General features: G+C 64.1%; 51 protein-coding genes (1 of these 51 running past the window's edge). 36 read left to right on the plus strand and 15 right to left on the minus strand.

The features are described from left to right. Positions 1-59: 59 nt before the first annotated feature. Entirely contained in the window at positions 60-560 is a 501-nt protein-coding gene (locus ACP92_RS07410; protein WP_013233498.1) for a flavin reductase, read from the minus strand. Positions 561-776: 216 nt separating this feature from the next. Between ACP92_RS07410 and ACP92_RS07415 the strand changes: the two genes are divergently transcribed. The 3 genes from ACP92_RS07415 to ACP92_RS07425 all read left to right on the plus strand — a co-directional run bounded on the left by ACP92_RS07415 (position 777) and on the right by ACP92_RS07425 (position 3,169). Next, entirely contained in the window at positions 777-1,712 is a 936-nt protein-coding gene (locus tag ACP92_RS07415; RefSeq protein WP_013233499.1) for a LysR family transcriptional regulator, read from the plus strand. Positions 1,713-1,800: 88 nt separating this feature from the next. Further along, positions 1,801-2,730 carry a quinone oxidoreductase family protein gene (locus tag ACP92_RS07420; RefSeq protein WP_013233500.1) on the plus strand — a complete coding sequence of 310 codons (930 nt, stop codon included), beginning with the start codon at positions 1,801-1,803 and terminating at the stop codon, positions 2,728-2,730. Positions 2,731-2,845: 115 nt separating this feature from the next. After that, on the plus strand, positions 2,846-3,169 hold the full coding sequence (locus ACP92_RS07425; RefSeq protein WP_013233501.1) for an antibiotic biosynthesis monooxygenase family protein: 324 nt from the start codon (positions 2,846-2,848) through the stop codon (positions 3,167-3,169). A gap of 33 nt (positions 3,170-3,202) precedes the next feature. Here ACP92_RS07425 and ACP92_RS07430 read toward each other — a convergent pair whose 3' ends face one another. From ACP92_RS07430 to ACP92_RS07475, 10 genes are all read right to left on the minus strand, one after another. Then, complete coding sequence (locus ACP92_RS07430; protein ID WP_013233502.1) at positions 3,203-4,015, minus strand: alpha/beta fold hydrolase; 813 nt, start codon at positions 4,013-4,015, stop codon at positions 3,203-3,205. 45 nt (positions 4,016-4,060) lie between these two features. Next, positions 4,061-4,624 carry a nuclear transport factor 2 family protein gene (locus ACP92_RS07435; RefSeq protein WP_013233503.1) on the minus strand — a complete coding sequence of 188 codons (564 nt, stop codon included), beginning with the start codon at positions 4,622-4,624 and terminating at the stop codon, positions 4,061-4,063. A gap of 116 nt (positions 4,625-4,740) precedes the next feature. After that, positions 4,741-5,559 carry an ABC transporter permease gene (locus ACP92_RS07440; protein ID WP_041310420.1) on the minus strand — a complete coding sequence of 273 codons (819 nt, stop codon included), beginning with the start codon at positions 5,557-5,559 and terminating at the stop codon, positions 4,741-4,743. Then, on the minus strand, positions 5,556-6,353 hold the full coding sequence (locus ACP92_RS07445; protein ID WP_013233505.1) for an ABC transporter ATP-binding protein: 798 nt from the start codon (positions 6,351-6,353) through the stop codon (positions 5,556-5,558). Before ACP92_RS07445 ends, ACP92_RS07440 begins: the two co-directional genes overlap by 4 nt. 3 nt (positions 6,354-6,356) lie before the next feature. Next, complete coding sequence (locus ACP92_RS07450; RefSeq protein ID WP_013233506.1) at positions 6,357-7,316, minus strand: ABC transporter substrate-binding protein; 960 nt, start codon at positions 7,314-7,316, stop codon at positions 6,357-6,359. 115 nt (positions 7,317-7,431) lie between these two features. Then, entirely contained in the window at positions 7,432-8,616 is a 1,185-nt protein-coding gene (locus ACP92_RS07455; protein ID WP_013233507.1) for an acyl-CoA dehydrogenase family protein, read from the minus strand. A gap of 443 nt (positions 8,617-9,059) precedes the next feature. After that, entirely contained in the window at positions 9,060-9,431 is a 372-nt protein-coding gene (gene mchS3 / locus ACP92_RS07460) for an MchS3 family protein (RefSeq protein WP_156181752.1), read from the minus strand. 76 nt (positions 9,432-9,507) lie between these two features. Beyond that, positions 9,508-9,810: a hypothetical protein gene (locus ACP92_RS07465; RefSeq protein WP_013233509.1), complete on the minus strand. Its 303-nt coding sequence runs from the start codon at positions 9,808-9,810 to the stop codon at positions 9,508-9,510. Continuing rightward, positions 9,810-10,160, minus strand: coding sequence for a hypothetical protein (locus ACP92_RS07470; protein WP_048348516.1), 351 nt, complete (start codon positions 10,158-10,160; stop codon positions 9,810-9,812). Before ACP92_RS07470 ends, ACP92_RS07465 begins: the two co-directional genes overlap by 1 nt. A gap of 212 nt (positions 10,161-10,372) precedes the next feature. Next, positions 10,373-12,520, minus strand: a complete 2,148-nt coding sequence (locus ACP92_RS07475) for a TonB-dependent siderophore receptor (protein ID WP_013233511.1) — start codon at positions 12,518-12,520, stop codon at positions 10,373-10,375. 260 nt (positions 12,521-12,780) lie between these two features. Between ACP92_RS07475 and ACP92_RS07480 the strand changes: the two genes are divergently transcribed. From ACP92_RS07480 to ACP92_RS07530, 11 genes are all read left to right on the plus strand, one after another. Next, positions 12,781-13,881 carry a LacI family DNA-binding transcriptional regulator gene (locus tag ACP92_RS07480; RefSeq protein ID WP_171941798.1) on the plus strand — a complete coding sequence of 367 codons (1,101 nt, stop codon included), beginning with the start codon at positions 12,781-12,783 and terminating at the stop codon, positions 13,879-13,881. A gap of 313 nt (positions 13,882-14,194) precedes the next feature. Beyond that, on the plus strand, positions 14,195-14,998 hold the full coding sequence (locus tag ACP92_RS07485) for a transporter substrate-binding domain-containing protein (RefSeq protein WP_013233513.1): 804 nt from the start codon (positions 14,195-14,197) through the stop codon (positions 14,996-14,998). Between the two features lie 119 nt (positions 14,999-15,117). Continuing rightward, positions 15,118-15,813: an amino acid ABC transporter permease gene (locus ACP92_RS07490; protein ID WP_013233514.1), complete on the plus strand. Its 696-nt coding sequence runs from the start codon at positions 15,118-15,120 to the stop codon at positions 15,811-15,813. After that, entirely contained in the window at positions 15,813-16,463 is a 651-nt protein-coding gene (locus ACP92_RS07495; RefSeq protein WP_013233515.1) for an amino acid ABC transporter permease, read from the plus strand. Before ACP92_RS07490 ends, ACP92_RS07495 begins: the two co-directional genes overlap by 1 nt. Beyond that, entirely contained in the window at positions 16,450-17,184 is a 735-nt protein-coding gene (locus ACP92_RS07500; RefSeq protein ID WP_013233516.1) for an amino acid ABC transporter ATP-binding protein, read from the plus strand. Before ACP92_RS07495 ends, ACP92_RS07500 begins: the two co-directional genes overlap by 14 nt. After that, a complete protein-coding gene (locus ACP92_RS07505; protein WP_013233517.1) occupies positions 17,181-17,924 on the plus strand; it encodes a sugar phosphate isomerase/epimerase family protein in 744 nt (247 codons plus the stop codon). Before ACP92_RS07500 ends, ACP92_RS07505 begins: the two co-directional genes overlap by 4 nt. A gap of 11 nt (positions 17,925-17,935) precedes the next feature. Next, complete coding sequence (locus ACP92_RS07510; RefSeq protein ID WP_013233518.1) at positions 17,936-18,877, plus strand: sugar kinase; 942 nt, start codon at positions 17,936-17,938, stop codon at positions 18,875-18,877. A 164-nt stretch (positions 18,878-19,041) separates the two neighbouring features. Further along, complete coding sequence (locus tag ACP92_RS07515; protein WP_013233519.1) at positions 19,042-20,001, plus strand: 2-hydroxyacid dehydrogenase; 960 nt, start codon at positions 19,042-19,044, stop codon at positions 19,999-20,001. A gap of 221 nt (positions 20,002-20,222) precedes the next feature. After that, entirely contained in the window at positions 20,223-20,978 is a 756-nt protein-coding gene (locus ACP92_RS07520; protein WP_013233520.1) for an electron transfer flavoprotein subunit beta/FixA family protein, read from the plus strand. A gap of 2 nt (positions 20,979-20,980) precedes the next feature. Further along, positions 20,981-21,910 (plus strand): electron transfer flavoprotein subunit alpha/FixB family protein, encoded by a 930-nt coding sequence (locus ACP92_RS07525; RefSeq protein WP_013233521.1) that lies wholly within the window; start codon positions 20,981-20,983, stop codon positions 21,908-21,910. A gap of 95 nt (positions 21,911-22,005) precedes the next feature. Beyond that, the gene (locus ACP92_RS07530) at positions 22,006-23,790 is read left to right on the plus strand and encodes an acyl-CoA dehydrogenase (RefSeq protein ID WP_013233522.1); all 1,785 of its coding nucleotides are present in this window, start codon (positions 22,006-22,008) and stop codon (positions 23,788-23,790) included. Positions 23,791-23,879: 89 nt separating this feature from the next. On the opposite strand, the gene ACP92_RS07535 is transcribed toward ACP92_RS07530, so the two are convergent. Further along, positions 23,880-24,302, minus strand: coding sequence for an NINE protein (locus ACP92_RS07535; RefSeq protein ID WP_013233523.1), 423 nt, complete (start codon positions 24,300-24,302; stop codon positions 23,880-23,882). 313 nt (positions 24,303-24,615) lie between these two features. Here ACP92_RS07535 and rpsP point away from each other — a divergent pair, with 313 nt between their 5' ends. From rpsP to trpS, 11 genes are all read left to right on the plus strand, one after another. Continuing rightward, positions 24,616-24,870, plus strand: a complete 255-nt coding sequence (gene rpsP, locus ACP92_RS07540; protein ID WP_008327198.1) for a 30S ribosomal protein S16 — start codon at positions 24,616-24,618, stop codon at positions 24,868-24,870. A 71-nt stretch (positions 24,871-24,941) separates the two neighbouring features. Beyond that, positions 24,942-25,556: a ribosome maturation factor RimM gene (rimM, locus tag ACP92_RS07545; RefSeq protein ID WP_013233524.1), complete on the plus strand. Its 615-nt coding sequence runs from the start codon at positions 24,942-24,944 to the stop codon at positions 25,554-25,556. Between the two features lie 84 nt (positions 25,557-25,640). Further along, the gene (trmD, locus tag ACP92_RS07550; RefSeq protein ID WP_013233525.1) at positions 25,641-26,414 is read left to right on the plus strand and encodes a tRNA (guanosine(37)-N1)-methyltransferase TrmD; all 774 of its coding nucleotides are present in this window, start codon (positions 25,641-25,643) and stop codon (positions 26,412-26,414) included. Between the two features lie 154 nt (positions 26,415-26,568). Continuing rightward, on the plus strand, positions 26,569-26,952 hold the full coding sequence (gene rplS, locus ACP92_RS07555; protein WP_008327243.1) for a 50S ribosomal protein L19: 384 nt from the start codon (positions 26,569-26,571) through the stop codon (positions 26,950-26,952). A gap of 106 nt (positions 26,953-27,058) precedes the next feature. Next, the gene (locus tag ACP92_RS07560; protein WP_041310427.1) at positions 27,059-27,730 is read left to right on the plus strand and encodes a CoA pyrophosphatase; all 672 of its coding nucleotides are present in this window, start codon (positions 27,059-27,061) and stop codon (positions 27,728-27,730) included. A 173-nt stretch (positions 27,731-27,903) separates the two neighbouring features. Further along, a complete protein-coding gene (locus ACP92_RS07565; RefSeq protein ID WP_013233527.1) occupies positions 27,904-28,863 on the plus strand; it encodes a CobD/CbiB family protein in 960 nt (319 codons plus the stop codon). A gap of 330 nt (positions 28,864-29,193) precedes the next feature. After that, positions 29,194-29,544: a DUF3579 domain-containing protein gene (locus ACP92_RS07570; protein WP_013233528.1), complete on the plus strand. Its 351-nt coding sequence runs from the start codon at positions 29,194-29,196 to the stop codon at positions 29,542-29,544. 224 nt (positions 29,545-29,768) lie between these two features. Next, positions 29,769-31,157, plus strand: a complete 1,389-nt coding sequence (gene fumC / locus ACP92_RS07575; RefSeq protein WP_013233529.1) for a class II fumarate hydratase — start codon at positions 29,769-29,771, stop codon at positions 31,155-31,157. 306 nt (positions 31,158-31,463) lie between these two features. Then, the gene (locus tag ACP92_RS07580; RefSeq protein WP_013233530.1) at positions 31,464-31,790 is read left to right on the plus strand and encodes a hypothetical protein; all 327 of its coding nucleotides are present in this window, start codon (positions 31,464-31,466) and stop codon (positions 31,788-31,790) included. A 76-nt stretch (positions 31,791-31,866) separates the two neighbouring features. Next, positions 31,867-32,430: a glycine zipper family protein gene (locus ACP92_RS07585; protein ID WP_013233531.1), complete on the plus strand. Its 564-nt coding sequence runs from the start codon at positions 31,867-31,869 to the stop codon at positions 32,428-32,430. Between the two features lie 270 nt (positions 32,431-32,700). Continuing rightward, positions 32,701-33,735: a tryptophan--tRNA ligase gene (trpS, locus tag ACP92_RS07590; RefSeq protein WP_013233532.1), complete on the plus strand. Its 1,035-nt coding sequence runs from the start codon at positions 32,701-32,703 to the stop codon at positions 33,733-33,735. Between the two features lie 78 nt (positions 33,736-33,813). Here the strand turns inward: trpS and ACP92_RS07595 are convergent, their stop codons facing one another. Beyond that, positions 33,814-35,211: an ATP-binding protein gene (locus tag ACP92_RS07595; RefSeq protein ID WP_013233533.1), complete on the minus strand. Its 1,398-nt coding sequence runs from the start codon at positions 35,209-35,211 to the stop codon at positions 33,814-33,816. Continuing rightward, the gene (locus ACP92_RS07600; protein WP_171941797.1) at positions 35,208-35,945 is read right to left on the minus strand and encodes a response regulator; all 738 of its coding nucleotides are present in this window, start codon (positions 35,943-35,945) and stop codon (positions 35,208-35,210) included. The genes ACP92_RS07595 and ACP92_RS07600 overlap by 4 nt, the downstream gene beginning before the upstream one ends. A gap of 236 nt (positions 35,946-36,181) precedes the next feature. Here ACP92_RS07600 and ACP92_RS07605 point away from each other — a divergent pair, with 236 nt between their 5' ends. From ACP92_RS07605 to ACP92_RS07625, 5 genes are all read left to right on the plus strand, one after another. Further along, complete coding sequence (locus tag ACP92_RS07605; protein ID WP_013233535.1) at positions 36,182-36,721, plus strand: Spy/CpxP family protein refolding chaperone; 540 nt, start codon at positions 36,182-36,184, stop codon at positions 36,719-36,721. 412 nt (positions 36,722-37,133) lie between these two features. Beyond that, positions 37,134-38,690 carry an MdtA/MuxA family multidrug efflux RND transporter periplasmic adaptor subunit gene (locus ACP92_RS07610; protein ID WP_041310429.1) on the plus strand — a complete coding sequence of 519 codons (1,557 nt, stop codon included), beginning with the start codon at positions 37,134-37,136 and terminating at the stop codon, positions 38,688-38,690. A 12-nt stretch (positions 38,691-38,702) separates the two neighbouring features. Next, on the plus strand, positions 38,703-41,849 hold the full coding sequence (locus ACP92_RS07615) for an MdtB/MuxB family multidrug efflux RND transporter permease subunit (RefSeq protein ID WP_013233537.1): 3,147 nt from the start codon (positions 38,703-38,705) through the stop codon (positions 41,847-41,849). A gap of 12 nt (positions 41,850-41,861) precedes the next feature. Continuing rightward, positions 41,862-45,098 (plus strand): efflux RND transporter permease subunit, encoded by a 3,237-nt coding sequence (locus ACP92_RS07620; protein WP_013233538.1) that lies wholly within the window; start codon positions 41,862-41,864, stop codon positions 45,096-45,098. Positions 45,099-45,121: 23 nt separating this feature from the next. Then, on the plus strand, positions 45,122-46,645 hold the full coding sequence (locus tag ACP92_RS07625; protein WP_013233539.1) for an efflux transporter outer membrane subunit: 1,524 nt from the start codon (positions 45,122-45,124) through the stop codon (positions 46,643-46,645). A gap of 64 nt (positions 46,646-46,709) precedes the next feature. Here the strand turns inward: ACP92_RS07625 and ACP92_RS07630 are convergent, their stop codons facing one another. After that, positions 46,710-48,557, minus strand: a complete 1,848-nt coding sequence (locus ACP92_RS07630) for a chorismate-binding protein (protein WP_041310432.1) — start codon at positions 48,555-48,557, stop codon at positions 46,710-46,712. A 149-nt stretch (positions 48,558-48,706) separates the two neighbouring features. On the opposite strand from ACP92_RS07630, the gene ACP92_RS07635 reads away from it, so the two are divergent. The 6 genes from ACP92_RS07635 to ACP92_RS07660 all read left to right on the plus strand — a co-directional run. Next, on the plus strand, positions 48,707-50,110 hold the full coding sequence (locus ACP92_RS07635; protein ID WP_041310434.1) for an MFS transporter: 1,404 nt from the start codon (positions 48,707-48,709) through the stop codon (positions 50,108-50,110). A 21-nt stretch (positions 50,111-50,131) separates the two neighbouring features. After that, positions 50,132-51,028, plus strand: a complete 897-nt coding sequence (locus ACP92_RS07640; RefSeq protein WP_013233542.1) for a DMT family transporter — start codon at positions 50,132-50,134, stop codon at positions 51,026-51,028. Between the two features lie 38 nt (positions 51,029-51,066). Continuing rightward, a complete protein-coding gene (locus ACP92_RS07645) occupies positions 51,067-52,053 on the plus strand; it encodes a magnesium and cobalt transport protein CorA (protein ID WP_013233543.1) in 987 nt (328 codons plus the stop codon). 258 nt (positions 52,054-52,311) lie between these two features. Next, complete coding sequence (locus ACP92_RS07650; RefSeq protein WP_013233544.1) at positions 52,312-54,429, plus strand: TonB-dependent siderophore receptor; 2,118 nt, start codon at positions 52,312-52,314, stop codon at positions 54,427-54,429. A gap of 2 nt (positions 54,430-54,431) precedes the next feature. Continuing rightward, the gene (locus ACP92_RS07655) at positions 54,432-56,060 is read left to right on the plus strand and encodes an ABC transporter substrate-binding protein (RefSeq protein ID WP_013233545.1); all 1,629 of its coding nucleotides are present in this window, start codon (positions 54,432-54,434) and stop codon (positions 56,058-56,060) included. Next, positions 56,051-56,951, plus strand: partial view of an ABC transporter permease gene (locus ACP92_RS07660; protein WP_013233546.1) — the 5' portion only. It continues 74 nt past the right edge of the window; 901 of the gene's 975 nt are visible here — the first part of the coding sequence; it begins with the start codon at positions 56,051-56,053; its stop codon lies beyond the right edge, outside the window. Before ACP92_RS07655 ends, ACP92_RS07660 begins: the two co-directional genes overlap by 10 nt.

Genomic DNA, 56,951 nt, shown 5'->3' on the forward strand with positions numbered 1-56,951 from the left:
GCTGGGCGGTTTTTTCTTGCGTGACTTACCGCATTTGCGCGTGGGCAATGCGGTGGCTTTCATGCTGCTACTGCCACCCCCGCCGCAATCCGATGAAACCTGCGCCCGAAGTAAGCCAGTCCATCGGCCTGCGCCGCCGCCAGGCGGATATGCCGGATCTCCACGAACAGCACGCTATGCGTCCCCGTCTGCTGCTGCAACACGATATCCCCTTCCAGCACCGCCAGCGCATCCGGCAGCACCGGCTGGCCGTAGTCACCCATCTCCCAGCGCACCTGCGCCATGCGTTCCTCGGCGGCCAGCCCGGTCATGCCGGCGATGATGCGCGCCACGTCTTCGTGATGCGCGGCCAGGATGTTGATGCACAGGCGGCCATTGCCAACGAGGATAGGATGCGCTGCGCTGCTGACGTTGATGCAGACCAGCACCGTGGCCGGCTCATCCGAGACCGAGCTGACGGCGCTGACCGTCATCGCCGCACGGCCTGCGGGACCGTCGGTGGTGATGATGTTGACGGCCGCCGAGAGGCGCGCCATGGCGTCGCGAAAGTCTTGCTTCATGGTAGGTCCATCCAAAAATGAGGTGACATCCGGCACCAGGCTTCGTATCCTTTGCGCCATTACTGACACTATGACTAGCACCATCAGTAGCGCCATCCGGCGCAGGCCGGCCAGCCGGTGAGAGGGAGAACGCAGTGCTTGCAACAGCCTGCGTCCTGGGATGAACAATAGACCCTGAGCAAATCACGGGTCAAATGATTGTCTGGAATGTTCCGCATGAAGCAAATGAATATCGCCGCAGCCGACCTGAACCTGCTCAAGACCTTCATCGTCATCTGGGAGCTGCGCAGCCTCACCGCCGCCGCCGAGCGCCTGCACCTGACGCAGCCGGCGGTGAGCCATGCACTGCGCCGCCTGCGCGAGATGTTCGATGATCCGCTGTTCGTGCGCAGCACCAGCGCCATGGTGCCGACCGAAACGGCCATTCGCCTGCATGAGCCCATCGCACGCGCGCTCGACATCCTGCAGGAGGCCTTGCACACCCACGCACAGTTCGACCCGGCCACGGCCACCCGCACCTTCCACCTGGTGATGTCGGACATGTCGTGCAGCCACGTGCTGCCGCTGCTGATGGAAGAGCTGGCCCATGCGGCGCCGCATGTGTCGATCGAGGTGCAGCAGATGGCCATGGAAAACCTGGGCGCAGCCATGCGCAATGGCGACGTCGACCTGGCCTTCGGCTACCTGCCCGGCCTGCCGGAAGACTGCCAGAGCCAGCTGGTGCTCTATGACGATTACATCTGCATGCTGCGTCGGGAACATCCGCTGGCGCAGGGACCGCTGACGTTGGAGAACCTGCTGCAGTTGCGCTACGTCTACACCGTCACCAATACCACCGGCCACCAGTTGGCCGAGGATGTGCTGCGCAATGCGGGCGTGAAGCGCGACGTCGCGCTGCGCATGCCGCACTTCACGGTAGCGCCGCAGATCGTGCGCATCACCGACCTGGCGCTGTTCCTGCCGCGCAGCATCGCCGAGCGCAACAACCTCGACCATGCCTTCGTGCTGCTGGACCTGCCGTTGGAGATGCCGCGCATTCCGGTAAGCATCTACACCCACACGCGCTTCTCGGGCGACACCGGCATCCAGTGGCTGCGCAGCTTGCTCATCGAGATGTTCGGGCGCGGCAGCCATGATGATTGCGCCCGATAGGGCGCATCAGTTGCGTTGATTTGACCATCGGCAAGGCTGCGTCGACACTACAGGGCCGACTGATTTTTCCGCCCCCGCCATCCCCATCATGCGCGCCATCTGCTATCACCAGTACGGACCGCCTTCCGTACTCCATCTGTGCGACCTCGATGAACAACCCTTGCCGCCCGGACATGTGCGCGTGGCCATGCAGGCTGCCGGCGTGGCGCCCGTGGATACCAAGCTGCGCGCGGGCCGGCTGCAACATCTGGTAGCGCTGGACTTGCCCAAGGTGCCGGGGCGCGATGGTGCGGGCGTCATCACGGCGCTGGGCGAAGGCGTGCACACACTGCAAGTCGGTGAGGCGGTGTGCGTCATGCCGTCCATGGCGGGACGCGGCACGACGCTGGCCGAGCTGGTGCTGCCGCAGGAACAGGTGGTGCGCAAGCCCGATGTGCTGTCCATGCAGCAGGCCGCTGCACTGCTGCAGCCGGCTTGCAGCGCCTGGATTGCGTTGATGCAGACCGCTCCCATTGCGGCCGGCATGAAGGTCTTCATCCATGCGGGTTCGGGCGCGGTGGGCAGTCTCATGGTGCAGCTGGCGGCGCACCTGGGCGCCGAGGTGACGGCGAGCTGCCGCAGCAGCAATGTCGAGTATGTGGCCGCGCTGGGCGCCTCGCGTGTGCTCGCTTATGACCGCGATGAGCTGGGCCGTGTGCGCGACCAGGATGTGGTGATCGATCTGGTGGGCGGGGCCGCGCACGACCAGTCCTATCGCATGCTGCGACGGGGCGGGCAGTTGGTCTGGCTGGTGGCCGCACCGATACGGGAGCGGGGCGAGGAGTTCGGTGTCTCCGTCAGGCGTGCGCTGATCGTGGAGGATCAGTCCATCTTGCAACAGGTGGCGGCGCTGGCGCAGCAAGGCGTCTGGCGGCCTGCCGTAAGCGGGGTGTTGCCGATGCAGGAGATTGCACGGGCGCACCAGAGGATAGAGGCAGGCGAGGTCACGCGCGGGCGGCTGGTGCTCGATATCGGGTAGCCGGAGGCTGGCGTTGCAGCCAGCGCAGGTGCGTGAAAACCGTCACAATGACGCCCTCGGGCGGGAGCGCACGCAGCGTTCCCCGCCGCCGATCCTCATTTCCTGGAGCCAGACCATGCGCATTGCCGCCACCGGAGATCTTCCCTATTACGCCGTCATCTTTACTTCGTTGCGCACCGAGGGCGATCATGGCTACGGCCAGATGGCCGAGGCGATGGTGGAAGCAGCCTCGCGCCAGCCCGGCTTCCTGGGCGTGGAATCGGCGCGCGAAGAGCTGGGCATCACCGTGTCCTACTGGTCCAGCCTGGAAGCCATCGCCGCCTGGAAACGCGACCTGGATCACCAGATGGCCCAGCGCCTGGGCCGCGAGCAGTGGTACCAGGCCTACAAGACGCGGATCTGCAAGGTCGAACGGGACTACGCTTTTTCCCGCGATTGAATCCCATGGGGCCTGCGCCCCAGCGCCTGCCCTTCAGCAAACGCGTTGCAGGAAGGTCATGACCGCCTGGGCAAACTGTTCAGGCATCTGGTCGGGCATGGGCACCATGCCTTCTTCCAGCGTCTGCAAGCGACTCCCCGCAATGGCCTGGGCGATGCGCTCGCCATAGGGCGCGGCGTGCGGATCGCGTCCGGCGCGCAGCACCAGGGTGGGAGCGCGCACCAGTCCAATGCGTTCTTCCATCAGGTAATTGCGCACCACCACGTGGCCGTGGGAGGCCATCGGTCCCGCCTTGATCGCATCGACGATGAAGCGCGAGAGCAGGTCGGTATCGCCCGCCGGATAGTAGGGCTGGCGGCGCTGCCACAATTCCTGCAGATGGCCGCCATCCTCACGTACCGGCACATCGTCAATGGTGCGCTTGCCCGCGTGAGCAGTGCGGCGGGCGGCATCGTTGAACGGGCAGGATGACAGCACCAGCGCCGCCACCCGATCAGGCGCTGCCGCTGCGATCTCCATGGCCGTGACGGCGCCGGTGTGATGGCCGACCACGGCGGCCTTGCCGATCTCCAGCTGATCCATCACCTCCACCGCCAGTTGCGCCCAGCGCTCGATGGAGTGCTCGTGCAAAGCGGGCCTGCAGGAATCCCCAAAGCCCGCCGTATCGAGGGCGAGCGCGCGGTAGCGCTGTCCCAGCAGGGGCAGCACGTCACGAAACTCGTCCCAGGAACGGGGCGTCTGGTGCAACAGCAGTACCGGGAAGCCCTCGCCAGCGCTGGCCAGGTGCAATGGGCCGGCGCTGGTGGCGACGAACTGGCGGCGGATGGCGGGAGGCTTGGGATGCATCGGTATGAATGACGCTAACGCGCTGGATGATATTGATATAAAAAATTAGTCTTTCATCAGCACCGAATAGCTCGGCACATTGTTGGCCCAACCCGAGGTCAAGGGCGCGACGAAGACATTCTCGGTACGGGTGCGGGCGATCTTCCAGACGCCATCGACCTTCTTGAACAGGTTGTTGAGCCGGCTGGAACGCAGCAGCGACGAACCATCCCCGAAGATCCACGGCTGGCAATGCACCCACTGGCCATCTGCCTGCGTGCATTCGGCGTTGACGTGGATCTGTTCCGAGGTGAGGTAATGCACGTTGAGCAGCAGCGCCGGATCCTTCTTCTGGCCCCAGAAGGCCTGGAAGTGCTTGCGGATGGCGTCCTTGCCGACGGCCTGGCCGAACTGGCCTTCGTAGTAGGCGCCCACGCCTTCCCAGATGGCGTCTTCGGCATAGAGTTCGAGGATCTTCTCGATGCGCTCGGCATCATCGGCCACCGGTTCGGGGCAGGGCGTGTCGCACAGGAACATGTAGCGGGCCTGGATGCGGCGGATGTCGGCTTCGGCGTCGAGCACGTCGAGGCGGCGTTTGAGTTGCAGGATTTCCTGGTGGAGATCGGTCATGGTGAAGTGTCTCTGTCTTGTTGATGAAGATAAGTCCGACCGCCGGCTTGCGCCGGCGGTCAGCAGTGACGATGCAGTGATGCGGCGATGGGAGCAGACCCGCCGCATGCTGGCGGTCAAAGATAGCGCGCCAGCAGCTTGCGGGTCGCTACGCGCAATACGCGGTCGAACAGGTAGCCGAGGATGCCCAGTGCGATGATGCCCACGAACACCCACTCGGTGCGGCTGAAGTTGCGCGCTGTCCAGATCAAGGCGCCCAGTCCTTCGCGGGCCGAGACGATCTCGGCCGACACCACGGTGAGGAAGGAATTGCCCATGGCGATACGCGCACCGGTGACCATGAATGGCACGGTCGAGGGCAGGATCACGGTGCTCAGGATCTTCCACTGTCCCGCCCCCAGCGAGGCGGCCGCCCGCAGGCGCAGCGGGTTCACCGCCTGCACGCCGGCAATGGTGTTCAAGGTGACGATGAAGACGGTGGTATAGAAGATCAGTGCGATCTTGGACAGCTCGCCCGGGCCAAGCCAGATCACCGCCAGCGTGACGAAGGCGATGGGCGGGATGAAACGGAAGAACTCGATGTACGGATCGAGCAACTGCCGCACCGTTTCAAAGCGGCCCATGAAGATGCCCAGCGGCACTCCAATCACCACCCCCGCGCCCCAGCCGGCCAGGATGCGGCCGGAGGAGGCCAGCACCGATTGCTGCAGGGTGCCGTCGCTGATCAGCTCCAGCGCCGCCGCCCAGGTCATCGAGACGGATGGCAGGAACAGCGGCGAGGTGGTCAGCGAGACCAGTTGCCACAGCACCAGGCCGCCGACGATGGCGATCACCGAGATCAGGAAGGGCCGGGCGGCTTTCAGGCGACGGCCCAGGTTGGATGGCATGGCCGACTCTTGCGCCGTCGGCGTGGCTGTCTGTGTGTACTGCGTCATTTGACTGATTCCTCTTCGAGCAAACCTTGGGCGCGCAATACGCGCGTGACTTCTGCGCCGATGTCGTCGCGGATGCGCGCATACAGCGCCATGCAGGCCGGATCGGCCGGATCGCGTGGATGCGGCAGGTGCACTTCTTCGATGGTCTTGATATGGGCGCGTGGACCGGCGGTCATCGTCACCACGCGATCGGCCAGGAGGATGGCTTCCCAGATGTCGTGGGTGACGAAGACGATGGTACAGCCGGTGCTTTTCCAGATGCGGTCCAGCTCGCTCTGCAACACCTCGCGGGTCTGCGCATCCAGCGCGCCGAAGGGTTCGTCCATCAAGACCACTGAAGGCTCATTGACCAGCACCCGCGCAATCTGCGCACGCTGGCGCATGCCGCCCGAGAGTTCGGCGGGGAACTTGTCGATGGCGTGCTTCAGACCCACCAGCGAAACATAGCGCTCGGCCGCGGCGCGCCGCTCGGCGCTGGCGACGCCGCGCAGCTTGAGGCCGTACTCGACGTTCTCGCGCACGCTCAGCCAGGGGAACAGCGCCTCCGATGACTGGAACACCACACCACGGTCCAGCCCCGGACCCTTGACGCGCTTGCCGTCCACGCTGATCTCGCCGCTGACATCCTGGAAGCCGGCAATGGCGTTGAGCAGGGTGGACTTGCCGCAGCCCGAGGGGCCGAGCAGGCAGACGAATTCACCGGCGCGGATATCGAGATCGATGCCGGCCATGATGTCATTGCTGCCAATGGTGAGGCCCACCCGCTTGAGGGAAACAGAAGATCCATGCGCCATGGCTCACCCCTTGTAGAAGCCGCGTTGCAACACCTTGCCCATGTCCACCGGAGCCTTGATGGCCTGGCGCGACAGCAGGAATTCGCCGATCGCGTTGGCGGTGGCCAGGTCGGTATCGCTGAAGTCGCGCACCACCGGTTCCATATCCTTGAGCGAATTGAGCGTCTGCGGGATCGGGATGCGGGTGATGGCCTGCACCGACTGGGCCGCGCGCGGCGGGTCCTTGCGGGTGATCTCGGCGGCTTCGGCCAGGGCCTTGAGGATCCTGCCGGCCACCTCCTTGTTGGCCGCCAGCCAGGGGGCGGTGGCCGAGAGCCAGAGCGTGCTGGTATAGCCGACATCGCCGCAGGTCATCAGGATATGGCCGCCTTGCTGCACACCCAGCGTGGGCCAGGGTTCCCAGACGAAGTAGGCGTCGATGTCGCCGCGCGCCAGCAGGGCCGGCAATTCTGGCGGGCCGGAGCGCACCATCTCGATCTTGCTGGCATCGAGCTTTAGCTGGCGGATGGTCAGGCCGGTGACGTATTCCGAGACCGAGCCGACGACGATGCCGAATTTCCTGATCTTGTCGGCCGTGGCGATGTCCTTGCGCGCCACCAGTTTCAAGTAGGTGCGTGACTGGTAGGTCACGGCCAGCGGACGCAGTTCGGCGCGCGCCAGGCGCACGATGTGGGTCGGTTCTCCCGCGCAGCCCAGATTGACCTGGTTGGCCACCAGCGCATTGAGCGCTTCGCCGCCGTCGGTATAGGACTGCACGCTGACGTTGGGCGCGCCGTACTTGGCGAAGAGCTTTTCATTGGCCGCCACGAAGAAGGCGGTAAACACCGGGTCGGCGCCCACGCCGATGGTCACGGGTGCGCCTTGCGCCAGGGCTGGCACGGCAGGCAGGGCGCCGGCGGCGAGCATGGAAGCCGCGCCCAGCAGGAGCTTGCGGCGATGGGGCGAGGGAGTGGAATGGGTCACGAGCTTGGTCCTCTTTGTCAGTGGGTGGAACGCCAGTGGAGATGGCGGGGGACAGCAACTACAGAGCAGCACATGCAAAACAGGGATGTCTTGCGCCGCTGGGGGGAGGCGCCTTTCAGCGCCTGATGCCCAGCTTTGCAAAGAGTGCGCCAGCACTTTCGTAATTGAGCTCGGACAAGGCCGCGTGCTGCGTTACCACCATCGCATCGCGCACGATGCGCTGCAGGCGGTGGCTGCGCTGGATGGCCGCCATGCCGGCGGCCTGGTAGGCGTCGTTGACCACTTCCATCGAGACGCGCGCCGCATAGGTGGCCGAGAGCTTGAGCATCATGTCGGTCTCTTCGCTGATCGGATTGCCGGCCAGGATCTGTTCCCAGGCCTGTTCGCAGGCGTCATAGAAGAACATGCGGGCGCTGCGCCACTTGGCTTCGGACAGGCCCAGCTTGATCTTGTAGTAAGCGCGGTCAGCCAGCCGCAGGGCGCCTGGCATGATCTTGGCGCCGCCGGCCATGTCCGTGACGATGTCCAATGCCGCGCGCGCCAGTCCGATATTGACTGCCGCATGCACCTCAGCCTGGTAGGCCAGGGCCGGATAGCGATACAGCGGTTCGTCGATGAGCCCAGGCGCGCCGCGTGCACAGGTCCATTCATGAGCGACGAATTTATCCTTGAGGCGCGTGTCGTGGCTACCGGTGCCTTGCATGCCGACCACGTTCCAGTTGTCGATGATTTCCACTTCGGCGGCCGGCATGACGGCCATGAGCGCGGGTCTGGGTGCGCCCTCGTCGCCGCCGCCGTCCTTGATGCCCACGCCTATCCAGTCCGCCCCCTTGCAGCCGCTGGCGAAGTGCCAGCGTCCGGAGATGTTCCAGCCGCCGGGGACGGGCTTGGCTTCCTGCAGGGGATAGAGGCCGCCGGCATAGACCTGGTCGGGACCGTCGGCGTAGATCTGTCGTTGCGTCTCGATGGGCAGGGCGGCCAGGTAGGTGTTGGCCGAACCGAAGGCGGCCACCCAGCCGGCCGAACCATCGGCGCGCGAGATGCGTTCGACCATGGCCAGGAAGGGCGCGGGCGCCAGCGGTTCGCCACCGAAGCGGCGCGGCGTGCTGGAGCGGAAGATGCCGGCTTGCTTCATCGTGGCGATCAGGTCGCGCGGCACATGGCCCAACTGGTCGAACTCATCGCGACGCGCCGTGACCTCGGCGATGAGGGTGTCCATCTCGGGCGAGTCAACGTGCGGCGGCAAGGCCGCGACGACTTTTTTCTGGACGGGATAAACATCGAGCGTGATCGAATTCATGGCGCACCACTTTGGTTGAAAGAAGGTAGCTGAGTGTCATCCTCGGTCAAAGTAGGGTCAAATTCTATTTAGGAATTGGCACAATGAATATTAGTAATAATCAGTAGGACGCGCCGCGATGGCGCACGCGGCCCCGGGCCGATGCACTTGCATGAGGCGAAAGTCCGCCATGGGAGCGGGTTTGCAGTGTGGTATGCACCAAACTTGCGTGGCCTGGCGGCAGCGGTGGGAGACTATTTGGAGTATTGATGGGGCTTATCCGTGGTGCGGATTTGCCTCTTGCCTATAAGCCTGACTACTATCGGGACGCAGATTGAAACGACCATCGTTCAGTTTCGCAGAGGCTCCTTCTGGCCTTCTTTTCAGACGGGCTCCGTGAGGAGGCCCGTCTCTTTTCGTTGTTTCTGGCCGTTATTCTTGATCGTTATTCCTGATGGTCTGTGCTACTGGCTCGCGGATTGCCAGTAGGCGTTGTCGCAGCCATGCTGCGCGATATGGTCCAGCTTGCGGGCGACGGGTTCGCGCTGGAGGATGTCGGTGCGCAAGACCGACACCTGCAAGCCAGAATCACGCAGCCTGCGTGTGGCGTTATCGAATTGCGCCGGCGCCAGTGCATGGAGGCCGCAAGCCGCATAGAGCCGCGCTTCCGGCGTGGCTTGTTCAGCGTCGACCAGTTGCATGAAGACGGCCAGCGCATCGCTGGACTTGAGCAGGCGGCGATAGTGTTGCTCGCTCTGGCTGATGTGGCCGATGAAACCGACCTGGCCGAGGGCGAAGGTGGGAGTACGTTGCAAGGCCTGCAGGTCTTCATTCACGGGAAGGCGGCTGCATGAGAGCATGCAGGTGGGTGTCGATAGCATGCAGAGGATCGTGCTGAGTCTCATCGCGTGTTTACTTTCCATCCTGTCTGCGAGCGGCTTTTCTTCGAGTGTAGAACAGGACTGCCGCCATCAGATAAGGGAAAAGCGCGAAGCCTGTAGCGATTGCTATCTTCAAGGGATGACTGCTGAAGCAATAAGTCGAGAGGAAGATGTGGATCGAGAAAAGAAATGATGCCGTCATGATGGCGGCTTTTTCCCTCTCACTCCAGACCACGAGAAATGCGCTGCACATGAAATTGGCCAGCAGATAGCCAATCGTCACGTTGAAGGAAATGAGATTGGTCCCGGCATAGAAGGCGAGAAGGGATTGCATCAGCGCGCATCCTTTATATTGTTTTTTTCTGAACCAGCGCGATCTCTTCCCTGCGCCAAGAGCAATGCCATTCGCGCTGGCAGCAGGTATTCCAGATGCAATTCATTTCCTCTCACGCGCAGCAGCGAGCTGACCAGTGTGATGATGACCGGAAAGGCCACGTCCCAGGTCCAACTGGATATCCCGAAATGCCGCCTCCAGGAAAGGGGGAGGAGCCATCCCAAGAGCAGGCCGGCAGAGAGGGCCAGCGATGAATACTGCAGATACGTCGCGAAAACCGGCGGTGCGAAGAGGCCGAAGATGAGCAGGATGAGGATAAAGGCGGCCCCTTGCCATAGTAGATAACGCATCCGCATTCTTTTTTCTCGGTTGACTGGCGACGAAATGGCTGCCGCGCGGGCAGCGCTTGAAGTGAGTCGCAACAATGCACGAATTCACTGCGAAGGGGTGTAAAGGCGAGCCAGGTTCTGCAAGTGAAGTGCTGTCTTAGAAAATCATCGAGATGAAAAAAATCGGCCGCGTGAAGGCGGCCGATTGCGATGGGGCGGAAAGTCCGGTTCGCTCAGTAGCGATAACCCAAGGTCAGCATCACCGTCCTGTCATCCCCCAGCGCGACCGCCTTGCCCAGCCCGCCGGCATAATACTCGGTATTGAAGACATTCTTCACATTCAACGCCGTCCGCCAACGCTCGGCGTTGTAGGCCACGCCGATATCGGCGAGCACATAGCCTGGCAAAGTATAGCCATTGGTGCGCATCATGCTCTGTCCGCGCACGCCGCCATTGAGTTCCCAGCCGCTCAGTTCGCCCGAGAAACGGTAACGGGCGCTGGTGGTGAAGTTGTGGCGCGGGACATTGTCCAGCCATTGGCCTACCGTGGTGCTGCGCTGGCCGCCGTCGTCAATGACGATGGCGGCGGTGTAGGAATAAGCGGCGTTGAGGCTCAGTCCATTACGCAAGTCCGAAGTCACGCTGATTTCGCCCCCCTGCGAGCGTTGTCCGCCGATGGCCATCTTGTAGCTGGTGTGGTCAGGGTCCGTGACCAGTACGTTGCGTCGGCGCAGATCGAAGAGGGCAAAGTTGATGCTGGTGCGTCCCTCGTCGAGATCGACCTTCACGCCCGTTTCCCATTGCTTGCCGGTCTCGGGCTTGAAGATGCTGCCGTCGAAGGCGGTACCGCTGTTGGGGTAGAACGAGGTGGCGTAGCTCAGGTAAGGACGTACGCCGTGCCACAGCTCCACCATGATGGCGGCCGAGGCGGTGGTGGCGCTGGAGGCGTTGTCGGAGTGGCTGCCGGTGAGAGCGCTGGTGGTGTAGGTCGCTGCGCGATCCTGGCGCACGCCGGCCAGCAATTGCCAGCGCTCGCCCAGGCTGATCTTGTCTCGGGCATAGAAGCCGGTGTCACGGACCGAGGTGTCGTTGAGCTTGGCATTGGTCGAGGTCAGCTGGGTGGGACAGACCACCCTGGCGCCGTAGCTCGGATTGTAGATATTGCTCAGGGGCGTCACGCTACAGGTGAGCGTGCGCTCCAGCTCGCGTGAATTCATGTAGTCGGTGCCGAGCGTGACTTCGTGCTTGCCCCAGGCGGTGGCGAAGCTGCGCTGGACATTGGTATCCATGGTGAAGGTCTGGCCTTCGAAGGTCTGATCCATGGCGCTGCGGGTGAGGCTGGTTCCGGTCAGGTTGTTGATCGAAATAAGCTGGCCGCTCATGGTGAACTGCTGGTAACGCAGGTTGTTGTTGAGCGTCCAGCCATCGTCAAAGCGGTGCGTGAGCGAATAGCCGATGCGCGTCTCGTTGGCAGCATAGGGACGTGCGCCCGGCTCGCCGATGAACAGGCTACGCGCTAGCGGGCCGCTGGCGTTGGGCGTGATCGAGCCAGACAGCGGCAAGCCTTGCTGACGGACGTAGTTGCGTTCCTGGTAACTGGTCAAGATGGTGAAGTCGGTACGCGCACCCAGGTCCAGCGAGAGGGAAGGGGCAATGTAGCGGTTCTTGAACCAGACATGGTCGGTGGCGTCGTCCGAATTGGAGATGAGGCCATTGATGCGGAAGGCCTGCTTGCCATTCTCGGAGAGCGACTTGTTCAGGTCCACGGTGCTCTGGTAGAGGTCGTGGCTGCCAATGGTCACGTCGACGTTGGCGAAGTCGCTGCCCTGCGGGCGCTTGCTGACCATGTTGACCAGGCCGCCCGGCAATACCAGCCCATAAAGTAGAGAGCCCGGCCCCTTGAGCACTTCCACTTGCTGCAAGCCATACAACTGCTCGGCCACCCGGCTGCTGGCGGTGGTGCGCAGGCCGTCCAGATACAGTGAATCCGAGGCGACCTGGCCACGAATGATCAGGTCATCCCAGCCGCGTCGGCCGTATTGCTGCGCGACCACCCCGCTGACGTTCTTGAGCGCATCCGACAGTGATACGGCTTGCTGGCTGTCCATCATGGCGCGGGTCACTACCGAGATCGACTGCGGTGTTTCCGACAACGGCGTGCTGGACTTGTTGACCTGGGTCTGCGTGGCCTTGAACTTGCTGTCGGTATAGCCGTCGGCAGTCACGCTGACGGTGGGCAGGGCAGCGCTGGCGGCGGTGCTGCTGCTGTCGGCGCCTTGCGGCGGCGCCGTCTGGGCCAGGACGGAAGAACTGGTGAAGAGGGCGGAAGAGGCAGAAAAGGCGAGCAGGATGGCGCGTGCGCCAGGAGTAAGTAAGGGCATGAATCAATTAATAATGAGAATAATTTCTATTCATGATATCGCATCCAGATACGAAGCAATAGGTTTTCCTGTTGCTCTCCCACTGCTTGGGAACGCGCGCGGGGCTTCAATTCAAGGCTGTAAATTTTTCATCTGAATAAGTTTGACCGGCCCTCGTCCCGCTGCTATCTTGGAACCGGTTCCAAAAGATTCATATAAAGAGCAGCCCGGAACTGGCAGCACAAATCAACCGACGCAGTTCAACGATTTGGCGGGCAAGAGTGAGACAAAGCATCAAGACCGGCACCGACCGGGTCACCATCGCGCAGGTTGCGCGGGAGGCCGGCGTGTCCAAGACCAGTGTTTCGCGTTACCTGGGCGGCGAGTTCGACGCGCTCTCGGTGCGCCTGCGCGAGCAGATCGGCAAGACCATTGCGCGCCTGGGCTATCAGCCCAGCCAGATGGCGCGCGGCCTCAAGGGCGGGCGTACGCGGCTCATCGGCATGCTGGTGGCCGATATCCTCAATCCCTATTCGGTGGCGGTGCTGCACGGGGCCGAGGCGGCCTGCCAGAAGCATGGCTACACCCTCATGCTCTGCAATACCGGTAACGACGAGGCGCGTGAGAAGCAATCGCTGGCGGCGCTGCATTCCTATAGCGTGGAAGGGCTGCTGTTCAATACCCAGGGGCGCAATGTGACGCCGCTGCACGAGCTGGGGCAGGCGGCCTTTCCGGTGGTGCTGCTGGACCGCCATGTGGAAGGCTGTGACTTCGACCTGGTCGGCCTGGACAACGTCAAGGCGGCGCAACTGGCTACCCGCCACCTGCTGGCGCAGGGCTATACCGATATCGCCCTGGTGGTGCAGTCGCTGTACGGCGTGAGTTCGCGCCAGGGGCGGCAGGCGGGTTTCCTGCAGGCGATGTCGGAGCGGCGCGATTGTCATGGCCAGACGCTGGAGGTGGACGTGGAGCAGCCCGGCCATGTGGCCACGGTGCTGCGCGAATTCTTCCTGCGCCGCGCCCGCAGCGGCGGCCGGGTGGCGCTGCTGGCGGGCAATGGCATGGTGTCGCTGCAGATTGCGCTGGCCTTGCAGAGCATGAAGCTGAGCTTCCCCGATGACGTGGGGCTGCTCTGCTTTGACGAACTGGCCTGGTCGCCGCTGGTGGGCAGCGGCATCAGCACGATAGAACAACCGACGTATGAAATCGGCTTCACGGCCATCGAGCGCCTGCTGGTGCGCATCCAGGGCGAACGCTCGGTGCGCATGGAGATGCTGCTGGATGGTCGCCTGATCAGCCGGGGTTCAACCGCCGCGGTGACCGCGCAGGAAGGGCGTGCCTGCAGTGCGCGCCTGGCCGCCAAGCTGGGCGTGACGGGCTGAAAAGCCGCGCGGCTGGAACCGGTACCAGGGTTTCTAGGGGCAATTGTGCCCCACTGGTAAGACCTTGCAACAGGACAGCTCAGTTCAGCTCAGTTCGCCTCGGCGCCACGTCGCCGGCGCCGAACGGGGCAGAAACAGTTTCAGTAGTCGCGGCCCCTGGCCGCAAGCCAACCTGACGCAGAGCAGGCGCAGCAGCAAAGAGGGCAGGAGGACTCATCCGGCGATCTGCGGGAGGGTTCGAGGCCATTCGGAAAATGGGCCCCCATGGGGCCAACGGACTGCCGTCACCACGGCAAATTTTCAGGAGACCAGGATGAGCATCAAGAAGATTTTCAACGCCAAGTTCCTCGCACTGACGCTGGCCGCCGCCTGCGCCGTGGCCACCACTGCGTCGGCCAGCGCGCAGAGCATTGCCGATCTGACCAAGAAGGGCAAGATCACCATCGGCGTGGTCAGCGGCACGCCGCCGTTCGGCTCGGTCGATGCCAAGGGCACGCCCATCGGCTATGACGTGGACGTGGCCAACCTGATCGGCAAGTATCTGGGCCTGCCGGTGGAGATCGTGCCGCTGGTGCCGCCGGCCCGCATCCCGGCGCTGGAATCGGGCAAGGTCGACATGCTGGCCGCCACCCTTGCGCCTACCCCCGAGCGCGCCAAGTCGGTACTCTTCACCATTCCCTACAGCGGCTTCGAGCTCTCCATCGTCGCTCCGGTCGGCAGCAACTACAAGAAGCTGGACGATCTGGTGAAGAAGAAAGTGGGCGTCTCGCGCGGCTCCACCAACGACACTGCGCTGACCCGCCTGGCCCCTCCGGGGACGGTGCTGGTGCGTTTCGAGGATGATTCCACGGTGACCCAGGCGCTGCTGTCGAACCAGGTCGACGCCATCTCCATTCCCAACACCATGGCCAATGAGATCGTCAAGAGCCGTGGCCAGGGCAAGATCGAAGTCAAGTTCCCGTACTCGGTGCAGCCCAATTCGATGACCGTGCGCAAGGGTTCCTATGAGCTGCAGCAGTGGCTCAACAACTTCATCTACTACGTCAAGCTCAACGGCGAACTGGATGCGATCTCGCGCAAGTGGGCCGGTCCGCTGCCCAACCTGCCGGTGTTCTGATCCCTGGAAACTGCCTTGCAGAAGCGGCGGCGCACGCATCGCGTGCGCCGCCTGGAAGAACAGATCACGCGCCGCTCAGGGGATGAACGGGCGGCGCGGGTTTGTCGGAGGAGCACACGATGCAATACGATTTTCAGTTCGCGTTCATCTTCCAGCACCTGGATCAGTTGCTGGTCGGCGCGCTGCTCACCATACGGCTGAGCGCGCTATCGATGATCTGCGGTTTGGCGGTGGGGATCTTCGGCGCCATCATTTCCATCCACGGCAGCAAGCCAGCGCGCCTGGCGGTCACCTCCTATGTCGAGCTGATCCGCAGTACGCCTTTCCTGGTGCAGCTGTTCATCATCTTCTTTGGCCTGCCTTCCATCGGCGTGCAGGTCGATGCCAATATCGCCGCGCTGGTGGCGATGACGGTCAACCTCGGCGCCTATTCCACCGAGATCGTGCGGGCCGGCATGATGGCCATCCACCCTTCGCAGATCGAAGCGGCGCAGGCGTTGGCCATGACGCGGTGGCAGGTGATCCGGCATGTGGTGTTGACGCCGGCGCTGGAAAAAGTCTATCCGGCCCTGGCCAGCCAGTTCACGCTGATGATGCTGGCCTCCAGCATCGTCTCGGCCATCTCGGCTGAAGAGTTGACCGCCACGGCCAACCTGCTCGACGCCGAGACCTTCCGCAGCTTCGAGATCTACCTGGTGGTGATGGTGCTCTACATCCTGCTGGCCCTGCTGTTCCGCCTGGCCTTCTGGCTGATCGGGCTGGTGGTCTTCAAACGCCGTCGCCGTTTGGGCGTGGCTCGTCCGAGGAGAATGTGATGCTCGCTGAATTTTCCTTCGACAACTTCGTGTTCCTGCTGGAAGCGGCCCGCTGGACCCTGCTGCTGTCAGCCCTGGCCTTCCTCGGCGGCGGCATCGCCGGCTTCATCGTGGCCTTGATGCGCACCTCGCACCTGGCGCCGCTGCGGCTGCTCTCGGCCGTGTATATCCAGATCATCCAGGGCACGCCGGTGCTGATCCTGCTGTTCCTGTCGTTCTACGGACTGGCGATCTTCGGCTACAAGCTCCCGCCCATGGTGGCGGCGACCATCGCCATGACGATCTATTCCAGCGCCTATCTCGGCGAGATCTGGCGCGGCTGCATCGAGGCCGTGCCGGTGCCGCAGTGGGAAGCCTCGACCGCCCTGGCCATGACGCGCTGGCAGCAGTTGCGCTACGTGATCCTGCCGCAGGCGGTGCGCATCTCGCTGCCGCCCACCGTGGGCTTCCTGGTGCAGATCGTCAAGAACACCTCGATCGCCTCCATCATCGGCCTGGTGGAACTGGCGCAGGCCGGCAAGCTGGTCAGCAATGCGACCTTCCAGCCTTTCCTGGTCTTCCCCATCGTGGCCGGCATCTACTTCGTTTTCTGCTATCCGCTGTCGCGCTTCGCCTTTGCCCTAGAGAGGAAATACCATGCCCATCGTTGAGATCAACAACATCACCAAGCGCTTCGGCAGCAACCAGGTGTTGAACGGCATTTCGCTGTCGGTCGAGCGTGGCCAGGTGGTGGCCATCATCGGTCGCTCCGGTTCCGGCAAGAGCACCATGCTGCGCTGCATCAACGGCCTGGAGACCATTGATGGCGGCAGTATTACGGTGGCTGGCCACAAGCTAACCCACAAGCATGAACACCTCATCGAATTGCGCAAGGATGTGGGCATGGTGTTCCAGCATTACAATCTCTTTCCGCACCTGACCGTGGAGGAGAACATCATGCTGTCACCCCGCATCGTCAAGAAGACCGCCACCGAGACCGCGCGCGAGACCGCCATCAAGGTCTTGAAGCAGGTCGGCCTGGACCACAAGCGCGACGCCTATCCCGAACAGCTCTCCGGCGGCCAGCAGCAGCGTGTGGCGATTGCCCGTTCGCTGGCGATGGAACCGCAGGTGATGCTGTTCGATGAAGTGACCTCGGCGCTGGACCCGGAGCTGACCGCCGAAGTGCTGAAGGTCATGGAAGAGCTGGCGCGCGGCGGCATGACCATGCTGCTGGTGACGCACGAGATGGAGTTTGCGCGCCGGGTAGCGGACCTGACCGTGTTCATGCACCAGGGCAAGGTATGGGAGGCGCGCCCCTCGGAGGAATTCTTCGCCGATCCGCAGACGCCCGAGGCCAGGCAGTTCATCGGCGCCGGGGCCATCAAATGAGCCCGGTCCTGGTCGCCGCCTCGGCCTACGGGGCCGATCTGGTGCGGCGGGTCGGCCATGCCGATCTGGTCCCGATGGTGGCGGCGGCCGGGGCGGCCGGCCTGGAGATACGGCGCGAGCTGTTCGATGGTCCGCAGGATCTGCCGGCCTTGCGGGAGCTGCTGGCGCAGCACAAGCTGTTTTCGGTCTATTCGGCGCCGTTTGAATTGTTCGGCGCCGAGGGACGTTTTGACCGGGAACAGATCGCCCTGGCGATGAGCGAGGCCGAAGAGCTCGGTGCGCGTTTCCTGAAGGTGTCGCTGGGGCATTTCTCGGCGGCCAGCGACCTGCAATCCTTGTTGCGCTTCCTCTCGCACTCGCCCATCGAGGTATTGCTGGAAAACGACCAGACCCCGCAGGGCGGGCGGCTGGAACCCATCGTCAGTTTTCTGGCCCTGTGTACGGGCAATGGCTATGCCTTCGGCATGACCTTCGACATGGGCAACTGGCACTGGCAGGGTGTCGATCCCGAGACGGCTGCGCGTTCGCTGGCGCCGCACGTGCGCTATGTGCATTGCAAGGGCGTACAGGACCACAAGGGCAAGCTCAGGGCCGTTCCCCTGCAGGCGCAGGACAGCCACTGGCAAGAGATGCTGGCGCATTTCCCCACAGGCATCCTGCGCGCCATCGAATTTCCGCTGGTAGGCAGCGACCTGGAAGAAACGACGCGCCGCCACGTGGCGATGCTGGCGGCCGTCTGAGGACAAGCACAATGACGATGCAACTGGATGTGGTGACCTGGGGCGAGGCCCTGGCCTTGCTGGTGGCCGATGAGGTCGGTCCCTTCGAGGAAGTGGAAAAATATACGCGCCGCCTGGCCGGCGCCGAGACCAATGTGGCCATCGGCCTGGCGCGCCTGGGCTTGAAGGTGGGCTGGGCCAGCCGGGTGGGCAATGACGCCTTCGGGCGCTTCATCCGCCAGCGGGTGGCGCAGGAGGGCGTGGAGGTCAGCCGCGTGATCACCGACATGGAATTTCGCACCGCCATCCAGTTGAAGGCCAAGGCCGTCGGCGGGGCCGATCCTGCCATCGAGTATTACCGCAAGGGATCGGCGGCCAGCCATCTGTCGGTGGACGATTTCGACGCCGGCTATTTCGGCGCGGCGCGCCACCTGCATGCCACCGGCATTGCACCGGCCTTGTCGGCTACGACCATGGCCTTTGCCCATCAGGCCATGGATTTCATGCGCGGGCAAGGCAAGACGATTTCCTTTGACCCCAATCTGCGACCCATGCTGTGGCCCTCGCAGGAAGTGATGGCGCAGCAATTGAATGCGCTGGCCTTCAAGGCGGACTGGGTGCTGCCGGGCTTGTCGGAAGGCAAGATATTGACCGGCCATGACGATGCCCGCGAGATTGCCGGCTTCTACCTGGAACGCGGCGTGAAGCTGGTGGTCATCAAGCTGGGCGCCGAGGGCGCTTACTGGCGCAACGGACAGGGCGAGGGCAGGGTGGCCGGCGTGCCGGTGAAGGAAGTGGTCGATACCGTGGGCGCCGGCGACGGCTTTGCGGTGGGTGTCATCAGCGGGATGCTGGAAGGCTTGCCGGTGCCGCAGGCCGTCATGCGCGGCAACCGCATCGGGGCGTTCGCGATCCAGGTGGTGGGTGACATGGAAGGCTTGCCCACCCGGGCCGAGCTGGAGGCGGCGTCCTAGCGCTTGTCCGAAACACCTCGCCCCGTTCGGACTGAGTAGCGGCGAAGCCGCGTATCGAAGGCGCTCTGACGGCGCGTCTTCGATACGGCCCTGGCGGGCCTACTCAGCCCGAACGGTAGTTGGGTGATCAAAGTTAGCGCACTCTTTATCTGACAGGAATCGCCATGAAGCCGCACGTAGTCGTCTACAAAAAATTGCCCGAGCATCTGGTGCAGCGATTGCAAGCCGAGTTCGATCTGACGCTCTTCGATCGCATTACCGATGACAACCGCGCAGATTTCATCGCCGCCCTGGCGACCGCCCACGGCATGATCGGAGCCAGCCTGCCCATCACCAACGCCATGCTGGAGGCGGCGCCGCAGTTGAAGATCGTCTCTACCATCTCGGTGGGCGTGGACAATTTCGACCTGGATTATTTCCGCCAGCGCGGCCTGATGCTGGCGCATACGCCGGGCGTGCTGACCGAAGCCACCGCCGATACCATCTTCGCCCTGATCCTCGCCAGCGCGCGCCGTGTGGTGGAACTGGCGGAATACGTCAAGGCCGGTCGCTGGAAGGGCAGCATCGGCGAGGCTCAGTTCGGCGTGAACGTACACGGCAAGACGCTGGGCCTGATCGGCATGGGCCGCATCGGCAGCGCCGTGGCGCGGCGGGCGCATCACGGTTTTGGCATGCCCATCCTGTATCACAACCGGCGTCCCGATCCCGAGGCTGAGCGTGAGCTTGGGGCGCGCTATGTCAGCAAGGAGGATCTGCTGGCCCAGGCTGATTTCGTCTGCGTGATGCTGCCCCTCACGCCGCAGACCGAACGCATGTTCGGTGCGCCTGAGTTCGCGCTGATGAAGCGCAGCGCCATCTTCATCAATGCCTCGCGCGGCCGTATCGTCGATGAGGCCGCGCTCATTGCCGCCCTGCAGGACAAGACCATTCATGGCGCCGGCCTGGATGTGTTCGAGGTCGAGCCGCTGCCGCTGCAATCTCCCTTGCTGAAGCTGCCCAATGTAGTGGCCTTGCCGCACATCGGCTCGGCCACCCATGAGACCCGCCTGGCCATGGCTGAACTGGCCGTCACCAACCTCATCGCCGGCCTGCGCGGCGAACCCGTTGCCCACCTCGCGGTCTGAGAGCAGCGCCGTTGCTTCCCGGTATCGGTGGGAAGCAACAGTGCGGCATGAAGTTTTTTTCAGCTTCGCCGCATTTCCTCTTCCGTTCACCTGAATCTTTGGTGTATCCTGCAAACGTTAAAAAGAACGATCGTGCTAAAAACCGGTGGGCACGCCGTTTTGCTTTTATAATCCTGCGGAAGTTTACGTTTACGTCAATTCCTTTTTGCAAGGGCCATGCGATGAAAGTATTAGTACCAGTCAAGCGCGTCGTGGATTACAACGTCAAGGTGCGCGTCAAGAGCGACGGCAGTGGCGTCGATATCGCCAACGTCAAGATGTCGATGAACCCGTTTGACGAAATCGCGGTGGAAGAAGCCGTGCGCCTGAAAGAAGGCGGTAAGGTCACCGAAGTGATCGCCGTCTCGGCCGGCGTGACCCAGTGCCAGGAAACCCTGCGCACCGCCATGGCCATTGGCGCTGACCGTGGCATCCTGGCTGAAGTGGGCGCCGATGTCGAACTGCAACCCCTGGCCGTGGCCAAGATCTTGAAGGCCCTGGCCGAGAAGGAACAGCCGCAGTTGATCATCCTGGGCAAGCAGGCCATCGACGACGACTGCAACCAGACCGGCCAGATGCTGGCCGCCTTGCTGGGCTGGCCGCAAGCCACCTTCGCCTCCAAGGTGGTGCTGGAAGAGGGCAAGGTCACCGTGACCCGTGAAGTGGACGGCGGCCTGGAAACCCTGGCCCTGACCCTGCCGGCCATCATCACTACCGACCTGCGCCTGAACGAGCCACGTTATGTCACGCTGCCCAACATCATGAAGGCCAAGAAGAAGCAGCTGGACACCGTCAAGCCCGAAGAGCTGGGCGTGGATGTCGCCCCGCGCGTGAAGACCTTGAAGGTCGCCGAGCCGGCCAAGCGCAGCGCCGGCGTGAAGGTGCCGGATGTCGCGACCCTGGTCGCCAAACTGAAAAATGAAGCCAAGGTGATCTGATCATGACCGCACTCGTTATTGCCGAACACGACAACGCCAGCCTCAAGGGCAGCACCCTCAACACCATCACCGCCGCAGCGCAAGCCGGTGGCGATGTCCACGTCCTGGTGGCCGGCTCCAACGCCAAGGCCGCCGCTGACGCTGCCGCCCAAGTGGCAGGCGTCACCAAGGTACTGCTGGCCGATGCCCCGCAATTCGCCGATGGCCTGGCCGAGAACGTCGCTGAACAAGTCCTGGCCATCGCCAAGGATTACAGCCACATCCTGGCCCCCGCCACCGCCTACGGCAAGAACATCCTGCCGCGTGTGGCCGCCAAGCTGGACGTGGGCCAGATTTCCGACATTACCAAGGTGGAGTCGGCCGATACCTTCGAACGTCCCATCTACGCCGGCAACGCCATTGCCACCGTGCAGTCGATTGATCCGATCAAGGTCATCACCGTGCGCACGACCGGTTTCGATCCGGCCGCACAGGGTGGCTCGGCCGCCGTGGAAAGCATCCCGGCCGTGGCCGATTCGGGCAAGTCCAGCTTCGTGGGCCGTGAGGTCGCCAAGTCGGACCGTCCGGAACTGACCGCTGCCAAGATCATCGTCTCCGGTGGTCGTGGCATGGGTTCTGCCGAAAGCTTCAAGATCCTCGAGCCGCTGGCCGACAAGTTGAACGCCGCCATGGGGGCTTCCCGCGCCGCCGTCGATGCGGGCTACGTGCCCAACGACTGGCAGGTTGGCCAGACCGGCAAGATCGTCGCCCCGCAGCTCTACATCGCCGTCGGTATCTCCGGCGCGATCCAGCACCTGGCCGGCATGAAGGACTCCAAGGTCATCGTGGCCATCAACAAGGACGAGGAAGCGCCGATCTTCTCGGTGGCTGACTATGGCTTGGTGGGCGACCTCTTCGAGGTCGTGCCGGAGCTGGTCAAGCAGCTTGGCTGAGGCCTGTTCAAGCGTAGTATCCGCCCCGGCTCCGGCCGGGGTGTTTTCGTGCAAGCAAGGAACGCCGGCAGAGCGTTCCGCAATGGAGGTTGGAGATGAGTTACACCGCGCCCGTGAAGGATATGTTGTTCGTCATGAACGAGCTGGCCGGCCTGGCGGCCGTGAACGCGCTGCCCGGCTGCGAAGACGCCACGCCGGAGACGGCCGAGGCCATCCTCGAGGAAAACGCCAAGTTCTGCAGTGAGGTGGTGGCCCCGCTCAATCACTCCGCCGACAAGGAGCCCAGCAGCTGGGCCGACGGCAAGGTGACGACCAGCCCCGGTTTCAAGGAAGCCTTCCGCCAGTTCGGCGAGGCAGGCTGGCAAGGCGTGCAGCATCCGGTGGAATTCGGCGGCCAGGGCCTGCCCAAGCTGCTGGCCACACCCTGCATCGAAATGCTGAACTCGGCCAACCTGTCCTTCGCACTGTGCCCGCTGCTCACCGATGGCACCATCGAAGCGCTGATGACCGCCGGCACCCAGCAGCAGAAGGAAACCTTCATCGCCAACTTCATCTCCGGCAAGTGGACCGGCACGATGAACCTCACCGAGCCGCAGGCCGGTTCTGACCTGGCGCTGGTGCGCACGCGCGCAGTGCCCGAAGGCGATGGCACCTACAAGCTCTTCGGCACCAAGATCTTCATCACCTATGGCGAGCACGACATGGCCGAGAACATCGTCCATCTGGTGCTGGCCCGTACCCCCAACGCGCCCGAAGGGGTGAAGGGCATTTCGCTGTTCATCGTGCCCAAGTTCCTGGTCAATGCCGATGGTTCGCTGGGGGCGCGCAATGACGTGCATTGCGTCTCCATCGAACACAAGCTGGGCATCAAGGCCAGCCCGACCGCCGTGCTGCAGTTCGGCGACCATGGCGGCGCCATCGGCACCCTGGTCGGCGAAGAGAATCGCGGCCTGGAATACATGTTCATCATGATGAATGCGGCGCGCTTCGCCGTGGGCATCCAGGGTCTGTCGGTGTCGGAACGCGCCTATCAGAAGGCCGTGGCCTATGCCCGCGATCGCATCCAGTCGCGTGACCTGGCCGGCTCGCCCGGCCCTGTGGCCATCATCCACCAGCCCGACGTGCGCCGCATGCTGATGTCCATGCGCGCCCAGATCGAGGCGGCGCGCGCGCTGTCCTATGTGGCCGCCGCCACTTCGGATGCGGCCCACTTCAGCGATGACGAGGCCACCCGCAAGTCCAACCAGGCCTTCTATGAATACCTGGTGCCCATCGTCAAGGGCTGGATCACCGAGATGTCCATCGATGTGACTTCCACCGGCGTGCAGGTGCATGGCGGCATGGGCTTCATCGAAGAAACCGGCGCAGCCCAGTATTACCGCGACGCCCGCATCCTGCCGATCTACGAAGGCACCACCGCCATCCAGGCCAATGACCTGGTGGGTCGCAAGACCGCCCGTGATGGCGGCGCCGTGGCCAAGGGCATCCTCGCCCAGGTGCGCAAGACAGTCTCCGAACTGCAAGGTGACGCCCAGCTGCAGCCCATCGCGGCGCGCCTGGGTGAGGCGGCCGATGCGCTGGAGCAGGTGGTGGATTATGTGGTGGCCAACGTCAAGAGCGATATCAAGGCGGTCTTTGCCGGCAGCGTCCCCTATCTGAAGATGGCCGGTGTCGTCTTGGGCGGCTGGCAGATGGCGCGTGCTGCGGCTGTCTCTGCGGCCAAGCTCAAGGCGGGCGAGGGCGATGGCAAGTTCTATGAGGCCAAGCTGGCCACGGCGCGTTTCTATGCCGACCAGATCCTGCCGCAGGCGCTGGCCTATCGTACAGCCATCGTCGATGGCGGTGCTGCGGTGATGGCCCTGGCGGAGGAGCAGTTCTGATTTCCTGATTTCCCGATTTCTGGCGGAAACAAAAGCCTGGAACACCGCAGAGCGGCGTTCCGGGCTTGTCTGTTTGATGGGGCTGGGAATCAGCCGAAGGCGCCGCCGGTGAAGAGCAGATCGAAGCTGCGCGCCAGCAGGGCGATCACGCCCATGGCCCCCAGGCCCACGGTCAGGACCAGGATCACGGCCAGGATCCAGTGCGATTCCGAGCTCTTGCCGCTGCCGGCATTATGGCGGGAATCCCATTTGTCATCCGGGGTCAGGCCGATCACCAGCGCTTCCAGGCAGGCGATGAGCATCGACAGCACGAAGGGCAGGGCGGTGAACAAGCGGGGCGCCTGCGGCTGGGCGGCCATCAGGCCCAGCGACAGTGGAATGGCCAGGATGTGCAGCCAGCCGAAACGGTCGCGCGCGCCGTAGAGATAGAAACGATGCAGACCGATGCTGCCCAGCGTGGTGGCCAGGAAGGTCGTCAGGGTCTTGTTCTTGTGGCGGGAGGATGGGGGCATGCTGCTTGTCTCTTTGTTCTGGTTTGCGCCATGGGAGATGAAGCCCTGGTAATGTTGTTCTCAGGATATCGAGGCAGTATAGCCGAGCCTGGGGCGTACAGGAATTTCCCGCTGGACATGTCATGACCGGCTGTCGCGGCGGGGAGGGGGGGCGTTCTGGTGTTTCCTGATGCGATTTGACATCAGTTTCGGCGCTTTTTGTTGGGGTAATGCGTTGGTCTGCTGCACAAAAGCGCCAAGCAGCTTGCCCGGGTGTGCGGAAGTCCGTTATAATCTGCGGCTTTTCCGTGTCCGTATTCTTACTGGAACCATTATGGTCGTTATTCGTTTAGCTCGTGGCGGCGCCAAGAAGCGCCCCTTCTACAACATCGTTGCAACCGACTCGCGCAATCGTCGCGATGGCCGTTTCATCGAGCGCATCGGCTTCTACAACCCGGTCGCTTCCGGCAAGGAAGAAACCGTGCGTATCGCTGCTGACCGTCTGGCTCACTGGCAAGGCGTTGGCGCACAACTGTCGCCGACCGTTGCTCGCCTGGTCGCAGAAGCCGGTTCCAAGGCTGCTGCCTAATACAGGTTTTCCTGTCTGATTCCCCCGCCGGGTTTCCTGGCGTCAGGATGAAGAACAGGTCTGGCGTACCCATGACTCATCCAGCCCAGGCGGGGTTCTCCGCACCCGACGATCTCGTGACCGTCGGCCATGTGACCGGAGCCTACGGAATCCAGGGCTGGATTCGCGTGCGTCCCTATTCGAGCGAGGCAGACGCCTTGCTCAATGCCAAGACGTGGTGGCTGGAGAAATCCGGCCAGCCCAAGCAGGACGTCGATGTCATGCAGTCCAAGGGGCACAGCGGCGATGTCGTTGCGCGCCTGACCGGGGTCGCCGACCGCAATGCGGCCGAAGCGATGAAGGGAACGGTGGTTTCCATCTCCCGCAAGCACTTCCCGGCGCTGGATGACAATGAATTCTACTGGGTCGATCTGATCGGCTCGGCAGTGGAAAATCTCCAGGGTGAACACCTGGGCGTGGTGTCCGACATGATGGACAACGGCGCCCACCCCATCCTGAAGGTGACGGCGCCGGTGCAGGACACTGCGCCCGAGCTGGATCCCGCCGCCGATGCAAAGCCGAAGAAGGGCGCCAAGGAGAAGTCGGCCGCGGCGTCCGAAATGCTGATCCCGTTTGTCGACCAGTTCGTCAAGACGGTACAGCAGAGCGAAAAAAAGATCATCGTCGACTGGGACAAGGATTACTGACCTCTTCGGTCAGTTTTTTCTTTTCCGGCTCGCTGATGTCGAGGGATGCACCAGTTTCAAGAGATGCCAGGAAATGGAGGCGTGATGCAGTTTGACGTCGTCACTCTGTTTCCCGAGATGTTCGCTGCGCTGACGCAGTCCGGCATTACCCGCCGGGCGCTGGAGCAGCAGCGCTGGGGCTTGCAGTTGTGGAATCCGCGTGAATTCACGACCGACAATCACCGTACCGTGGATGACCGCCCCTATGGCGGCGGCCCCGGCATGGTGATGCTGGCCAAGCCGCTGCAGGCCGCCATCGAGGCGGCGCAGCAGCGTCAGCAGGCGTTGGGTCTGGCCAAGCCGCGTGTGATCTACCTGTCGCCGCAAGGCGCACCGCTGACGCACGAGCGCGTGGTGCGGCTGTCGCAGGACAGCGGAGCGGTGTTGCTGTGCGGACGCTATGAAGCGATCGACCAGCGCCTGCTCGACAAGTGCGTGGACGAGGAAATCAGCATCGGCGACTTCGTCCTCTCCGGCGGCGAGCTGCCGGCGATGGCGCTGATGGATGCCGTGATCCGGCTGTTGCCCGGTGCGCTCAACGACAGCGCCTCGGCGGTCGAAGACAGCTTCGTCAACGGACTGCTGGATTCGCCGCATTACACGCGTCCGGAAGTCTATGAAGGTGAACCGGTGCCGTCCATCCTGCTGGGTGGACACCATGCCGAGATCCAGAAATGGCGTCGGCAGCGGGCGCTGGAAGCCACCCAGGCCAAGCGTCCCGACCTCATCATCAGGGCGCGCGAGCAGGGCCTGTTGAGCAAGGCCGATGAAAAGTTTCTGGGCAGTCTGCCGCAGCAGGCCGCCCACCCGAAGTCTTAGTAGCACATTGCAGCAAATGCAGTACCGCAGGCCCAGCAATGGACCTGCACCGTGCGGTGGCCCAGGCCACCGTGTTTGAAACCCCATCCTCTACCGGGCCCTACAATCGGCCCTCGTGGCAACGGCGCCGGCAAGATGGTTACAGGAGCAAAAAATGGATCTGATCCAGCAACTCGAGCAAGAAGAGATCGCGCGTCTCGCCAAGAACATTCCCGACTTCGCCCCCGGCGACACCGTGATTGTCAACGTGAACGTGGTTGAAGGTACCCGCAAGCGCGCCCAGGCCTACGAAGGCGTGGTCATCGCCCGTCGTAACCGTGGTCTGAATTCCAACTTCATCGTCCGCAAGATTTCTTCGGGTGAAGGCGTGGAGCGTACCTTCCAGCTGTACTCGCCGCTGATCGCCTCGATCGAAGTCAAGCGTCGTGGTGACGTGCGTCGTGCCAAGCTGTACTACCTGCGCGAACGTTCGGGCAAGTCGGCACGTATCAAGGAAAAGCTGCCCAGCCGTGCGGCAAAGGCTGCTGCTGCCGAGTAATCGGTCGCCTGTTGATGCGTCAGGAAAAGGGGTGTCTTACGACGCCCCTTTTTCGTTTCCGTCTGCTGCATTAATGTCCTGCCAACCTCGATGAAGCGAGCACAACGTGGCCAGTTTCGATCCTGTCAATCTGCCTGTGGACGCCGTCGCCGGTGAAGGCGCGCTGGAGGCTGCGCGCCTCAATGCCGACTGGCTGCGCCAGCGCTTCGCCGACCCGCCGCGCTGGGAGCCCGAGCACAGCGGCGACCAGATGGCGCGCCTGGCCGAGTCCAAGGGGCGCTTCCGGCTGGCTTCGGTGCTGATTCCTATCGTCCTGCGTGAGCAGGGAATGACAATACTGTTCACTCGCAGAACAGCGGATCTGAAGGATCATGCGGGGCAGATCAGCTTCCCTGGCGGTCGTCGTGAAGACTATGACGGCTCGGCCATCGAGACCGCCCTGCGCGAGACCGAGGAAGAAATCGGCCTGGCGCGCCAGCACATCGAGGTCATCGGCTCCCTGCCGGACTATTTCACCGGCACGGGCTATCGCGTCACGCCCGTGGCGGGCTTGATCCAGCCGCCCTTCGAGGCCGTCGGCGATCCGCGTGAAGTGGCCGAGATCTTCGAGGTGCCGCTGGCCTTCCTCATGGATGGCGTCAATCACCAGCGCCGTTCGGTAGAGCTGCCGGCCCCGGTGGGCCGGCGCAGTTTCTACACGATGCCGTATGACCGTTACTTCATCTGGGGGGCGACCGCCGGCATGTTGCGCAACCTGTTCCACTTCCTGCGCAGCTGAGTGGGGCAGGGAGCGGCAGGGCGCGGGTTCAAAGCGATGTCAGCCGACCAAGTCTGCATATCGGTATAAAAGCAGGTGAAATCTATTGTTGATTCCGGTCAACGAATCTATTGTTTGATTCCCATCTTGCACTGCGCTATCGTACGGGCTACAGAGACCCATAAGGCTGCTTGATGACATTTCTTTCCATTCTCTTTGCGCTGCTCATCGAACAACTCAAACCGCTGCGCGCAGACAATCCCGTTTATGCATCGATCAAGTCTTTCGCAGCGACCATAGAAGGCTGGTTCAATGCCGGCCAGGTTCATCATGGCCGCCTGGGCTGGGTGGCCATGGTCGGTGCGCTGACCGTGCCGGTGGCGCTGGTCTACTGGCTGCTGTTGCATGTGAGCCTGGTGGCGGCGTTCGCCTGGAACGTGCTGGTGGTCTATCTTACGCTGGGTTTTCGTCACTACAGCCATTACTTCACTTCGATCCAGCTGGCCCTCAACAGCGGCGATGAAATGACCGCCCGCGCCCTGTTGGCCGAATGGACCCGGCAGGATACGACCGGCATGGATGTGAGTGAAATTTCCCGCATCGCCTCCGAACGCGCCCTCATCACGACGCATCGTCACGTCTTTGGCGTGTTCTTCTGGTTCCTGATGCCGGTTGGCCCGGCGCTGGCCGTGATGTATCGCGTGGCCGAGTATCTTTCGCGCGCCTGGAATGAGCCCGATCACATGAAGTTCGAAGCCTTCGGCCGCTTCGCCGCCCAGGCCTTCTACTGGATTGACTGGATCCCGGCGCGCCTGACCGCCGCCGCCTTTGCCGTGGTGGGCAACTTCGAAGACGCCATCTATGCCTGGCGCAACTTCGCCAGCCGTTGGGATGACGAGAGCGCCGGCATCATCCTGGCCGCTGGCGGCGGCGCCATGGGTGTGCGCTTCGGCACCGAGAAGGAAGCCGCAGCCGGCATCATCCTGCCGGCCGATGCCGCCACGGTCGACTCCATGCCCGAGGAAACCGACGGCCTGCCCGGCGACACCCCCTCGCCGCGCACCCTGCAGAGCACCGTGGGCCTGGTCTGGCGCGCCTTGCTGCTATGGATGTTCCTGCTGCTGCTGCTATCGGTAGCGGTGTGGATGGGCTAGATCCGGGCGGTCTGGCAAGAAGCGGGCTCTGGCCCGCTTTATTTTTGGAAACGCGAAACACGCCAACCCGGTATACTTCGGGCTTCACATCATCAAAAGATCAAGATCGCATCTTGCCCGGCAGCAGCATCCGCAGCAGGGCAGGCACGGGCGACATGCACGGCTGGGTGGAGGCGAGGAGACCGGTAGAAGCCAAGTCTTCTATAAGATATAATACTCAACACCGCAGGCACCCAACGCAGAAGATCGCGCAGGCACCGCGGAATCCAGGGCTCAGGTTCCACCAGGACCAGGGCATTCGGTTGCAAGCGCTTTAGAAGAACTGCATGTATGGCTGATCCCATCAAACCCGCAAACGCACCGGCCAAGGAATTCATCATCCTTGGCAAGACCTCGGATGGCCGGCAGTTTCGCCCCAGCGACTGGGCTGAACGGCTGTGCGGCGTGATGTCCTGTTTCCGTCCCGAGGGCAGTGGCGGACGTAACGCCCACCTGAAGTATTCTCCCTACGTGTTGCCCACCCATATCGATGGCGTGCGCTCGGTGGTGGTCAACGAAGCCCTGCGTGAGCTGGAGCCGCTGGCCTATCACTTCGTGGTCAATTTCGCCAAGGACAATGACCTGCAGGTGGTCGAAGCCTGTGTGCTGCCCGACCCGCCCAAGGACAACAAGGGCGCTTGAGGCCTGTGCCGTATCCTTGCCCTGATCCCGCTTGAAATGGCGCTGCCAGCGCCGTCTTTGCACCATCCCGCCAGCTTCCCGCCGCCCGCTCCTGCAGGCGGCCCCGCCAGCAGTTACACTAGCTCGTTGATCTTCAGTCACCCCACCTGCGCCAGAGGCATCTCGGACCGGGCCGGGGACTCATCCGGCCGCTTGTGGCCGTCTTATCACGGAGAAGAAGCATCATGAACCACCGCATGGAGCGCGATACCTTTGGCCTGATCGAAGTGCCGGCCGACCGCCTGTGGGGCGCGCAGACCGAACGTTCGCTGCACCACTTCCACATTTCCACCGAGCGCATGCCCGCCGAGCTGATCGTGGCGCTGGCCGCCGTCAAGCGCGCCTGCGCCAGCGTCAACCGCGACCTGGGCAAGCTGGACGGCAAGAAGGCCGAGGCCATCATTGCCGCCGCCGATGAAGTCATCGCCGGCAAGCATCCGCTGGAGTTCCCGCTGTCGGTCTGGCAGACCGGCTCCGGCACCCAGAGCAACATGAACATGAACGAAGTGCTGGCCAACCGCGCCTCGGAACTCTTGGGCGGCGTGCGTGGCGAGGATCGCCTGATCCACCCCAATGACGACGTCAACCGTGGCCAGTCCTCCAACGATATCTTCCCCACCGCCATGCACGTGGCCGCCTGCATGGCCGTGGCGACCCACCTGATCCCGGCGCTGCACACGCTGCGCGGCACGCTGGCGGAGAAATCCAGCCAGTTCGCCGACATCGTCAAGATCGGTCGCACCCACCTGCAAGACGCTACGCCGCTGACCCTCGGCCAGGAATTCTCGGGCTACGTGGCCCAGCTGGAACATGCCGAATCGGCCGTCATCGGCACCCTCAACGCCATCTCCGAGCTGGCTGCGGGCGGCACGGCGGTGGGCACGGGCTTGAACGCCCACCCGGAATTCGGCGAGCGTGTCGCGGCTGAGCTGGCCAAGTTCTTCGGTTTCCCGTTCAAGACGGCGCCCAACAAGTTTGCGGCCCTGGCGGGCCATGACGCCCTGGTGGCTTCCCACGGCGGTCTGAAGACCCTGGCGGCAGCGCTGATGAAGATCGCCAATGATGTGCGCTGGCTGGCCTCCGGCCCGCGTTCGGGCCTGGGCGAGATCACCATTCCCGAGAATGAGCCGGGCAGTTCCATCATGCCGGGCAAGGTCAATCCTACCCAGTGCGAAGCGATGACCATGTTGTGCGCGCAAGTGTTTGGCAACGACGTCGCCCTCAACATCGGCGGCGCCAGCGGCAACTTCGAGCTCAACGTCTTCAAGCCGCTGATCATCCACAACTTCCTGCAGAGCGTGCGCCTGCTGGCCGATGGCATGGCCAGCTTCGAAGAGCACTGCGCGCGCGGCATCGAGGCCAATCACAGCCGCATCGGCGAGCTGATGGAAAAGTCGCTGATGCTGGTGACCGCCCTGGCGCCGCATATCGGCTACGACAAGGCCGCCAAGATCGCCAAGCAGGCACACCACGACGGTACTACCCTGAAGCAGGCGGCGCTGTCGCTGGGCTACGTCACTGAAGAGCAGTTTGCCGAGTGGATCAAGCCGGAGCAGATGACGCGGCCGGGTTGAATCGATACACATCCTTTCCTGTCTGCACCGCCAGGCGGGTGACAACAAACGGCCTCGTAAGGCCGTTTTTGTTTTGATGGGGGCCTGCCCACTGCTTGATTGCTAAGCTTTCTCAAGCCCATGTATAGCAATATTGATTTGGGTTACGAATTGAAACATCGAAGCAATTCGAGCAACTCCCGGCGTATATTGCTTTCATGCGCCAGATGCGCCTGCAGCCCGCGCCGGTAAAGGAGTTCCGCTCCAGCGGACGACGTCGGGAATGATGCACTCTGGCAAGGAAAAGAAACTTCCAGAGGCAATCACATGAAGAAAATTGCGGCAATCGGCGTCTGTGGCGTCCTCGCCGTGGCAGGACTGGCGGCCAGCGCATCGGTGTATGCGCACGGGCGCTTCTATGGCGGCGTGGTGATCGGCGGCCCGATCTGGGTGCCGCCGCCGGTCTACTATCCGCCGCCGGTCTATGTCGAGCGCGTACCGCCGCCGGTCTATATCGAGCAACCGCGCCAGGATTACTGGTACTACTGCCAGGAATCGCGCGCCTACTATCCCTACGTGCAGAGCTGCCCCAGCCAGTGGATGAAGGTGGTCCCCAATACCAACCCGTCCGGGCCGGGCGGGCCGCCGCCCTGAGGCCGGGCCGTTCTTCCGTACCGCCTATGTCCGTATCAACCCGATGCCACCTCGCCGGTGGCGCAAAGGAAGCACCATGAATCCGATCAACAAGCGCGCCGCGACGGTCTGCGCCCTGGGCGCGATGGTGGCGCTGGGCGGCTGCGTGAGCGTGCCCACCGGCCCTTCGGTGATGGCCATGCCCGGCAAGGGCAAGAGCTATGAGCAGTTCCGCGCCGACCAGCAGCAATGCCAGCAATACGCCCAGGACGCCATCGGCGGCCAGGCGGCGCAGACGCAGAACAATGCCGCCAACAGCGCCGCCGTCGGTACCGCCGTCGGTGCGGTGGCCGGCGCCCTCATTGGCGCCGCCTCGGGCAATGCCGGTGCGGGCGCGGCCATCGGTGCAGGTGGGGGCTTGCTGGTGGGCAGCACCGCCGGCAGCAATGCTGCAGCGGGTGGCAATTACTCCATGCAGCAGCGCTACGACATGACCTATACCCAATGCATGTACAGCAAGGGCAACCAGGTCCAGCAGCCGGTGCAGACCACCACCGTCTATACCTACCATCCGCGTTACTACTATTACGCACCGCCGCCGCCCCCGGGCTATTACGGCCCGCCGCCGGTGTATTACGGTCCGCCGCCGGGCGCGTACTGAGTCCGCGCGTCGACACCGCCTCCTTGCAGGCGGTTTTTTCTTATGCGACGCAACATGGTGCGCTGTCGATGCGCTGTCGATGCTATACTCGCCGCCATGCTTTTCCGAAAAGATCAACTTGCGAAAACCCAGCATTGGTGGCGCGCCTGAACGAGGCGGCCCGTTTTCACACAGCTTGACCATGTGACCATGATGCCGCCGGTTCCGGCGGCATTGTTTCTTCAGCTTCGGGACCGGCGGCATTCCAGAGATTAACGATCAGGAATGACCATGTCTTCGAACGCCACTAGCTCCACCTCCAGCACCTTGCCCGTCGTCCTCACCGGCGACCGTCCTACCGGCCCGCTGCACCTGGGCCACTACATCGGTTCGCTCAAGTCGCGCGTGGCGCTGCAGGAGACCTCGCGCCAGTTCCTGCTGCTGGCCGATACCCAGGCCATGACCGACAACGTGGGACGCCACCAGAAGGTCACCGACAACGTCCTCGAAGTGGCGCTGGACTATCTGGCCGTGGGTATCGATCCCGAGAAGTCGACCATCTTCATCCAGTCTCAGGTGCGCGAGCTGTATGAACTGTCGATGGTGCTGCTGAACCTGGTGACGGTCTCGCGCCTGGAGCGCAATCCGACCATCAAGGAAGAGATCCGCCTGCGCGGCTTCGAGCGCGATATTCCGGCCGGCTTCCTGACCTATCCGGTCAGCCAGGCCGCCGACATCACTGCCTTCAAGGGCCAGCTGGTGCCGGTGGGCAGCGACCAGTTGCCGATGATCGAGCAGACCAATGAACTGGTGCGCAAATTCAACGCCACCGTGGACCGCGAAGTGCTGGTCGAATGCAAGGAAGTGCTGTCCGAAACCGGCCGCCTGCCCGGCATCGACGGCAAGGCCAAGATGAGCAAGTCGCTGGGCAACTCCATCGCGCTGGGCGCGACGCCGGCCGAGATCAAGCAGGCCGTGCACCGCATGTACACCGACCCCAACCACCTGCGCGTGGATGACCCGGGCCAGGTCGAGGGCAATGTGGTCTTCACCTTCCTGGACGCCTTCGATCCGGACCGCGACGCCGTGGCCGAACTGAAGGCCCATTACACCCGTGGCGGCCTGGGCGACAGCGTGGTCAAGCGCCGTCTCGAAGGCATCCTGCAGGAAATGCTGGAACCCATCCGCACCCGCCGCGAGGAATTCGCCAAGGACCGCGGCGAAGTGCTGGCCATCTTGAAGCGCGGCACCGAGCGCGCCAGCGCGGTGGCCGCGCAGACCATGTCGGAAGTCAATGCTGCGCTGGGTTTGAACTATTTCGGCTAAGCCAGCTTGGCCGACCAATGAAAACCGCCGCATCTCGAAAGGGTTTGCGGCGTTTTTTTCATACAAGGGGCAGGGAATTCACCGATTCTTGGCGGGCGTCATCGGCGGCAGTTCCAGCAAGACTTCCAGCCCGCCCTCGGCCAGGTTGCGCAGGCGCAGCTGGCCATGGTGGTTCTCGGCGATGTTCAGTGCAATGGTCAGCCCCAGTCCGGTCCCGCCGGTGTCGCGGGAACGCGAGGCTTCCAGCCGATAGAAGGGCTCGAAGACGGCTTCCAGTTCGGATTCCGGAATGCCAGGCCCCTGATCACGGATGCGGATGGCGATCTTCTGCTGTTCCAGCGCAATGGAGACGCGGGCGGACTTGCCGTACTTGCAGGCATTGTCGATCAGGTTGGTCAGGCAGCGCCGCAAGGCCCCCGGCTGGGCCATCACGAAGGCGCGGGTGCTGCCTTGCAGGGCCACGTCCTGGCCTGCATCGGCGGCGTCGGCGCAGACGCTGTCGAGCAGGGAGTCGATGTCCAGCGCCTGGATCTTCTCCGAAGAATCCATGCTGCGCGCCAGGTCCAGACCCTCGCGTACCATCCCGTGCATCACGCCCAGGTCATCGATGAGCTTCTGCTGCAAGCCGGGATCGCTGACCTTTTCCAGTCGCAGCCGCATGCGCGTCAACGGTGTTTGCAGGTCATGCGTGATGGCCGCCAGCATGTGGGTGCGATGCTGGATCTGGCGGCGGATGCGCGCCTGCATGGCATTGAAGGCGTGGGCCGCCTGGCGGATCTCGGTCGGTCCGGTTTCGGCCAGCGGGGCGTGGTCGATGTCGCTGCCCAGGCGCGAGGCTGCTTGCGCCAGCTGGCGGATGGGGCGGGTGGCCATGCGCGCCACCAGCCAGGCCAGCATGGCGATCAATACCAGGAACAGCAGGATGTATTGCAGTCCGAACAGGCTGGCCGGCCCGCCAGGGCCGGCGCGTGCGCGCAGGGCCGGGGGCTCGCCCGGCTGGTGCAGGCGCAGGCGCATCAGCGCCTGGTCATGCAGGCTGATGTAGATGACGCGGCAGGTATCGCGACGCGGCGCGCGGGCATCATCGGTGCGCAGGGGCGGGCATTCACTCTCGCGCTGCACGGCGATCTTGCGGTCTTCGCCCAGGCGCGCCTGCAGCATCTCGGTCAAGGGGCTGGTGCTGGGACTGGGACTGGCATCGGGGCCGATGGCGTCGTTCATGTCCTCCACCATGCGCGCCTCGAAACCGAAGTTGCTGGCGGCCTGCAGCACGATGGGGCGCTGCGCCGGGGGGATGTTGTCTACCGCCTGGACGATCTGTTCGACGCGGTCGGCCAGGTGCTGGAAGCGCAGCTCGCGCAGGGTATTGCGGCGCTCGTTGCCGGCCAGCCAGTTGGTGGCGAACACCGCCACCACGATGCCGCCCAGGAGCAGGAAGAAGATGCGGTTGCCGATGGAGCCCAGGAAATTCTTCATGCCGAGCGGCCCGCGCCTTCCGTGGTGACGGTGGTGGCCAGGACATAGCCCTCGTTGCGCACGGTCTTGATGATGGTGGGGGTGCGCGCATCATCGCCCAGTTTCTGGCGCAGCCGGCTGATCTGGATATCCACCGACCGGTCGAAGGGATCGGATTCGCGGCCCTGGGTCAGTTCCAGCAACTGGTCACGGTTGAGCACCCGGTTGGGATGGTCGAGGAAGACCTTGAGCAAGCGGAACTCCGCGCCCGACAAGGCCACCACCACGCCATCCCGGTTCACCAGGTGGCGTGCGGTCAGGTCCAGGGTCCAGCCGGCAAAGCGCATGGCGGCCACGTCCGGCTGGGCCATGTTGGGCGGCAATGCCTGGGTGCGACGCAGGACGCTGCGGATGCGGGCAAACAGTTCGCGTGGTTCGAAGGGCTTGGCCAGGTAATCATCGGCGCCCATCTCCAGCCCGAGGATGCGGTCCAGCGGCTCGCCGCGCGCGGTCAGCATGATCACCGGCACCGACGACGTGGCGCGCAGGTTGCGGCACAGGGTCAGGCCGTCTTCTCCTGGCAGGGTCAGGTCCAGCACGATCAGGTCTACCCGCGACTCTTCCAGCACGCGGCGCATTTCGCTGCCATTGGTGGCGGTGAGCGTGCGCAGGCCATTGCTGTCCAGGTATTCGGCCAGCAGGGTGCGGATGTCGCGGTCGTCATCGACGACGAGGATGTGAGTATTTGTATCCATGGGTCGCATTATGCCGAACTTGTCCGGGCGTGCAGGGCGGATTTGTATCGGGTCTTTACAAGGAGCGGGGTAGAAATAAAACGATACCTGGGCGGCCTGCGTATATACAAAACGATACAAATGACGCCACAGCAGAAAAATCCCCGATACACGCCGCCGGTTTAATGGGAACCGTGCCAAGACGGCATGTCGCTGTCCAACGCATTACAGAGCACCACCCCTGAAAGGAGCAAGCCATGTTGACAATCAAGAACCGTATCCTCTCCGGCATCGCCGCCGTGAGCATCAGCGCCGTGACCCTGTCGGCCTTCGCCCAGATGCCCCCGGGCGGCCCGCAAGGCCATCCGCCCAGCCCCGAGCAGGTCGCCAAGTTCGAGCAGATGCGCGCCAAGCACCAGGCCGAGCTGCACGACAAGCTCAAGATCACCGCCTCCCAGGAAGCCGCCTGGAAGCTCTTCCTGGACAAGACCAAACCGGCCCCGTTCGACCAGGCTGGCCGTCCGAACAAGGACGAATGGGCCAAGCTGTCCACCCCGGAGCGCCTGGACAAGCAGCTGGACATGATGCGCAAGCGTGAAGCCTTCGCCGAACAGCGTATCGCCGCCACCAAGGACTTCTACGCCACCCTGTCGCCGCAACAGCAGAAGATCTTCGACGCCGAGCACGCCAAGATGGAACGCCATCGCTGGGAAAAGATGGAGCACATGCGTCGTGGTGATCGCAAGGGCCCGCCCCATGACGGCAACCCGGCTCCGGTTGCGCCTCCGGCCAACTGATCCAGGCCCGGCAGGAGAGGCCCTGGACGCCGGCTCAGGCCTGATGCCGGCGCCCAGGGTGGTGTCACTGCGCAGCCTTGCGTATCCCGCGCAAGGCTGTTCTCGTTGGTTCTCGTTCGTTCCCGTCGGCACATCGTGCAATACGCGCAATAGCTGGGTACACTGCGTGCCAGCCCGGCTGCTGGGTGGCATGCTGACAATGTTGCACGCCTGTCAGCCTGTTCGGAGAGAATAAAGGCGGGCGGCCCGGTTCCGACTGGAGGGCCGGCCTCCCTTTATGCTTTCGGGTTGCGCCCAGGCGCACCACAAGAAGACAACGCAGACAACGCAGACAAATTCTGGCGGGTCGCCATGGTGGCGGCCCGTTGACGTGATGACTTGATGACGTGATCGGTCCACTGGTTTCCCTGACATGACAAATACTCCCAATCCCCACCCGCCTTCTCCCTCCAACGCATCCGCCCGGGGCAGCATCCTGCGCCGCTGGTGGTTCTGGGTGCTGGTAGCGGCGCTGGCGGCCGGTGGCGGCTACAAGATGTGGTCCAAGAAGAAGGCAGAACAAGAGCAGATGGCGGCCATGGGCGGGCCGGGTGGTCGTCCGGGGCCAGGGGCAGCGGGCGCACGCCGCCCAGGCGGACCCGGCGCCTTCGGCCCGCAGACCATGCCGGTGGGCGTGGCCAAGGCGCGTCTGCAAGACGTCAATGTCTTCCTCAACGGCCTGGGCGCGGTGACGCCCACGGCCACCGCTACCGTGCGGGCGCGCGTGGACGGCCAATTGATGAAGCTGCACTACAAGGAAGGCCAGGTCGTCAAGGCCGGCGACCTGCTGGCCGAGATCGATCCGCGCTCGTTGCAGGCCGCGCTGACCCAGGCCGAAGGCCAGCTGGCGCGCGACCGCGCCTTGCTGGCCTCGGCCCGGCTGGACCTCAAGCGCTACCAGACCCTGCTGGCGCAGGACTCGATCGCCAGCCAGCAGGTCGATACCCAGGTGGCCCTGGTCAAGCAATACGAAGGTACGGTCAAGGCCGACGAAGGCAACGTGGCCAGCGCCCGCCTGCAACTCTCGTTTACCCGCGTGACCGCGCCCATCAGCGGCCGCCTGGGTCTGCGCCAGGCCGACGTGGGCAACAACGTCACCACCAGCGATACCAACGGCCTGGTCATCATCACCCAGTTGCAGCCGATCACGGCCATTTTCAGCATCCCCGAAGACAATATCCCCAAGGTCTTGCAGCAATTGCAGAGCGGCCGCAAGCTGCCGGCCCAGGCCTGGGACCGTGAGCAGAAGAACAAGCTGGCCGATGGCGTGCTGCTGACCATCGACAACGTGGTCGACGCCACGACCGGCACGGTCAAGCTCAAGGCCCAGTTCCCCAATACGGATTACGCGCTCTTCCCCAGCCAGTTCGTCAATATCCGCCTGCAGCTCAATACCGAGCAGGGCGCCACCGTCATTCCCACGGCAGCCATCCAGCGCGGTTCCAAGGGCCTGTTCGTCTACGTGGTCAAGGACGACAGCAGCGTCACCGTGCGGCCGGTCAAGACCGGTCCGGTGCAGGATGACCTGACCGTCATCACCGACGGCGTGAGCGCGGGCGAGACCGTGGTCATCGATGGCATCGACCGTCTGCGCGAAGGCGCGAAGGTGGAAGCGGTGGCGCGAGGCGGTGCGGATGATCCGGCCAACAAGCTCACCACCGAGAATCCCGAACGCCGCCATGGCAAGCGCGGCCAGGGCAATCCGGGCGCGCAGGCTGGCGCTGGCGGTGATGCAGGGCAGGGCGCTCAGGGCGGCATGAGCCCGGAAGAACGCCAGAAGCGCTGGGCCGAACTCAACAAGCGCATCGACGCTGGCGAATTCGGCGAAGAGATCAAGAAGCTGCCCGAAGACCAGCGCCGCCAGAAGATGATGGAGCTGCGCCGCCAGCGTGAAGCCGCCGGCAATGGCAATGGCAATGCCGCCAAATAAGCAGGACCACGCATGAATCCCTCACGCCAGTTCATCCTGCGGCCAGTCGCCACTTCCTTGCTGATGCTGGCGATCCTGCTGGTGGGCATCGTGGCCTACCGGCTCTTGCCGCTGTCGGCCCTGCCCGAAGTCGATTACCCGACCATCCAGGTGGTCACGCTCTATCCCGGCGCCAGTCCCGATGTGATGACCTCCTCGGTCACCGCACCGCTGGAACGCCAGTTCGGCCAGATGCCGGGCTTGAAGCAGATGTCGTCCACCAGCTCCGGCGGGGCCTCGGTGATCACGCTGCAATTCAACCTCGACCTGAGCCTGGACATCGCCGAACAGGAAGTGCAGGCCGCCATCAATGCCGGCAGCAACCTCCTGCCCTCGGACCTGCCGATGCCGCCGGTCTACAGCAAGGTCAACCCTGCTGATACGCCCATCATCACGCTGGCGGTGACTTCCAACACCATGCCCCTGCCCAAGGTGCAAGACCTGATCGATACCCGTATCGCCCAGAAGATCTCACAGCTCTCCGGAGTGGGCCTGGTGAGCCTGTCGGGCGGCCAGCGCCCGGCTGTGCGCATGCAATTGAATCCCCGCGCCGTGGCAGCGCTGGGCCTGAACCTGGATGATGTGCGCACCGCCATCGGCAACGCCAACGTCAACCAGGCCAAGGGCAGCTTCGACGGTCCCACGCGCGCCTCCACCATCGACGCCAATGACCAGCTGCGTTCAGCCGATGAATACCGCAACCTGATCATCGCCTACAAGAATGGCGCGCCCATCCGCGTCTCGGATGTGGCCGATGTGGTCGATGGGGCCGAAAACGTGCGCCTGGGCGCCTGGGCCAATACCCAGCCGGCGGTGATCGTGAACATCCAGCGCCAGCCTGGCGCCAACGTGATCGCCGTGGTCGACAGCATCAAGAAGATCCTGCCGCAGTTGCAGGCCAGCCTGCCGGGCGCCATCGATGTCCACATCCTGACCGACCGCACCACCACCATCCGCGCCTCGGTGGACGATGTGAAATTCGAGCTGCTGCTCTCGGTGGCGCTGGTGGTGATGGTGATCTTCGTCTTCCTGCGCAATGTGCCGGCCACCATCATCCCCAGCGTGGCGGTGCCGCTCTCGCTGGTGGGGACCTTTGCCATCATGTATCTGGCCGGCTTCTCGATCAACAACCTCACGCTCATGGCGCTGACCATTGCCACCGGCTTCGTGGTCGATGACGCCATCGTGATGATCGAGAACATCTCGCGCTACATCGAAGAGGGCATGAAGCCCATGCAGGCCGCGCTGAAGGGGGCCGAACAGATCGGCTTCACCATCATCTCGCTGACCTTCTCGCTCATCGCCGTGCTCATCCCCTTGCTCTTCATGGGCGATGTGGTGGGCCGCCTGTTCCATGAATTCGCGGTCACGCTGGCCGTGTCCATCCTGATCTCGGCAGTGGTCTCGCTCACGCTCACGCCCATGATGTGCGCGCGCCTGCTGCGCCATCAGCCGGAAGAACAGCAGGGCTGGTTCTATCACAAGAGCCAGCAGTTCTTCGACCGCATCATTGCGCGCTATGGCGTCATGCTGCAATGGGTGCTGGCGCGCCAGAAGCTGACACTGCTGGTGGCCGCCGCCACGCTGGGCTTGACGGTGTTGCTGTACGTGTTCGTGCCCAAGGGTTTCTTCCCCTTGCAGGACACCGGCGTCATCCAGGGGATATCCGAGGCCACGCAATCGATCTCCTTCTCCGCCATGGGCGAGAAGCAGCAGCAGCTGGCCAAGGTCGTGCTGCAAGACCCGGCCGTGGAGAGCCTGACCTCCTTCATCGGCGTGGATGGCACCAATGCCACCCTCAACAGTGGCCGCATGCTCATCAACCTCAAGCCCCATGACGTGCGCGAGGTCTCGGCCACGGACGTGATCCGCCGGCTGCAAGGCAAGCTGGCCGCCGAGGTGCCGGGCATCACGCTCTACATGCAACCGGTGCAGGACCTGACCATCGAGGATAGCGTCTCGCGCACGCAATACCAGTTCACGCTGGAAGACGCCGATCCCGCGGTGCTGAGCACCTGGGTGCCCAAGCTGATCGCCCGTCTGCAACAGCAGAGCGAGCTGGCCGATGTGGCCACCAACCTGCAGGACCAGGGCTTGCAGGCCTACATCGAGATCGACCGCAATGCCGCCTCGCGCCTGGGCATCACCACCGCGGCCATCGACAATGCGCTCTACAATGCCTTCGGCCAGCGCCTGATCTCCACCATCTATACGCAATCCAACCAGTACCGCGTGGTGATGGAAGTCAAGCCCGAGTTCCAGCATGGTCCGGCGGCGCTGGACAGCATCTACCTGGTGACCTCCGGCGGCGGCAAGGTCCCCTTGTCGTCGATCGCCACGGTGACCGAACGTACCGCGCCGCTGGTGGTGAACCACATCGGCCAGTTCCCGGCCGCCACCGTGTCGTTCAACCTGGCCAAGGGCGCGTCATTGGGCGAGGCGGTCAAGGCCATCAAGGCCGCCGAAGAAGAGATCGGCATGCCGGCCTCCACCGTCACCAACTTCCAGGGCGCGGCGCTGGCCTTCCAGGCGTCGCTGTCCAATACCCTGTGGCTGATCCTGGCGGCCATCGTGACGATGTACATCGTGCTGGGCGTGCTCTATGAGAGCTACATCCATCCCATCACCATCCTCTCCACGCTGCCCTCGGCAGGGGTCGGGGCCTTGCTCTCGCTGATGATCTCGGGCACCGACCTGGGCATCATCGGCATCATCGGCATCATCCTGCTCATCGGCATCGTCAAGAAGAACGCCATCATGATGATCGACTTTGCGCTGGAAGCCGAGCGGCACGAGGGCAAGAGCCCGCGCGAGGCGATCTACCAGGCCTGCCTGCTGCGCTTCCGTCCCATCCTGATGACCACCATGGCGGCCTTGCTGGGCGCGTTGCCGCTGATGCTGGGAACCGGTGTGGGCTCCGAGCTGCGCCAGCCGTTGGGCATCACCATGGTGGGCGGCTTGCTGGTGTCGCAGGTGCTCACGCTCTTCACCACACCGGTGATCTACCTCGGCTTCGACAGCCTGGGGCGCCGCCTGCGCGCGCGCTTCGGCCAGCGTGCGCCAGGGCCGGGCGGCGGCGATGACGAAGGCAAGCCGGCCGCCCTGCCGCCGGCGGTGTAAGCGGATCGACGCATGAATATCTCGCTTCCCTTCATCCAGCGGCCCATTGCCACGACGCTGCTGACCATCGGCATCGCCCTGGCCGGCATCGTGGCCTTCCGCCTGCTGCCGGTGTCGCCGCTGCCGCAGGTGGACTATCCGACCATCTCGATCTCGGCCTCGATGCCCGGGGCCAGTCCCGAGACCATGGCCGCGACCGTCGCCACGCCGCTGGAACGCGCCATGGGGGCGATTGCGGGCGTGACCGAGATGACCTCGACCAGCTCGCAGAACTCCACCCGCATCACCTTGCAGTTCGACCTGAGCCGCGACATCGACGGCGCCGCCCGCGACGTGCAGGCCGCGCTCAATGCGGCGCGCAACCTGCTGCCCACTGGCATGCCGAGCAATCCGACCTATCGCAAGGTCAACCCGGCGGACGCGCCCATCCTGATCCTGGCCATGACCTCCGACACCATGACCCAGGGCCAGATGTATGACGCCGCCGACAGCATCGTGGCGCAGAAGCTCTCGCAGGTGCGCGGGGTAGGGCAGGTCAGCGTGGGCGGCAGCTCGCAGCCGGCGGTGCGCATCGAGTTGAATCCGACCGCGCTCAACAAGTACGGTATCGGCACGGCCGATGTGCGCACCGCCGTGGCGGCCACCAATGCCAATCGTCCCAAGGGCCTGCTGGAAGACCAGGATCGCAACTGGCAGATCTACGCCAATGACCAGGCCAAGACCGCCGCTGAATATGCGCCGCTGATCGTCTCCTACCGCAACGGCACGCCGGTGCGGGTGCAGGATGTGGCCGAGGTGCGCGATTCGGTGGCTGATGTGCGCAATGCCGGTTCGTCCAATGGCAAGCCCTCGGTGCTGATCATCATCAACCGCCAGCCCGGCGCCAACATCATCGACACCGTCGATAACGTGCGCGAGCTGTTGCCGCAGTTACAGGCCTCGATCCCCTCGGCCATCGACATGAAGGTGGTGCTGGACCGCACCCCCACCATCCGCGCCTCGTTAAAGGAAACCGAGTTCACCCTGATCCTCTCGGTGGCGCTGGTGATCATGGTGGTGTTCCTGTTCCTGCGCAATGCACGCGCCACGCTGATCCCGGCGGTGGCGGTGCCGGTCTCGCTGATCGGCACCTTTGGCGTGATGTACCTGGCCGGCTTCAGCCTGGACAACCTCTCGCTCATGGCGCTGACCATCGCCACCGGCTTCGTGGTCGATGACGCCATCGTGGTGCTGGAAAACATCTCGCGCCACATCGAGTCGGGCATGAAACCCTACAAGGCCGCCCTGCTGGGCGCGCGCGAGGTGGGCTTCACGGTGCTGTCCATGAGCATTTCACTCATTGCCGTGTTCATTCCCATCCTGATGATGGAGGGGATTGTCGGACGGCTCTTCCGCGAGTTCGCCATCACCTTGTCGGTGGCCATCCTGGTCTCGCTGGTGGTTTCGCTGACCACCACGCCGATGATGTGCGCGCAGTTGCTGCGCCATGATCCCGCCGCTGACGAAGCACGCCGCCAGCGCCGTCATCCCTGGTTGCAGAAGATCGCCGACCAGAGCGCGGCCATCTTCGAGGACATGCTGCTGGCCTATCAGCGCACGCTGGCCTGGGCGCTGCGGGCGGCGCCCTTGATGATGCTGATCCTCTTGGCCACCATCGCCCTGAACGTCTACCTGTACAAGGCCATTCCCAAGGGCTTCTTCCCGCAGCAGGACACCGGCCGGCTGGTGGGCGGCATCCGCGGCGACCAGGCCATCTCCTTCCAGGCCATGCGCACCAAGCTCAATGAATTCATCGACATCGTCCGGGCCGATCCGGCCGTCTCCGATGTGGTCGCCTTTACCGGCGGGCAGCGGCGCAATGGCGGCTTCATGTACGTGACCCTGAAGCCGCTGAGCGAACGCAAGGACAGCGCCGACAAGGTGGTGGCGCGCTTGCGCATCAAGACCGCCAAGGTGGCCGGTGCGCGGGTGTTCCTGGTGCCGGTGCAGGATATCCGCATCGGCGCGCGACAGAGCGATTCGCAATATGAATACTCGCTCAAGTCCGATGACGTGGGCCTCTTGCGCATCTGGGAGCCCAAGATCCGCCTGGCCCTGTCCAACCTCAAGGAGCTGGAAGACATCAGCACCGACCAGCAGGACAACGGCCTGCAGACCACGCTGACCATCGACCGCGAGACCGCCATGCGCGCAGGCGTCACGCCGCAGTTGATCGATTCCACCCTGTCTGACCTGTTCGGGCAGCGCCAGATCTCGACCATCTACAGCGGCATGAACCAGTACCACGTCGTGATGGAAGCTGCGCCGCAATACTGGCAGAGCCCGGAAACCCTGCGCGATACCTATGTCAGCCTGGCCGGTTCTTCCAACCTCTCGCCGACCACGTCCAGCCTGTCCACGCCGCCGGCGCTGTCGGCCTCGGGCAAGTTGAACGCCAATACCGGCCTGGCCCAGACCATCTCCACCGCACCGTCACGGCAGATCCCACTGGCGGCCTTCTCGCGTTTCGAGCCGACCACCACCTCCTTGTCGGTCAGCCACGAAGGACAGTTCGTGGCGTCCACGCTGTCCTTCAACCTGGCCGAAGGGGTCTCGTTGTCGCAGGCCACGGCGGCCATCGACCGCGCCATGGCGCAACTGGGCGTGCCCACCAATGTGCTGGGCACCTTTGCCGGCACAGCCAATGCCTTCCAGTCGTCCACGTCCAGCCAGCCGCTGCTGATCCTCACCGCCTTGCTGGCCGTGTATATCGTGCTGGGCATCCTCTATGAAAGCCTGATCCACCCCATCACCATCATCTCCACGCTGCCCTCGGCAGGCGTGGGGGCGCTGCTGGCGCTGATGGTGACGGGGACCGACTTCAGCCTCATCGCCTTGATCGGTGTGATCCTGCTCATCGGCATCGTCAAGAAGAACGCCATCATGATGGTGGACTTCGCCATCGATGCCGAACGCAATCGCGGCATGTCGCCGCGCGACGCCATCTTCGAGGCCTGCAAGCTACGCTTCCGCCCCATCATGATGACCACCATGGCGGCGCTCCTGGGCGCGATCCCCCTGGCCATCGGCCATGGGGACGGCGCAGAGCTGCGCCAGCCGCTGGGCATTTCCATCGTCGGCGGGCTGGTGGTGAGCCAATTGCTCACGCTCTATACGACACCGGTGGTGTACCTCTACATGGAACGCCTGAGCAGCTGGAGCAAGCGCCGTTTCGGCCGCAAGAACAAGACAGAAACCTCGGCCGCCTGAGCGCTGCCGTGATGGAGAAACGCATGACGCAACAAGACCTCTTCAAACTCAAGCCCTTGCTGGCGATGCTGGTGGCCAGCCTGGCGCTGGCCGCCTGCTCGGTCGGCCCCGACTACGTGCGCCCGCAGATGGACACGGGACCTGCCATCTTCAAGGAAGGCCAGAACTGGAAGCCGGCCCAGCCGCGTGACCTGGTGGCCGATGGCAAGTGGTGGGAAATGTTCGGCGACCCGCAATTGAATGCCCTGGTGGCCCAGGTGGATATCTCCAACCAGAACCTGGCCCTGGCCGAAGCCAATTTCCGCAGCGCCGTGGCGCTGGTGCAAAGTTCGCGCTCGGCCTATTCGCCTACGCTGTCGGCTTCGGCCGGGGCGTCGCGGGGCAGTTCGGGGTCGGCAGGCGCGTCTTCCTCGAACGCTGCCTCGGGCAGCAGTGCGGGGAGCGTGCGCAATTCCTATACCTTCTCGCTGACGGCTGCCTGGGAGGCGGATATCTGGGGCAAGGTGCGGCGCGATGTCGAATCCAGTCAGGCCAGCGCCCAGGCCAGTGCGGCGGACCTGGCCGCTGCGCGCCTGTCGGCACAGGCGCAGGTGGCGCAGAACTACCTGCAACTGCGCGTGCTGGACGCCCAGCAGCAATTGCTGGAAGAGACGGTGCAGGCTTACGAGCGTTCCTTGCAGGTGGCGCAGAACCAGTATGCCGCTGGCATGGTGGCCAAGTCCGACGTGATCCAGGCGCAGACGCAATTGAAATCGGCCCAGGCCTCGGCGCTGGACAATGGGGTCACCCGCGCCCAGGTCGAGCACGCCATCGCGCTGCTGGTGGGCAAGACGCCGGCGCAATTCGCGCTGCCGCGTGCTCCGCTGGCGGCCGTCGCGCCACCGGTGCCGCAGGGCGTCCCCTCGATGCTGCTGGAACGCCGTCCTGACGTGGCCGCAGCCGAGCGCCGGGTGGCCTCGGCCAATGCCAAGATCGGTGTGGCCAAGGCGGCGTATTTTCCCAGCCTGACCTTGTCCGCATCGGGCGGCTATCAGAGTTCCACCTTCGCGGACTGGTTCACGCTGCCGGGGCGCGTCTGGTCGCTGGGACCGCAGCTGGCGCAGACCATCTTCGATGGCGGTGCGCGCGCAGCGGCCACCGACCAGGCCATCGCCACCTATGACGGCACCGTGGCCACCTACAAGCAAACCGTGCTGACCGCCTTCCAGGAAGTGGAAGACAACCTGGCCGCGCTGCGCATCCTGGAGCAGGAAGCGGCAGTGCAGGGCGAGGCGCTGCAGGCTGCGCGCCAGGCAGTGACGCTGGTGAACAACCAGTACAAGGCCGGTACCGTCAGTTACGTCAATGTCATCACCGCCCAGGCCACGGCGCTGTCGGCCGAGCTGAGCTCGCTGAACATCCTCAACCGCCGCATGGCCGCCAGCGTGCTGCTGGCCAAGGCGCTGGGCGGGGGCTGGGACGAGCGCAGCCTGGACGACCTGGGGTCGCTGCAACAGCAAAGTGCAGAAAAAGCCAAAGCACTGAAAGAGAATGCCGCGCTGCGTTGAGTTGAGTAATCGGTAAGCAAGTTACGTGTGAACTAGGCGTAATCAACGGGAAGGCAGGAAGCAACTAAGGCTTCACCAGCACAGCCGGCAGCGCTCCCCGCAAGGCATTGCAGACCACGATCTCCTGCGCCGCCAGCAGGTCAGCGCGGGTGATCACGGCTTCCACGGCATCCCAGGCGGGATCGGCCAGCAGCACCCGCCGCATCACGCCCGGCAGCACGCCCGAAGAGAGGGGCGGCGTGCACCAGCGGCCAGCGATCCTGACGAAGACATTGCTGCGTCCGCCTTCGGTCAATTCATCCCGTTCATTGAAGAAGAGCATGTCGAAGCCGCCGCGCTGTTCGGCCGCTTTCCAGGCAGCGTCGTAGCGCGCGCGGCGCGTGCTCTTGTGGCGCAGGAAGAGGTCGTGGCTGTCGGTGGCGGTCTCGGCCAGGAAGATCTTGACCGGCCCCGCCAATGGCGTCAGCGGAGCGTGCTGGATGGTGATGCGGCCCTGCGCATCCAACGCCAGGCGCAGGCGATGTGTGGTATTGGCGGGCAGGCCGGCGCAGGTGGCGGCCAGGTGCTGGCGGATCGCTGCTTCGTCGTAAGGGAAACCCAGCGCAGCGGCCGAGCCTTGCAGGCGTTGCAGGTGCAAATCCAGATGGCGGCAGGCCTGTTGACTGGCGTGCAGGGTTTCAAAGAGGCCGAAGTCTTTTTCCAGACCGGTCAGGAAGGAGGACTTCAACTGGCATTCGGCAAATTCCGCAGCGGCCTGGCTGTCATGGACGATCCCGGCGCCCACCCCCATGACCGCTTTGCGCAGGCCTGCGTGCGGCGCTTGCAGTTCCAGTGTGCGGATCGGCACCGACAGGCAGAAGTCGCCGATGGCCGGGCCGCCTGGGCGGGGCGCGTCGAACCAGCCGATGGCGCCGGTGTAGAGTCCGCGCGGCTCGCTCTCCAGTTCATGGATGATTTCCATGGTGCGGCGCTTGGGGGCGCCGGTGATGGAGCCACAGGGATAGAGCGCGTTGATGGTGTCGGCCAGCGTGGCGTGCTCGCGCAGGCGGGCGCGGATGGTGGAGGTCATCTGCAGCACCTGCCCATAGCGGCGCACGTCGAACAGATGCGGCACCTGCACCGAGCCTGGCACGGCCACGCGGCCCAGGTCATTGCGCAGCAGGTCGACGATCATCAGGTTCTCGGCGCGGTTCTTTTCATCGGCGGCCAGCGCCAGGGCGCGTTGCGCGTTGACCGTTTCTGCACCTTCCTGCTCGGGGGGCAGGGCGCGCGCGGTGCCCTTCATGGGCTTGGCCTTGAGCACGCCCTGCTGGTGCGAGACGAACAGTTCCGGTGAACACGACAGCACCATGCCGCCCAGCTCGTCGCGCACCAGCGCGCCATAGGGCACCGGCTGACGCGCGCGCAGACGGCGATACAGGCCGATGGCGTCACCATGGACATCGCCATGCAGGCGATACGTGTAGTTGACCTGGTAGGTGTCGCCAGCGGCGATGTAGTCGCGGATACGGGCGATGGCCGCGCTGAAGGCGGCTTCGTCCACGCTGCTGCGCAGGTTGGCGATGCCGCCTGACGTGAACATATCGGCACCATCCGCCTGACACGACGCGGCCAGCCAGGTATCGACCTCGGTCGCGGCCAGGCGCTCGCAATGGGCAAACAGCAGCACACGCGCCAATGGTCCTTGCAGCCGATGATGCGGCAAGCCCTGTAGCGCCGCGCCCAGTTCATAGCTCCAGAGCGCCACGGCGTGCAGGCCGGCGCGCAGGGCTGTCTGCATCTCCTCCAGCAGGCCCGCAAAGCCCGCCGCATCGGTGCAGCAGAGCGTGCGCACATGCCTGGTATATAGGCGCGAGCGTGGGTCGGCCGGGCTGGCCTGGTGGTCGTCGAGGAGGGCGAAGCAATCGTTCATGAAGCGTGGGCGGCGATGAGGGCGGCGGCCAGGGCGGCCGCCGGCAGCATGATAGCGTAAAAGGTATACTTGAAGGCTTGCCGGGCGCTCTGCAATGCCGGTCATTTGCGCTGCAGGCTGCCATCGCGGCTTCATCCACCCCTTTGCCCATGCCTATCCCACGCACCTTCATCATTCCCCTGATCGTCGCCTGTGCGCTGTTCATGGAACAGATGGATTCCACCGTCATCTCGACTTCCTTGCCAGCGCTGGCGCTGGACATGAATGTCGATCCCATTTCGCTCAAGCTGGCGCTGACCTCCTACCTGGTCAGCCTGGCCGTGTTCATCCCGATCTCGGGCTGGATGGCGGACCGCTTCGGCTCGCTCACCATCTTCCGCTCGGCCATCTGCGTGTTCATGCTGGGCTCGATACTGTGCGGCGTCTCCTCGACCCTGCCGCAATTCGTGGCGGCCCGCTTCCTGCAGGGCATCGGGGGCGCCATGATGGTGCCGGTCGGGCGGCTGGTGATCCTGCGCAGCGTGGAAAAGGTCAACCTGGTCAAGGCCTTGTCCTACCTGACCATTCCTGCCTTGTTCGGTCCCGTGCTGGGGCCGCCGCTGGGCGGCTTCATCACCACTTATTTCCACTGGCGCTGGATCTTCTTCATCAACATCCCGATCAGCATCCTGGGCCTCTACCTGGCCACGCGCTTCATTCCCGACCTCAAGGCCGAGCAGGTCGCACCGCTGGACCTGAAGGGCTTCCTGCTCTCGGCGCTGGGTTGCTCGCTGCTGATGATGGGCCTGGCCACGGCGGGACGCCATCTGGTCTCGGGTGAGGTGGCGCTGACCTGCGTGCTGGCCGGGCTGGTGTTCCTGGCGGCCTACGTCTGGCATGCGCGCCGCGCCAGCGCGCCGTTGATCGACCTGGCGCTGCTGAAGATTCCCACCCTGCGCGCCGGCGTCTTCGGCGGTTCTTTCTATCGCGTGGGCATCGGCGCCATTCCCTTCCTGCTGCCGCTGATGCTGCAACTGGGCTTTGGCTATACGCCTTTCCATTCGGGCATGCTGACCTGCGCCTCGGCGGCGGGGGCCATGTTCATGAAGACCATCGCCGCGCGTTTCCTGCGCCGCTACGGTTTCCGTCGCGTGCTGCTGGTCAATGGCGCGCTGGGCGTGCTGGGCCTGTGGGCCATTGCCACCTTCACGCCGCAGACGCCTTACCTGCTGATGGTGGTGATCCTGCTCATCGGCGGCTGCTTCCGCTCGCTGCAGTTCACCAGCCTCAACGCCATCTCCTACGCCGATGTCGACAAGCTGCGCCTGAGCCAGGCCACCAGCATGGCCAGCGTGGCCCAGCAACTGTCCATCGGCATGGGCGTGGTGCTGGCCGGGTTTGCCTTGCAGATGTCCAACGAAATCCAGGGCCATGCCACGCTGGTGGCGCAGGATTTCTGGCCGGCCTTCCTGGTGGTGGGGGCGGTGGCGGCTTGCGCGCTGCTGATGCTGCGCCAACTGCCGCATGACGCCGGGGCCGAGATGGCCGGGCGCGACGACAACCGTCCGGCCTGATCGACAACGTTGAGGATAGCGATGCACTACAAACACCTCTGGTTTCCCCTCGGCGCAGTGTTGATCTGGGCCGGCAATACTGTCATCAGCAAGATGTCGGCCAGCGTCATTGCACCGGAAGACATCTCCTTCTATCGCTGGGTGCTGGCGGCGCTGCTGATGTCGCCCTTCCTGGCGCGCCAGACCTGGGCGGCGCGTGCCCAGATCCGGCCGCACCTGGGCAAGATCGTGGTGCTCGCGCTGCTGGGCATGGTGCTGTTCCAGAGCCTGGCCTACTTCGCCGCCGCCACGGCCTCGGCCACCAGCATGGGCATCATCGCTTCGCTCATGCCGCTGCTGACCCTCGTGCTGAGCATCAAGCTGCTGTCCGAACCGCCCACCGTGGGCACCCTGGGCGGCGGCATCCTGTCGCTGCTGGGACTGGCGGTGCTGATCGGGCGCGGCCATCCGCTGGCGCTGTTCGAACAGGGCGTGGTCACGGGCGACCTGCTCATGCTGCTGGCCACCATCGCCTATGGCCTGTATGGCGTGATGCTGCGCCGCTGGGCCCTGCCGCTGCGGACCTGGCAACTGCTGTACATGCAGGTGCTCATGGCGGTGGTGCTGCTGTTTCCCGGTTTCGTGCTGGGCCATCACTCGCCGGTCACGCGCGAGAACCTGCCCATCCTGCTCTATGCCGGTATTGCCGCTTCCATCATTTCGCAGTTCCTGTGGATGCGCGGCGTGGCGTATCTGGGGGCGAGCCGTTGCGCCATCTTCGTGAACCTGATGCCGGTATTTACTGTCATCATTGCCGTGCTGGCGCTGGGTGAGCAATTGCATGGCTATCATGCCGTGGGCGGCGTCATCACGCTGGGCGGCGTCATCATGGCACAGGTGTTCCGGCAGCGGCTGCGCTGGCGGCGACTGCCGGGCTGATCTGGCCAGAACAACAAACAGGAAGACAGGAAAGAGACATGATCGATCCCGAGATGATCGTCAATTGCACGGTCTACAAGAAGGGCAGGAAGCTGCGCGAGATCAGCCTCGACGAGATCAGCGACGTGCTGGAAGAGGAGGGTACCTTCGTCTGGCTGGGCCTCTTGGAGCCCAACGTCGAGCTGATGAACAAGATCAAGGAAGAATTCTGCCTGCACGAGCTGGCCGTGGAAGACGCCTACGCCGCCCACCAGCGCCCCAAGATCGAGGAGTATGGCGACACCCTCTTCGTGGTCCTGCACACGGCCCAGCTGACCGGCGGCGAAGTGCAGTTCGGCGAGACCCACATCCTCACCGGCCCGCGCTTCGTGGTCACGGTGCGCCATGGCGCCTCGCGCAGCTATGCCAAGGTGCGCGAACACTGCGAGATGCTGCCCGAGCGCCTGGTGCGCGGCCCCAGCTTCGTGCTCTATTCCATCATGGACTTCGTGGTGGACAACTACCGTCCCATCATGGACGACCTCGAAGCCAAGTTCAGCCAGTACGAAGAACAGCTCTTCAATCCCGGCACCATCAGCGGCAAGGCCTACCTGCAGGAGCTGTACCAGTTGAAGCGCCAACTGATCCGCCTGCGCTCGGCGGCCTCGCCGCTGCTGGACGTCTGCACGCAATTGCTGCGCTTCCACGAGGGCCTCATCACCAAGGACGGCAAGGCCTACTTCCGCGACATCTACGACCACGTGGTGCGCTTCATCGATACCGGCGACCGCCTGCGGGAAATGGTGGAATCGGCCGTGCAGATCAACCTGGCCCAGGTCACCATCCACCAGAACGAGATCGTGCAGACCCTGGCCGGCTGGGGTGCGATCCTGGCCATCCCGACCATGATCTTCAGTCTCTACGGGATGAACTTCGCCCATATGCCGGGCCTGTCGTGGGAATGGAGCTTCCCGCTGGTGTTGGGCGGCATCGTCAGCGCCTGCACGCTGCTGTGGCGGCGGCTGCGCAAGGCCGGCTGGCTCTGAGGCCGGTCGGCGCAACAGGGTGCGGCAAATTGCCGCACCCTGTGCCGGGCGTCCGCCCCACCGCTCGCTGACCCGCATGGCGCCTGGTCTGGCGCCTTTCCTCATGCCGCGCAGTCCGTTCTAAATGCGAGTCATTCCACTTGTAAAATGCAACTTTGTTGCATAAAATGCCGGGCCTGGCCGGTCACGCCGACCGCCATGTCTTGCGGCACAGGTCCGTCCCACTGCCGCAGCACGCCATAACGACAAGGGAAGAAGATGAAGATGACCGCATTGCGCGCGGCCGTGCTGGGCGCGTTGGCGCTGGGCCAGACGCCGTCCGTGAGCTGGGCTGCCGATGCCGCCGGCAAGCAGGAGGGAGACCTGGGCGAGATCGTGGTGACCGGGCAGGGCGAGCGCCAGCAGTATCGCCAGAGCAGCACCAGCAGCGCCACCCGCACCGAGACACCCCTGCAGGAATTGCCGCAGTCGGTGCAGGTGGTCTCGCGCCAGTTGATCGATGATCTTGCCGCGACCCGGCTCGATGATGTGCTGCTCTACGTGAGCGGCGTGGCCAGGCAGAACAACTTCGGCGGGCTCTGGGACAACTATTCCATCCGTGGTTTTTCCGGCAGTGAAAACGGCGGCATGAACATCCTCTGGAACGGCTTCGCCTCCAATCGCGGCTATGCACCGCCGCGTGATATGGCCAATGTGGAGAGCGTGGACTTCCTCAAGGGGCCAGCTGCGGCCCTGTATGGCAACAGCGAGCCGGGCGGGACCATCAACGTCGTGACCAAGAAGCCGCAATTCAAGTCCGCCAATGCGCTGGACCTGTCCATCGGCAGCAACGACGCCTATCGCAGCGCGGTCGATTCCACCGGGGCGCTCAGCAGCACCGTGGCCTACCGCCTCAATGCCGCCATGGAGCACAAGGGCAGCATGCGCGACCAGGTCCGCAGCGAGCGCGAATTCTTCGCGCCGGCCTTCACCTGGCTGCTGACCGAGAACACGATACTGAACTACGAAGGCGAGTTCCTGCGTCAGAAGGCGCCGCTGGATCGCGGCATTGTCGCAGTCAATGGCAATGCCGGCGTGCTGCCGGTGTCGCGCTTCCTGGGCGAGCCCAATGACGGCGACATCAAGATGCAGAACCAGAATCACCTGTTGACGCTGGAGCAGCGCCTCAACGAGAACTGGCATCTGCGCACCGGTATCTTCCACAAGGAAGGCAGCCTGGATGGCTATTCCACCGAGGCCTTTGCGCTGCAAGCCGACAATGCCACGCTGCGGCGCCAGCGCCGCTATCGCGACTACAGCTGGCACGATACCTCGCTGCAGGCCGAGATCGGCGGCAAGTTCGCCACCGCTGGCGTCGGCCATGAAGTACTGGTGGGAACCGAGGTGGACTGGCTCACGCTGGATCAGCGCATGCTGCGCATCAATCCCAGCAACGTCGCCCCCTACGCGGTCAATATCTACAACCCCGTCTATGGCCAGGCCCAGCCGACGCCCACGGCCAATACCGATACCAGCGAGCGCCAGATCAGCACCGGCCTCTACCTGCAAGACCAGCTCAGTCTGTCCGAGCGCTGGAGGCTGCTGGCCGGCGTGCGCGCCGATGCTTTCCGTTCCACGCTCAACAACCTGCGCAATGGCGCCGTCACCCGCCAGGACAAGCACGCCTACTCGCCACGCCTGGGCCTGACCTACCTGCTTACTCCATCCTGGTCGGTCTACGTCAGCGCCAGCAAGTCCTTCCGTCCCAACAGCGGCAGCGACGTCAGCGGCAATGCCTTCAGCCCCGAGACCTCGCGGGCCGCAGAAGCCGGCCTGAAATTCCAGAGCGAGGACAAGCGCAGCGGCGCGACCCTGGCGGTCTTCGATATCACCAAGCAGAACGTGCTGACGACCGATCCGGCCAATCCCAACTTTTCGATTGCCGCTGGCGAGGTCCGCAGCAAGGGCGTGGAGCTCGATGCCAACGCCAGGCTGGGCCACCACTGGCGCGTGACCGGCAACCTGGCCTATACCGACGCCTACGTCAGCCGGGACAACACCTTGCCAGTGGGTTCGCGGCTGGTGAATATCCCGCGCAGCTCCGCCAGCCTGCTGGCCGTGTTCGAGGATGCCGATGCGCACGGTGCGCCCTATGGCGTGGGCGGTGGCCTGAACTATGTGGGCCGGCGCACGGGCGATCAGGCCGGCAGCTTCATGCTGCCCAGTTACGTCACGGCCCGGGCATTGGCCTATTGGCAGTTCACGCCGAAGATGAAGCTCTCGCTGGACGTCAATAATCTCTTCAACAAGCGTTACTACAGCAGTTCCTACAACAGCCTGTGGATCATGCCTGGCGACGAGCGCAATGCGACGCTGGCGCTCAATATCAAGTTCTGAGGATGGTCTTGGCTAGTCAACCACCTTCGCGCAAACGGCGCGATCTGTTGCTCTTCACGCCGCTGGCGGCCACGCTGTCCGCCAGCCCCTGGCACGCGGCGCTGGCCCATGGGGATGAGGCCGGTCATGCGCACGGCGACATCGCACACGCCGGCAAGGACATGCTGACCGTGGTGGGGCCGTGGGAGCTGACCGGACTCGATCCCACCCGCTCGGGCTACATGTTCGCCCGCATGGAGGTGCTGGAAACCTTGCTGGAAGTGGACGATGCCGGCCAGCTCCAGCCCTCCGTGGCCAGCGCCTGGAGCGTCAGCGCCGACGGTCTGCAATGGCGTTTCGTCTTGCGCAGCGGGCTGCGCTACCACGACGGCTCGGCGCTCACGCCGGCCAGCATCCTGGCCTGCCTGCAACGGGCGCAGGCGCGTCCGGGCGTGCTGCGCCTGGCCGATATCGCCGCCCTCCGTGTGGAGGGGCAGACCCTGGTGGTCGTGCTGCGCCGTCCCTTCGGTCCGCTGCCTTATCTGCTGACCCATTACACCACCCAGATCCTGGCGCCGGCCAGCTTCGATGCGCAGGGCAATGTGGTGGCCATCATCGGCAGCGGCCCCTTCCGTATCCGTTCCATCGCCTTGCCGCAGCAGTTCGAGGTCGAACGGGTTGCGGGCAGCGTTTCTGGCAGCGGGGCGGGCAGCGATGTGGGCAAGGTGGTCCAGCGTGCCCGCTACATCAGCGTCTCGCGTGCGGAGACGCGTACGTTGCTGGTCCAGAGCGGCCAGGCCGACCTGGCCTTCTCGCTGGACCCGCCCAGCATCCGCGCCCTGCAGGATAGCCCGCGCGCCAGCCTGCTCTCGGCCATGCTGCCGCGTACCACCCTCCTCAAGCTCAATGCCGGCCATCCGCTGCTGGCCGATGTGCGGGTGCGCCGCGCCATCTCCCTGTGCATCGAGCGCGAGGGCATCGCCCGCGCCTTGCTGCGCGATCCCGACCTGGGCGCTACGCAACTCTTTCCGCCGTCGCTGGCGCGCTGGCACGACGCCGCACTGGCGCCCTTGCGCACCAACCTGCAGCAGGCGCGCAGCCTGCTGGACCAGGCCGGCTGGCGGCCTGGCAGTGATGGCGTGCGGCGTCGCGATGGCCAGCGCATGGCGCTGAACCTGACCACCTTCGTGGATCGCCCTGAGCTGCCGCTCATCGCCACGGCCTTGCAGGAAGAGATGCGCCAGATCGGCATGGCGGTGCGGGTGGTGATCGGCAACTCCAGCGACATCCCCGCCGGCCATCGCAGCGGCCAGTTGCAGATGGCGCTGGCCGCGCGCAACTACGGCAATCTGCCCGATCCGGTGGCCAGCCTCTTGCAGGACTTTGGCCCGCAAGGCGGCGACTGGGGCGCGATGGGCTGGGACAACCAGGAAGTGCCGGCCCTGCTGGCGCGCCTTGCCGCAACGCCCGCTGACGCCGCCGCCAAGGGCAACGCCGAGCGCGCACGCATCGTGGCGCTGCTGCAAGAGCAGTTGCCGGTGATCCCGGTGGTCTGGTATCGCCAGACCTGCGCCGTGAGCCGGCGCGTACGCGGCGCCAGCATCGATCCCTTTGAACGCAGTTACCGGATTTCTTCATTGCAATGGACCTGAACCGTTTTCTTTCCGCCCGCAGCGGCCAGCGGCTGGCGGCGGCCCTGGTGCCGCGACTGTTGCAGGCCGTCCTGGTGGCCCTGCTGGTGGGTACGCTGTGCTTCTTCATGACGCGCATGCTGCCTGGCGACATGGCCTATCGCATCGCTGCGGGCCGCTACGGCTATGACATGGTCACCACCGAGGCCGCCTTGGCCGTGCGCGATGAACTGGGGCTGGACCGGCCCTGGTTCATGGCCTTGTCGGAGTGGTGGAGCCGCCTGCTGCACCTGGACCTGGGCGTCTCCCAGGTCAGCTCCCAGCCGGTGCTGGCGGAGATCGCCCATCAGCTCGGTCCGACACTGCGCCTGTCGCTGCTGGCGATGGCCTTGTCGCTGCTGGTCGGACCGACCCTGGGCGTGCTGGCGGGACTGCATCCCGGCCGCTGGCTGGACCGCGCCACGCTGGCGCTGTCGGTGGGCTTGCGGGCCTTGCCGTCCTTCCTGCTGGGGCTGATCCTGGTCTTGCTGTTCTCGGTGCAGCTGGGCGCCTTGCCCGCCGCCGGCCATGGCGACCATGGCGGCATCCTGCTGCCGGCGCTGACGCTGGCGTTGGGCTTGGCCGCCGTGTCTTGCCGGGTAGCGCGCGATGCCATGGTGCAGGTACGGCAGTCGGCGTACTTTGCCTTCGCCCTGACCAAGGGCCTCTCGCCAGCCCAGGCGCTGGCGCGCCACGGCCTGCGCAATGTCGCTGCCCCCGTCACTGCCTACCTGGGCGTGCAACTGGTCATGCTGGTCGAAGGCGTGGTGCTGGTGGAGACCATCTTCGCCTGGCCCGGCATCGGCCATGCGCTGGTGCATGCGATCTTTGGCCGCGATGTGCCGATGATCCAGGGCACGGCCCTGGTGCTGG

This window comes from Herbaspirillum seropedicae (assembly GCF_001040945.1).
Lineage (GTDB): Bacteria > Pseudomonadota > Gammaproteobacteria > Burkholderiales > Burkholderiaceae_D > Herbaspirillum > Herbaspirillum seropedicae.

Bases quoted from the DNA above. Each gene is read 5' to 3' on its own strand.
- ACP92_RS07515 (WP_013233519.1), top strand. From the start codon at position 19,042: ATGAAGCCGCACGTAGTCGTCTACAAAAAATTGCCCGAGCATCTGGTG.
- ACP92_RS07465 (WP_013233509.1), bottom strand. From the start codon at position 9,810: ATGCAATCCCTTCTCGCCTTCTATGCCGGGACCAATCTCATTTCCTTC.
- ACP92_RS07425 (WP_013233501.1), top strand. From the start codon at position 2,846: ATGCGCATTGCCGCCACCGGAGATCTTCCCTATTACGCCGTCATCTTT.
- ACP92_RS07415 (WP_013233499.1), top strand. From the start codon at position 777: ATGAAGCAAATGAATATCGCCGCAGCCGACCTGAACCTGCTCAAGACC.
- rpsP (WP_008327198.1), top strand. From the start codon at position 24,616: ATGGTCGTTATTCGTTTAGCTCGTGGCGGCGCCAAGAAGCGCCCCTTC.
- ACP92_RS07570 (WP_013233528.1), top strand. From the start codon at position 29,194: ATGGCTGATCCCATCAAACCCGCAAACGCACCGGCCAAGGAATTCATC.
- ACP92_RS07510 (WP_013233518.1), top strand. From the start codon at position 17,936: ATGACGATGCAACTGGATGTGGTGACCTGGGGCGAGGCCCTGGCCTTG.
- ACP92_RS07495 (WP_013233515.1), top strand. From the start codon at position 15,813: ATGCTCGCTGAATTTTCCTTCGACAACTTCGTGTTCCTGCTGGAAGCG.
- ACP92_RS07655 (WP_013233545.1), top strand. From the start codon at position 54,432: ATGGTCTTGGCTAGTCAACCACCTTCGCGCAAACGGCGCGATCTGTTG.
- ACP92_RS07640 (WP_013233542.1), top strand. From the start codon at position 50,132: ATGCACTACAAACACCTCTGGTTTCCCCTCGGCGCAGTGTTGATCTGG.
- ACP92_RS07565 (WP_013233527.1), top strand. From the start codon at position 27,904: ATGACATTTCTTTCCATTCTCTTTGCGCTGCTCATCGAACAACTCAAA.
- ACP92_RS07610 (WP_041310429.1), top strand. From the start codon at position 37,134: ATGACAAATACTCCCAATCCCCACCCGCCTTCTCCCTCCAACGCATCC.
- ACP92_RS07455 (WP_013233507.1), bottom strand. From the start codon at position 8,616: ATGAATTCGATCACGCTCGATGTTTATCCCGTCCAGAAAAAAGTCGTC.
- ACP92_RS07430 (WP_013233502.1), bottom strand. From the start codon at position 4,015: ATGCATCCCAAGCCTCCCGCCATCCGCCGCCAGTTCGTCGCCACCAGC.
- ACP92_RS07470 (WP_048348516.1), bottom strand. From the start codon at position 10,160: ATGCGTTATCTACTATGGCAAGGGGCCGCCTTTATCCTCATCCTGCTC.
- ACP92_RS07615 (WP_013233537.1), top strand. From the start codon at position 38,703: ATGAATCCCTCACGCCAGTTCATCCTGCGGCCAGTCGCCACTTCCTTG.
- ACP92_RS07600 (WP_171941797.1), bottom strand. From the start codon at position 35,945: ATGGATACAAATACTCACATCCTCGTCGTCGATGACGACCGCGACATC.
- ACP92_RS07490 (WP_013233514.1), top strand. From the start codon at position 15,118: ATGCAATACGATTTTCAGTTCGCGTTCATCTTCCAGCACCTGGATCAG.
- ACP92_RS07580 (WP_013233530.1), top strand. From the start codon at position 31,464: ATGAAGAAAATTGCGGCAATCGGCGTCTGTGGCGTCCTCGCCGTGGCA.
- rimM (WP_013233524.1), top strand. From the start codon at position 24,942: ATGACTCATCCAGCCCAGGCGGGGTTCTCCGCACCCGACGATCTCGTG.
- ACP92_RS07475 (WP_013233511.1), bottom strand. From the start codon at position 12,520: ATGCCCTTACTTACTCCTGGCGCACGCGCCATCCTGCTCGCCTTTTCT.
- ACP92_RS07410 (WP_013233498.1), bottom strand. From the start codon at position 560: ATGAAGCAAGACTTTCGCGACGCCATGGCGCGCCTCTCGGCGGCCGTC.
- ACP92_RS07585 (WP_013233531.1), top strand. From the start codon at position 31,867: ATGAATCCGATCAACAAGCGCGCCGCGACGGTCTGCGCCCTGGGCGCG.
- ACP92_RS07505 (WP_013233517.1), top strand. From the start codon at position 17,181: ATGAGCCCGGTCCTGGTCGCCGCCTCGGCCTACGGGGCCGATCTGGTG.
- trmD (WP_013233525.1), top strand. From the start codon at position 25,641: ATGCAGTTTGACGTCGTCACTCTGTTTCCCGAGATGTTCGCTGCGCTG.
- ACP92_RS07635 (WP_041310434.1), top strand. From the start codon at position 48,707: ATGCCTATCCCACGCACCTTCATCATTCCCCTGATCGTCGCCTGTGCG.
- trpS (WP_013233532.1), top strand. From the start codon at position 32,701: ATGTCTTCGAACGCCACTAGCTCCACCTCCAGCACCTTGCCCGTCGTC.
- ACP92_RS07435 (WP_013233503.1), bottom strand. From the start codon at position 4,624: ATGACCGATCTCCACCAGGAAATCCTGCAACTCAAACGCCGCCTCGAC.
- ACP92_RS07440 (WP_041310420.1), bottom strand. From the start codon at position 5,559: ATGACGCAGTACACACAGACAGCCACGCCGACGGCGCAAGAGTCGGCC.
- ACP92_RS07625 (WP_013233539.1), top strand. From the start codon at position 45,122: ATGACGCAACAAGACCTCTTCAAACTCAAGCCCTTGCTGGCGATGCTG.
- ACP92_RS07525 (WP_013233521.1), top strand. From the start codon at position 20,981: ATGACCGCACTCGTTATTGCCGAACACGACAACGCCAGCCTCAAGGGC.
- ACP92_RS07605 (WP_013233535.1), top strand. From the start codon at position 36,182: ATGTTGACAATCAAGAACCGTATCCTCTCCGGCATCGCCGCCGTGAGC.
- ACP92_RS07445 (WP_013233505.1), bottom strand. From the start codon at position 6,353: ATGGCGCATGGATCTTCTGTTTCCCTCAAGCGGGTGGGCCTCACCATT.
- ACP92_RS07620 (WP_013233538.1), top strand. From the start codon at position 41,862: ATGAATATCTCGCTTCCCTTCATCCAGCGGCCCATTGCCACGACGCTG.
- ACP92_RS07500 (WP_013233516.1), top strand. From the start codon at position 16,450: ATGCCCATCGTTGAGATCAACAACATCACCAAGCGCTTCGGCAGCAAC.
- ACP92_RS07520 (WP_013233520.1), top strand. From the start codon at position 20,223: ATGAAAGTATTAGTACCAGTCAAGCGCGTCGTGGATTACAACGTCAAG.
- ACP92_RS07630 (WP_041310432.1), bottom strand. From the start codon at position 48,557: ATGAACGATTGCTTCGCCCTCCTCGACGACCACCAGGCCAGCCCGGCC.
- ACP92_RS07485 (WP_013233513.1), top strand. From the start codon at position 14,195: ATGAGCATCAAGAAGATTTTCAACGCCAAGTTCCTCGCACTGACGCTG.
- ACP92_RS07650 (WP_013233544.1), top strand. From the start codon at position 52,312: ATGAAGATGACCGCATTGCGCGCGGCCGTGCTGGGCGCGTTGGCGCTG.
- rplS (WP_008327243.1), top strand. From the start codon at position 26,569: ATGGATCTGATCCAGCAACTCGAGCAAGAAGAGATCGCGCGTCTCGCC.
- fumC (WP_013233529.1), top strand. From the start codon at position 29,769: ATGAACCACCGCATGGAGCGCGATACCTTTGGCCTGATCGAAGTGCCG.
- ACP92_RS07595 (WP_013233533.1), bottom strand. From the start codon at position 35,211: ATGAAGAATTTCCTGGGCTCCATCGGCAACCGCATCTTCTTCCTGCTC.
- ACP92_RS07645 (WP_013233543.1), top strand. From the start codon at position 51,067: ATGATCGATCCCGAGATGATCGTCAATTGCACGGTCTACAAGAAGGGC.
- ACP92_RS07535 (WP_013233523.1), bottom strand. From the start codon at position 24,302: ATGCCCCCATCCTCCCGCCACAAGAACAAGACCCTGACGACCTTCCTG.
- ACP92_RS07530 (WP_013233522.1), top strand. From the start codon at position 22,006: ATGAGTTACACCGCGCCCGTGAAGGATATGTTGTTCGTCATGAACGAG.
- ACP92_RS07420 (WP_013233500.1), top strand. From the start codon at position 1,801: ATGCGCGCCATCTGCTATCACCAGTACGGACCGCCTTCCGTACTCCAT.